This is a genomic window from Leptothoe sp. ISB3NOV94-8A (assembly GCF_043421595.1).
Taxonomy (GTDB): Bacteria; Cyanobacteriota; Cyanobacteriia; order Phormidesmidales; family Phormidesmidaceae; genus Leptothoe; species Leptothoe turfae.
This window is the reverse complement of record NZ_JAXSQW010000006.1, coordinates 1-54,646: the sequence shown is the minus strand read 5'-3', so window position 1 is coordinate 54,646 and position 54,646 is coordinate 1. Positions and strand designations below refer to the sequence as shown.

General features: G+C 47.3%; 57 protein-coding genes and 1 pseudogene. 35 read left to right on the top strand and 23 right to left on the bottom strand.

Going from position 1 to position 54,646, the window contains the following annotated elements:
• Positions 1-64 precede the first annotated feature (64 nt).
• On the bottom strand, positions 65-1,738 hold the full coding sequence (locus tag SPB21_RS35380; protein WP_499866109.1) for an ISL3 family transposase: 1,674 nt from the start codon (positions 1,736-1,738) through the stop codon (positions 65-67).
• Positions 1,739-2,272: 534 nt separating this feature from the next.
• Positions 2,273-5,518, bottom strand: coding sequence for a MobF family relaxase (mobF, locus tag SPB21_RS35375; RefSeq protein WP_499869717.1), 3,246 nt, complete (start codon positions 5,516-5,518; stop codon positions 2,273-2,275).
• An 810-nt stretch (positions 5,519-6,328) separates the two neighbouring features.
• On the opposite strand from mobF, the gene SPB21_RS35370 reads away from it, so the two are divergent.
• The 3 genes from SPB21_RS35370 to SPB21_RS35360 are packed head-to-tail and all read left to right on the top strand — an operon-like array spanning position 6,329 to position 8,245.
• Entirely contained in the window at positions 6,329-6,736 is a 408-nt protein-coding gene (locus SPB21_RS35370; RefSeq protein WP_163695418.1) for a hypothetical protein, read from the top strand.
• Between the two features lie 10 nt (positions 6,737-6,746).
• Positions 6,747-7,589 carry a P-loop NTPase family protein gene (locus tag SPB21_RS35365; protein WP_499869716.1) on the top strand — a complete coding sequence of 281 codons (843 nt, stop codon included), beginning with the start codon at positions 6,747-6,749 and terminating at the stop codon, positions 7,587-7,589.
• Positions 7,590-7,603: 14 nt separating this feature from the next.
• Positions 7,604-8,245, top strand: a complete 642-nt coding sequence (locus SPB21_RS35360; RefSeq protein WP_499869714.1) for a hypothetical protein — start codon at positions 7,604-7,606, stop codon at positions 8,243-8,245.
• A 326-nt stretch (positions 8,246-8,571) separates the two neighbouring features.
• Here SPB21_RS35360 and SPB21_RS35355 read toward each other — a convergent pair whose 3' ends face one another.
• Positions 8,572-9,174, bottom strand: a complete 603-nt coding sequence (locus tag SPB21_RS35355; RefSeq protein ID WP_499869713.1) for a hypothetical protein — start codon at positions 9,172-9,174, stop codon at positions 8,572-8,574.
• Positions 9,175-9,798: 624 nt separating this feature from the next.
• Between SPB21_RS35355 and SPB21_RS35350 the strand changes: the two genes are divergently transcribed.
• Positions 9,799-10,155, top strand: a complete 357-nt coding sequence (locus tag SPB21_RS35350; RefSeq protein WP_499869712.1) for a hypothetical protein — start codon at positions 9,799-9,801, stop codon at positions 10,153-10,155.
• Positions 10,156-10,196: 41 nt separating this feature from the next.
• Positions 10,197-11,051 carry a hypothetical protein gene (locus SPB21_RS35345; protein ID WP_499869711.1) on the top strand — a complete coding sequence of 285 codons (855 nt, stop codon included), beginning with the start codon at positions 10,197-10,199 and terminating at the stop codon, positions 11,049-11,051.
• 41 nt (positions 11,052-11,092) lie between these two features.
• Here SPB21_RS35345 and SPB21_RS35340 read toward each other — a convergent pair whose 3' ends face one another.
• Positions 11,093-11,269: a hypothetical protein gene (locus tag SPB21_RS35340; protein ID WP_499869710.1), complete on the bottom strand. Its 177-nt coding sequence runs from the start codon at positions 11,267-11,269 to the stop codon at positions 11,093-11,095.
• Positions 11,263-11,484, bottom strand: coding sequence for a hypothetical protein (locus SPB21_RS35335; protein WP_499869709.1), 222 nt, complete (start codon positions 11,482-11,484; stop codon positions 11,263-11,265). Before SPB21_RS35335 ends, SPB21_RS35340 begins: the two co-directional genes overlap by 7 nt.
• 1,034 nt (positions 11,485-12,518) lie before the next feature.
• On the opposite strand from SPB21_RS35335, the gene SPB21_RS35330 reads away from it, so the two are divergent.
• Entirely contained in the window at positions 12,519-13,034 is a 516-nt protein-coding gene (locus tag SPB21_RS35330) for a hypothetical protein (protein ID WP_499869708.1), read from the top strand.
• 360 nt (positions 13,035-13,394) lie between these two features.
• On the opposite strand, the gene SPB21_RS35325 is transcribed toward SPB21_RS35330, so the two are convergent.
• On the bottom strand, positions 13,395-13,676 hold the full coding sequence (locus SPB21_RS35325) for a transposase (RefSeq protein WP_499869707.1): 282 nt from the start codon (positions 13,674-13,676) through the stop codon (positions 13,395-13,397).
• A 187-nt stretch (positions 13,677-13,863) separates the two neighbouring features.
• Here SPB21_RS35325 and SPB21_RS35320 point away from each other — a divergent pair, with 187 nt between their 5' ends.
• Positions 13,864-14,448 (top strand): hypothetical protein, encoded by a 585-nt coding sequence (locus tag SPB21_RS35320; protein WP_499869705.1) that lies wholly within the window; start codon positions 13,864-13,866, stop codon positions 14,446-14,448.
• 123 nt (positions 14,449-14,571) lie between these two features.
• A complete protein-coding gene (locus tag SPB21_RS35315; protein WP_499869704.1) occupies positions 14,572-15,051 on the top strand; it encodes a hypothetical protein in 480 nt (159 codons plus the stop codon).
• Here the strand turns inward: SPB21_RS35315 and SPB21_RS35310 are convergent.
• A complete protein-coding gene (locus tag SPB21_RS35310) occupies positions 15,020-15,322 on the bottom strand; it encodes a hypothetical protein (RefSeq protein ID WP_163671919.1) in 303 nt (100 codons plus the stop codon). The two genes, SPB21_RS35315 and SPB21_RS35310, sit on opposite strands and share 32 nt — an antisense overlap.
• A gap of 286 nt (positions 15,323-15,608) precedes the next feature.
• Between SPB21_RS35310 and SPB21_RS35305 the strand changes: the two genes are divergently transcribed.
• The 6 genes and pseudogenes from SPB21_RS35305 to dnaK all read left to right on the top strand — a co-directional run.
• Complete coding sequence (locus SPB21_RS35305) at positions 15,609-16,022, top strand: hypothetical protein (RefSeq protein ID WP_163671918.1); 414 nt, start codon at positions 15,609-15,611, stop codon at positions 16,020-16,022.
• Positions 16,000-16,458: a hypothetical protein gene (locus SPB21_RS35300; protein WP_163671917.1), complete on the top strand. Its 459-nt coding sequence runs from the start codon at positions 16,000-16,002 to the stop codon at positions 16,456-16,458. The genes SPB21_RS35305 and SPB21_RS35300 overlap by 23 nt, the downstream gene beginning before the upstream one ends.
• Positions 16,459-16,463: 5 nt before the next feature.
• The gene (locus SPB21_RS35295; protein ID WP_499869703.1) at positions 16,464-17,198 is read left to right on the top strand and encodes a hypothetical protein; all 735 of its coding nucleotides are present in this window, start codon (positions 16,464-16,466) and stop codon (positions 17,196-17,198) included.
• A gap of 389 nt (positions 17,199-17,587) precedes the next feature.
• Complete coding sequence (locus SPB21_RS35290; protein ID WP_163671915.1) at positions 17,588-18,373, top strand: ParA family protein; 786 nt, start codon at positions 17,588-17,590, stop codon at positions 18,371-18,373.
• Positions 18,370-19,377 carry a ParB/RepB/Spo0J family partition protein gene (locus SPB21_RS35285; protein WP_163671914.1) on the top strand — a complete coding sequence of 336 codons (1,008 nt, stop codon included), beginning with the start codon at positions 18,370-18,372 and terminating at the stop codon, positions 19,375-19,377. Before SPB21_RS35290 ends, SPB21_RS35285 begins: the two co-directional genes overlap by 4 nt.
• A gap of 742 nt (positions 19,378-20,119) precedes the next feature.
• Positions 20,120-21,823, top strand: a pseudogene (gene dnaK, locus SPB21_RS35280) (molecular chaperone DnaK); the annotation flags it as partial.
• 221 nt (positions 21,824-22,044) lie between these two features.
• Here dnaK and SPB21_RS35275 read toward each other — a convergent pair.
• Both SPB21_RS35275 and SPB21_RS35270 read right to left on the bottom strand, forming a co-directional pair.
• The gene (locus SPB21_RS35275) at positions 22,045-22,695 is read right to left on the bottom strand and encodes a hypothetical protein (protein WP_163671912.1); all 651 of its coding nucleotides are present in this window, start codon (positions 22,693-22,695) and stop codon (positions 22,045-22,047) included.
• On the bottom strand, positions 22,688-23,233 hold the full coding sequence (locus SPB21_RS35270; protein WP_499869701.1) for a hypothetical protein: 546 nt from the start codon (positions 23,231-23,233) through the stop codon (positions 22,688-22,690). The genes SPB21_RS35275 and SPB21_RS35270 overlap by 8 nt, the downstream gene beginning before the upstream one ends.
• A 203-nt stretch (positions 23,234-23,436) precedes the next feature.
• On the opposite strand from SPB21_RS35270, the gene SPB21_RS35265 reads away from it, so the two are divergent.
• Entirely contained in the window at positions 23,437-24,417 is a 981-nt protein-coding gene (locus SPB21_RS35265) for a tyrosine-type recombinase/integrase (RefSeq protein ID WP_163671956.1), read from the top strand.
• Between the two features lie 194 nt (positions 24,418-24,611).
• Here the strand turns inward: SPB21_RS35265 and SPB21_RS35260 are convergent, their stop codons facing one another.
• From SPB21_RS35260 to SPB21_RS35230, 7 genes are all read right to left on the bottom strand, one after another.
• On the bottom strand, positions 24,612-25,208 hold the full coding sequence (locus tag SPB21_RS35260) for a hypothetical protein (RefSeq protein ID WP_163671955.1): 597 nt from the start codon (positions 25,206-25,208) through the stop codon (positions 24,612-24,614).
• Positions 25,209-25,250: 42 nt separating this feature from the next.
• Entirely contained in the window at positions 25,251-25,814 is a 564-nt protein-coding gene (locus tag SPB21_RS35255) for a hypothetical protein (protein WP_163671954.1), read from the bottom strand.
• A 132-nt stretch (positions 25,815-25,946) separates the two neighbouring features.
• A complete protein-coding gene (locus SPB21_RS35250) occupies positions 25,947-26,621 on the bottom strand; it encodes an EcsC family protein (protein WP_163671953.1) in 675 nt (224 codons plus the stop codon).
• Positions 26,622-27,146: 525 nt separating this feature from the next.
• The gene (locus SPB21_RS35245; RefSeq protein ID WP_499869700.1) at positions 27,147-29,531 is read right to left on the bottom strand and encodes a hypothetical protein; all 2,385 of its coding nucleotides are present in this window, start codon (positions 29,529-29,531) and stop codon (positions 27,147-27,149) included.
• A gap of 64 nt (positions 29,532-29,595) precedes the next feature.
• Entirely contained in the window at positions 29,596-30,624 is a 1,029-nt protein-coding gene (locus SPB21_RS35240) for an NAD(P)/FAD-dependent oxidoreductase (RefSeq protein WP_163671952.1), read from the bottom strand.
• 139 nt (positions 30,625-30,763) lie between these two features.
• Positions 30,764-31,405 carry a hypothetical protein gene (locus SPB21_RS35235; protein WP_163671951.1) on the bottom strand — a complete coding sequence of 214 codons (642 nt, stop codon included), beginning with the start codon at positions 31,403-31,405 and terminating at the stop codon, positions 30,764-30,766.
• A 505-nt stretch (positions 31,406-31,910) separates the two neighbouring features.
• Positions 31,911-32,042: a hypothetical protein gene (locus SPB21_RS35230; RefSeq protein ID WP_250565504.1), complete on the bottom strand. Its 132-nt coding sequence runs from the start codon at positions 32,040-32,042 to the stop codon at positions 31,911-31,913.
• A 119-nt stretch (positions 32,043-32,161) separates the two neighbouring features.
• Here SPB21_RS35230 and SPB21_RS35225 point away from each other — a divergent pair, with 119 nt between their 5' ends.
• From SPB21_RS35225 to SPB21_RS35200, 6 genes are all read left to right on the top strand, one after another.
• Positions 32,162-32,326 carry a DUF6399 domain-containing protein gene (locus SPB21_RS35225; RefSeq protein ID WP_431732059.1) on the top strand — a complete coding sequence of 55 codons (165 nt, stop codon included), beginning with the start codon at positions 32,162-32,164 and terminating at the stop codon, positions 32,324-32,326.
• Between the two features lie 497 nt (positions 32,327-32,823).
• Positions 32,824-33,216, top strand: a complete 393-nt coding sequence (locus SPB21_RS35220) for a hypothetical protein (protein WP_163671949.1) — start codon at positions 32,824-32,826, stop codon at positions 33,214-33,216.
• A 56-nt stretch (positions 33,217-33,272) separates the two neighbouring features.
• Positions 33,273-34,445, top strand: coding sequence for a PIN domain-containing protein (locus SPB21_RS35215; RefSeq protein WP_499869699.1), 1,173 nt, complete (start codon positions 33,273-33,275; stop codon positions 34,443-34,445).
• A gap of 107 nt (positions 34,446-34,552) precedes the next feature.
• Entirely contained in the window at positions 34,553-35,560 is a 1,008-nt protein-coding gene (locus SPB21_RS35210) for a hypothetical protein (RefSeq protein WP_163671947.1), read from the top strand.
• Positions 35,561-35,597: 37 nt separating this feature from the next.
• Positions 35,598-36,269 (top strand): vWA domain-containing protein, encoded by a 672-nt coding sequence (locus SPB21_RS35205; RefSeq protein ID WP_163671946.1) that lies wholly within the window; start codon positions 35,598-35,600, stop codon positions 36,267-36,269.
• A gap of 109 nt (positions 36,270-36,378) precedes the next feature.
• The gene (locus SPB21_RS35200; RefSeq protein ID WP_499869698.1) at positions 36,379-37,818 is read left to right on the top strand and encodes a PP2C family serine/threonine-protein phosphatase; all 1,440 of its coding nucleotides are present in this window, start codon (positions 36,379-36,381) and stop codon (positions 37,816-37,818) included.
• A gap of 361 nt (positions 37,819-38,179) precedes the next feature.
• On the opposite strand, the gene SPB21_RS35195 is transcribed toward SPB21_RS35200, so the two are convergent.
• The 3 genes from SPB21_RS35195 to SPB21_RS35185 form a co-directional block, all read right to left on the bottom strand.
• Positions 38,180-38,527, bottom strand: a complete 348-nt coding sequence (locus SPB21_RS35195) for a hypothetical protein (RefSeq protein WP_499869697.1) — start codon at positions 38,525-38,527, stop codon at positions 38,180-38,182.
• A 12-nt stretch (positions 38,528-38,539) separates the two neighbouring features.
• A complete protein-coding gene (locus SPB21_RS35190) occupies positions 38,540-39,109 on the bottom strand; it encodes a hypothetical protein (RefSeq protein ID WP_499869696.1) in 570 nt (189 codons plus the stop codon).
• Between the two features lie 414 nt (positions 39,110-39,523).
• Positions 39,524-39,817, bottom strand: coding sequence for a hypothetical protein (locus SPB21_RS35185; protein WP_163695370.1), 294 nt, complete (start codon positions 39,815-39,817; stop codon positions 39,524-39,526).
• Positions 39,818-40,051: 234 nt separating this feature from the next.
• Here SPB21_RS35185 and SPB21_RS35180 point away from each other — a divergent pair, with 234 nt between their 5' ends.
• From SPB21_RS35180 to SPB21_RS35135, 10 genes are all read left to right on the top strand, one after another.
• Positions 40,052-40,231, top strand: coding sequence for a hypothetical protein (locus SPB21_RS35180; RefSeq protein ID WP_499869695.1), 180 nt, complete (start codon positions 40,052-40,054; stop codon positions 40,229-40,231).
• Between the two features lie 24 nt (positions 40,232-40,255).
• Positions 40,256-40,420 (top strand): hypothetical protein, encoded by a 165-nt coding sequence (locus tag SPB21_RS35175; protein WP_163671940.1) that lies wholly within the window; start codon positions 40,256-40,258, stop codon positions 40,418-40,420.
• Positions 40,421-40,449: 29 nt separating this feature from the next.
• On the top strand, positions 40,450-41,097 hold the full coding sequence (locus SPB21_RS35170; protein ID WP_499869694.1) for a hypothetical protein: 648 nt from the start codon (positions 40,450-40,452) through the stop codon (positions 41,095-41,097).
• Between the two features lie 45 nt (positions 41,098-41,142).
• Complete coding sequence (locus tag SPB21_RS35165) at positions 41,143-41,676, top strand: hypothetical protein (protein ID WP_023071284.1); 534 nt, start codon at positions 41,143-41,145, stop codon at positions 41,674-41,676.
• A 60-nt stretch (positions 41,677-41,736) separates the two neighbouring features.
• The gene (locus tag SPB21_RS35160) at positions 41,737-42,042 is read left to right on the top strand and encodes a hypothetical protein (RefSeq protein ID WP_499869693.1); all 306 of its coding nucleotides are present in this window, start codon (positions 41,737-41,739) and stop codon (positions 42,040-42,042) included.
• Positions 42,021-44,225, top strand: a complete 2,205-nt coding sequence (locus SPB21_RS35155) for a hypothetical protein (RefSeq protein ID WP_499869692.1) — start codon at positions 42,021-42,023, stop codon at positions 44,223-44,225. Before SPB21_RS35160 ends, SPB21_RS35155 begins: the two co-directional genes overlap by 22 nt.
• Positions 44,226-44,672: 447 nt before the next feature.
• Positions 44,673-45,662, top strand: coding sequence for a hypothetical protein (locus tag SPB21_RS35150; RefSeq protein WP_499869691.1), 990 nt, complete (start codon positions 44,673-44,675; stop codon positions 45,660-45,662).
• Positions 45,663-45,665: 3 nt separating this feature from the next.
• Complete coding sequence (locus tag SPB21_RS35145; protein WP_499869690.1) at positions 45,666-46,010, top strand: hypothetical protein; 345 nt, start codon at positions 45,666-45,668, stop codon at positions 46,008-46,010.
• Between the two features lie 391 nt (positions 46,011-46,401).
• Positions 46,402-48,030: a bifunctional DNA primase/polymerase gene (locus SPB21_RS35140; protein WP_499869689.1), complete on the top strand. Its 1,629-nt coding sequence runs from the start codon at positions 46,402-46,404 to the stop codon at positions 48,028-48,030.
• A 33-nt stretch (positions 48,031-48,063) separates the two neighbouring features.
• The gene (locus tag SPB21_RS35135; protein ID WP_499869688.1) at positions 48,064-48,645 is read left to right on the top strand and encodes an ATPase; all 582 of its coding nucleotides are present in this window, start codon (positions 48,064-48,066) and stop codon (positions 48,643-48,645) included.
• Between the two features lie 117 nt (positions 48,646-48,762).
• On the opposite strand, the gene SPB21_RS35130 is transcribed toward SPB21_RS35135, so the two are convergent.
• The 3 genes from SPB21_RS35130 to SPB21_RS35120 all read right to left on the bottom strand — a co-directional run bounded on the left by SPB21_RS35130 (position 48,763) and on the right by SPB21_RS35120 (position 51,703).
• The gene (locus tag SPB21_RS35130; RefSeq protein WP_499869687.1) at positions 48,763-49,233 is read right to left on the bottom strand and encodes a hypothetical protein; all 471 of its coding nucleotides are present in this window, start codon (positions 49,231-49,233) and stop codon (positions 48,763-48,765) included.
• A 75-nt stretch (positions 49,234-49,308) separates the two neighbouring features.
• Positions 49,309-49,704, bottom strand: coding sequence for a Pepco domain-containing protein (locus SPB21_RS35125; protein WP_499869686.1), 396 nt, complete (start codon positions 49,702-49,704; stop codon positions 49,309-49,311).
• Between the two features lie 172 nt (positions 49,705-49,876).
• On the bottom strand, positions 49,877-51,703 hold the full coding sequence (locus tag SPB21_RS35120) for an SUMF1/EgtB/PvdO family nonheme iron enzyme (RefSeq protein WP_499869685.1): 1,827 nt from the start codon (positions 51,701-51,703) through the stop codon (positions 49,877-49,879).
• 91 nt (positions 51,704-51,794) lie between these two features.
• Between SPB21_RS35120 and SPB21_RS35115 the strand changes: the two genes are divergently transcribed.
• The 4 genes from SPB21_RS35115 (at position 51,795) to SPB21_RS35100 (ending at position 53,724) form a co-directional block, all read left to right on the top strand.
• Positions 51,795-51,950 (top strand): hypothetical protein, encoded by a 156-nt coding sequence (locus SPB21_RS35115; protein ID WP_499869684.1) that lies wholly within the window; start codon positions 51,795-51,797, stop codon positions 51,948-51,950.
• A gap of 381 nt (positions 51,951-52,331) precedes the next feature.
• Positions 52,332-52,538 carry a hypothetical protein gene (locus SPB21_RS35110; protein WP_499869683.1) on the top strand — a complete coding sequence of 69 codons (207 nt, stop codon included), beginning with the start codon at positions 52,332-52,334 and terminating at the stop codon, positions 52,536-52,538.
• 218 nt (positions 52,539-52,756) lie between these two features.
• Positions 52,757-53,149: a transposase gene (locus SPB21_RS35105; protein ID WP_499869681.1), complete on the top strand. Its 393-nt coding sequence runs from the start codon at positions 52,757-52,759 to the stop codon at positions 53,147-53,149.
• A complete protein-coding gene (locus SPB21_RS35100) occupies positions 53,146-53,724 on the top strand; it encodes a hypothetical protein (RefSeq protein ID WP_499869680.1) in 579 nt (192 codons plus the stop codon). Before SPB21_RS35105 ends, SPB21_RS35100 begins: the two co-directional genes overlap by 4 nt.
• Positions 53,725-53,751: 27 nt before the next feature.
• Here the strand turns inward: SPB21_RS35100 and SPB21_RS35095 are convergent, their stop codons facing one another.
• On the bottom strand, positions 53,752-54,171 hold the full coding sequence (locus SPB21_RS35095; protein ID WP_499869678.1) for a hypothetical protein: 420 nt from the start codon (positions 54,169-54,171) through the stop codon (positions 53,752-53,754).
• Positions 54,172-54,646: the final 475 nt, after the last annotated feature.

The following is a 54,646-nucleotide window of genomic DNA, read 5'->3' as shown; positions in this document are numbered from 1 at the left end:
ACTTCGGGCTCTTGGCGACTTTTGGTGATCGCGCTACCCTAGCCTGAACCATCGCCCCAGAAGACTATCTGTTTGTTAAAATTAGTCGCTTAGCCAATAGGTCTAGCTCTGCCCGTCCAAACATTTGTCGTTTCAGCATTTTTAATCGATTATTTTGGCCTTCAACGGGGCCATTGCTAACCTCTAATGTAACGCCAGCTTTGACCGCATCATAGTCTTCGTCCAATCCTTTGGCAAAGCTCTGAAATGCTTTCACTGTAGTATTCTTAGCTTTTTCTAACCAGTTATCTAACTGCGCAGGAAGTCGCTGTCGGACAAGGATGATAAAGTCCTGAGTGAGCCTTATGATCTCCAATAGTTCAGATCGTTGACTAAGGCGTTCCAAGAGCGTTTTTTGTTTATCTGTCAACGTGTCCGGTTTCTGGAGAACTAACCAAGCCGCTCGCCGAGCACTTAACGGTTTCTGGGACTTGATGGTGACCTTTGGGGCCGGACCTCGACCAGGCAAATCCTTTAATGAGTCAGGGTTGGGGCTTAGCTGAGCTTGAGCTGACCGTAGCGTATGGGTATAGCGTGCAAGAGTTTCGTAGGTCCCTGAATAGCCCTTTTCTTGAATTGCCTTAAAGAGCTGTTTGGTGTGCTGACGTCCTTGGTTCCATTGATCGATGAGATATGACTTGTAGGGGTCTAAAATACTCCTGCGTTTTCGGCTGGATGGCTGCCATTCCGGAAACGTCTCATGCGATAGATAGGTATACACCGTACGCTCACCCATCCCTAGATGATAGGCAATATCTTTGACCTTGTATCCTTGCTTCCGTAAGCTGTGGACCTGCTCATAGTTTTCGAGGCGTTCAGCTCGCTTTTGGGCCGTTTTCTGTTGTTGGGCTGTTTGGGGAGTTGAATTCTGTGATGTCGAAACTTCAGACACCGTAGCTCCTTCGGATTGAAGCTGTTCTTGTTCAATCTGTTTGAGGATTTTTGAGTGACTCTTCAGAGCCTTTTCTAGAGTCTCTTCAAGATTGTGTAACAGATGAAAGCGATCTGCCACCTGAATGGCATCGGGAGCTCCCTGAGTCATCCCACGCTTGTACGTCTTGGAACGGTCCCGTGACAAGATTTCAATACCAGGGTGCTCTTCTAACCATGCGGCTAAGGTTTCTGCTGTCCGGTCTGGTAACAAAGCAATGGGATGGTGTGTTTCGAGATCCACCAAGATAGTTCCATAGTGATGACCTTTACGGAACGCAAAATCATCTACGCCCAGAATCCTAGGGGTAATCACCTCGGGTAGCGGCAAGCTGGAGAGAAGGCGCAGAAAGGTATTTCGGCTATAGGCGTAGCCTACTCTGTAACTTAATCTAGCGGCGGCTGACCCAGCCAATTCTAATCCTATGGCGATTAGATGGTCTGTGTAACGAGTCGTACGCCTAGCCCAAGGGGCGACAACACTGGGTATGCGCTCAGTAAAGATCCGTCGCTGACAGGTGTCATTGAGACAGAAAAACTTACACACCTCTAACAAGAGAGTCAGGCTGAACTGAACCAAGGGTAAATCCCTGAGCGTTCGTTGATAACGACTATGAACCCGTCCAGTGGGAGCTTGGCACAATGGGCAATGGGCAATCACCTGAGTGGATTCTACTGTAACGATGAACCGATGGGTTTGGGTATCTAAATCCCAGTGTTTCAGGGCTAAGGCTGATGAGTCAGGGAGTAGATGCTGTAGAAAGTCCATGATGGGATGCACGTGAAGGCCAATCCCTATTTACGGTTTGCCATCCCATTCGGATCACCAAAAGTCGCCAAGAGCCCGAAGTTGTGTGAATCAGCAAATCAGTAAAAATCGCTGAAACGACGTATCTTCGTTAGAGCCACATAATTCTTAAAGGCCTTGCAGAGAAAGGCTTTTAAGAATTATGTGGCGGCCTATAACAGCTTCGCTAGGTTTAAGCCTAAAAGAGCGGCTAGTTCCATCGGTACGACTTTTCATACTACTGCGCACAGTTTATCCCCACATTTCTCGGATCGCCCAAAGCTTTAGGTTCAGTCAATGGGTGAGCCCTTGGACCCGATTGTGTCAGTTGTCCGATTTCACTGGACCAGTTTTGGACTTTCGAATTGCAATCAGGTATGTGCCAGTTGCCCAAATCCCTTATCTCACCGTTCACCCTCAAAATCCTGGACTAATCGCTAGAACTCTTATCAGAATTGAGATGTAGACGAAATCAAAGGGTTGCCTAGTTGCCGTCTTGAGCAACGGTTCTAGATTCTACCGCTCCATATCCACACCCACATGCCGTTGTTGTTGACGCGTATGCATTTTCTGTTGCATGACTGCGTTTACCTGTTGCCTGACATAATCCACAGCAGCAGTCCGACTCTCTTGCTGTCGTAGCTGTCGGGCCAACGGTCCCTGAAACAAAATACGAGCAGCCTGCCGCAGCTGCACCTGGGTGGGTTGACCTTGAGATCCACATTGCTCCTGGAGATACTGGTGAGCAATCATCTGGTCTTGATGATATGTCTGTGCCGGTGGTTGTTGCGCAGCATAATGCTCATACCATTGCCAGTCTTGCTGGGTTAAGACCAATTGCTGTCGTCGGTGGCGAAGGGCAGCTGCAAACTTTCGAGTAAGCTCTGGAACTGTTGGGTCTGCCGACTGTCGAGTTGTTGAAGCAGCGTGATTACCTGGGTCAAAGCTTGCTGTGAGGCGTTCTGTGCTTCGAGTGAGGCGGCTAGTTGGGTTTTCAGCTCGGCTATCTCGACGTATAGCGGTTGTAAGCTGGCAAGCAAGGCGCTCTCCAATGCGCCTTCCGTCATCTCGACGGTCAGGGGCTGTGGTTGGGACTTGCGGGGTCTGGCCATGGGTGGTTACCTGGTAGAGGGGTAAATAGTCGCTGGCGTTTTGGTTCGCTCGGCTGCGTTGGGCGGTGCGGAGTAGATCGTCTTTGTTGAGGGTGTAAATGGTCAGGTGGCGTTTGGATCGGGAAACGGCGACATAAAAGGCTTCCTGGGTGAGGGTGCTATCGGCGGCCACCAGGACGCGCTCAGCGGTTTTGCCCTGGCTGCTGTAGGTAGTGCTCACCAGGCCATAGTCAATATATTGGTGGCCTCTGAGATTGAGGCTGCGGGTATTGCCATGTGCGGTGAGAATCTGGGCTTGGCCCTGGTCATTGAGGGCGGTGATAGTAAAGTGCTGGCCGTTGCGGATACCCAGATCGCGATCATTGCGAGTCCACCGCAGTTGATCGCCTACGGCAATAGGAAGCTGTTGGATGCGGTAGCTGGTTTTCCTGGAACAGTGAACAGGGTTGAAGGTGAGGGTTTGGCCATTGGGGGCTTGGAGAATCAGATGATTATGGGTGGAGTCAATGGCAGTGACGGTATAGCGATGGTGACGCTCCAGACCATGGCGCGGGTAGTTTCTCACGGGGACAATTACATCACCGATGGCATAGTGGCTGACATAGCGGGCCTGGGCCTGGGTGAGATCTTTGGGGCGTAGGGATTGCAGGGTAAAGCGATCGCACTCTAATCGACCTTCTTGTTGCAGGGCATGACGTAGTTTTTGGGTAATGGCCAGGCGGTCATCGTTGGTACCGCTAAGAATCAGTGTTTTCTTGCGCTGGGCAGGGGTGAGGCTGAGGTAGTCCTGGGCCAGGGCGCTAACCCGATCATCCAGGGACACAGTTTGGATAAATCCAGCTTCGTCTAACTGCTGGATGCCGGTGGGAATGTCGCCCTGGGCAATGTGGTAAACGGCAGTCTTGAGGATCTCCGTTTGTTGGCGGCGGGATTGGTTGAGAATAGCCGTTTGAATGCCGCCTTCTTGGAGAGATTTGAAAGGGTTTCCAGCTTCAACGGCAGACAGTTGCCGAGTGTCTCCCACGAGAACAACACGGGCCTGGTGGATCTCTGCTTTTTGTAGCAGGGCATGGGCATCTTTGGCGCTCAATAGTCCGGCTTCGTCCACGATCCAAATGGGGGATTTTCTGGACGAGCGGTTGCGTTTAGACAGTTCTGGATCTGGGGTGTGGAGTAGGTGGGCCACGGTATCGGTAGGGATACCAGTGTCCTGGTGGAGGACATTGGCGGCCTGGGCGCTGGGGGCATAGCCGGTGACATCATGCCCCTGCTCCTGGGCGATGCGGGCATAGAGATTGAGGCTATGGGTTTTACCAGAACCGGCGACACCTTGCCAGGCAATGATGCGATCGCACGTAGTCGCCGACAGCAAAATAGCCTCACGCTGACCAGGAGTCAGACTTAAAGCATCACTCAGTCGCTGGTTAACCTCCTCCGATGTGGCAATCGGTCCCACCTGCCCCTGGCCGCCCACCATCATCTGAATCGTTTCTCGTTCTCGGTCCAGAGCGGTGTAAGTAGTGAGTCGTTGGTCATCAATAACAATGCGGTTGGGATGCTGCTGCAAGGCCTGGTGGAGATCGGCAAAACGTTGCTGACCGAGACCATGTTCCAGAGCAAATCGTTCGGCTTTGGCCTGCTTAAAAACGCTCTCCCGTTCGGCAGCATGATCCAGACCAAGTGTGGCGGCGGCATGGGCAGCCGTTTGACTGGTTTGACTCAGGTCACTGTCCTGGGTGGGCACTTCCGGTAGGGTCAATCCTTGGGCCTGGATCGTTTCGGCCCAGCCGGTGAGTAAAACGGAACGGGGCACGGTGGTTTTACGACGGCGGGTGTCGAGGGTGGCCTGTTTTTGTTGACTGCGGTGGAGGGGGGCACCACCGTTTTCGGTCAGCTTCTGTTCCCACTTTTCCAGGTACGTTTTGATCTGCTGGGTGCGGGTGGAAAAGGTATTGAGTAGCTCAGAACCATAGCCGGTTAATTCAAACTGACCGGTGGCCGTCGGGGTGATGTCATACCCATGCTGACGCAGTTGATAGGCCAGCTCATTTTGGTAGATTTCCCCCAGCAGTTTTTGGTGGGCCACAATCGCTTCGTTACTCAGGCTACGCCACTGGCCATTGTCTAACTGGGTGGCATTAATCAGCACACAATGACTATGGAGTTGAGGGTCCTGTTCGCGACTGGTTTCGTGACGAAAAATAGCAGCAACCACATTACCAGTGGTCACCCGTTCCCGTTCTCCTTGGGGCCGACGAATGCGGGTTTGGGCATAGCGAGTTTCAAGAATCGATAGGGCCGTTCTGACCGCCTGATCATGGGCCGCAAGCACACGAGTATCGCCTTGAATTAAGGCAGCAATAGAGACACTTTTGGGTGCAGAAAAAGTGCAGTCGGTGGCCGCCCGGTGATGGTCTGGATCGATCTTGCGAGCATGCAGGGATTCCCCATTCGGGCCTTCACCATGGAGCAATTGTTGGAAGGTGGATTGGTTAAAGTCGTCGGTTAACCCGAGGGCGATTGCGCCTTTTCCATACCAGGTGGCGCTGGGGGTGCCGGTATCGGCATCGCCCAAATCTCGGGTGTAATAGTCGTCAGCTTCGTAGTAATTTTCGGCCTGGGCCGCTGACACATTGGCAATGGACAGCATGGCGCGGTAGATGGAAAAACGACAGAAATAGGGGTCTGAGAGATTTTCAGGTTTTGAATCGTTAAAGCGCTTAACCTACAGGGATTTGATGGGGTTTTCTCCGTTTGGGCCTGCCCAGCCTGGGCGTAATGTCTGAACCGCGTAGCCCCGTCCATCGTTAATTCAGCGTGAATCCTACACTGCCCTGGACGGGGCGCAGCTCCCATGGCTTCCTACTGATCCCATAGAAACCATCAGGAGGTTTCAACAGAGTCGCTACATTCGTTTACACCACAACAGATTTAGACGAGAAACGTTACACCCGCCGTAAATCCTGGCGTGAATAGCATTCTCCCTACGCTCAGGCATTTATGTGAATCCTATGAATCGTGTGAATCATCGTGAATCCTATGAATCATGTGAATGCCATGAATTCGTGTGAATTCACGTGAATAGATACTAACTACGAACATTCTCACACTAGGCCTCAAGCCTCATCAATAAACGGCTATCCAAGGATCCTGATAGTTAATCCATGGTTTATCAGCGCAGCCATCAACACGAATCCCTACAGAGAGTTTTCAACAGTGCTGTCTCGAAAACAATTCAGGAAACACCTACGTTAATCATTGGGAAATAGCTTCGTTAACAGTTTAGTGAATAAATGAGAAACGCTCTGGAAACAACAATGGGAACGCTACAAGCTACCAAGTTCTAGAGAACAAATATCGTGGCAACTAAAGTTAATTCAATAATTAAGGGATTCCGTACTTTTACACAGCAATCTGGGAATGCCGCTCAACCTGGGAAAAGCTCTGGTTATCTCCCGCCATGTCCGATACTGTTTACTCTGCTGACACCATTGCGGATTGCCAACAGGAACTTGCAGCCCTTGCCAAAGAACCTCGCACCCACTTCAACAAGCGTGAAGCGGTGGCAGTGCTCTTTGAGGATATTGAGGCTGCCCTGGTAAACCACACCTACAGTGAAGTGGCAGAACGGTTAGGGAAATCGGGTATCGATATCTCAGCGGGTAGCTTGAAGCAATACATGCTCAAGCTCAAGCGGGAACGCCAGGGGTCTACCAAAAAAACGTCAGGGTCATCTAAACGAAACCGTAGGAATAGCCAACCCAAACCTGCGGTGGAGAAATCCTCTAGCAATACACCACCGTCTCAGACGGTAACTAAAAAACGGGTATTGCCAGAACCATTTGATGAGGTGAAAACCGCATACTAGGGGGATGACGATGACTGTCACCACACGTAAACGTACTAAATCATCAACTAATACATCTGCCGATAACGCCAACGGAGATAGTGAGGGTAACGATAGCGTTAATTCAACTGTGAACGCTGAGGTGAATCCCAGCGTGAATCGTCGGGTTAATCATCGGATTCATTTTGCCGATGGAAATAAGGGAGGCGTGGGTAAAAGTGTTCTCTGCCGCACCCTCTATCAGTGGTTCCTAGATCGGCAGCAGCCGGTAATCGGGGTGGAAGCGGATGTGAATAGCCCAGACTTTAAGGGCATTTACTCTGATGTCATGGTGGCCCAGTTCTCTGAGGATGAAACCCTGGGGGCCAGGGCCAACTCCATTGTGAATGCCGTCGTCGATGCCCAGAAGTCTGCCGTCGTGAATCTACCGGCCACGGTCTATGAAGCCTTTCGACTATGGCTGCGGGATTACGACATTCTTACCCTGGCCGCCGACAATCACATCGAGCTGGTGAAGTGGTTTGTAGTCACTGGCGAATTTGACAGCCTCAAGAGTTTAGAAATTTCCCTGTCCTCCTTTGACCGGCGCATTCCCCATGTGGTGGTGAAAAACCTCAAGTATGGCGATTGGACTTTCTTTGAGGAGTCCGATGACCTCCAGGCATTGATTCGTGAAACCCAAACGCCCGTGATTGAGCTACCCAAGCTACCGGTGCGGGTGGCCAGTACGGTCCTGCAGCAGCGGCTTACCTATGCCGACAGTTTGCGTCATCGAGGCAAAGGCTTTGGCGTGGTGGAGCAGGCTGCAGTGAAAAGCTATCTGCGCTCTGCCTATGCCGCCTTTGAATCCACTGGATATTTGCCCTGCATTTAGGGAGGCATGACACCATGAATACCATTACCGACGAGCAGCGACGCTTAGCCGGGGCCATGGGTGTGGACCCCGATGATCCGTTGATTACTGTACTCAAGCCCGTGGCCGACCTGGCCGAGGAGATGAAGGCATGGAAAGACATCGACATCGAACTTCTGAAGTTTCTCCGCTCCACCAGTCAGGGGGTGGAACAGACGGCCTCCAATTACGCCAAGCTCGCCAATTACTACAGGACATTGGTCGAGCTATCCAAGGAATCTTCGACGCAAATGCAAGCGGAGACCGGGAAATTAGTCATGCTGATGCAGGACTCGATCAGACAAATGCAGTCCGATCTACCCAGCAAACAAGAACTGAAGTCCGATCTCAGCTATCTCAAGACCGAAATTCAGCAGACCAAGGCCTTGAGCGCTGATCGCCCCTTAGTGCAATGGGTAACACTGGTGATAGCGCTTCTCTACAGTGGCGGAATGGCCTGCTTGGGCTGGTCTATAGGACGGTTAAATGGCTTGGAAAAGGGAAAACTTCAAAATATAAGTCTCTTCGGGGGGCAAAGCAATATGATTTACTGGTCACATCTGCGACAACAGAATAAAGATGAGATCACGAGTTGTCGAGAACAAAAACAGAAGACATGCGTGATTAACTTGCCATAGAGGATAGCTTCACTTTGGTTGGGAAACTCATGCTACAATCACTGCGCCCTCAGGCGCAGCAGTCCTAATGAAAATTACTCTACGCATTTTGGACAGTTGGATGCGTTTGGGTGAGGTGGGTGCGATCGCAAAGTTTAGAAGGGCCTGCATCGCTGCGCTCAGGAGCAACTAGTCAACGTAATTGCAAGGAGTATTCACCCTGCGAAGCAACCAGTCAAATCAAATCATAAGGTTGACAATCACTAGATGCAAAAAAGTCTTCGTAATATACTGAGAACTTAACTTTTAACGGCTATTGCGCTTAAAAACTATGCACAGCAACCTCTTTAGACATCCCAATGCACTGAATCAGAGCCCTCTATTTCGTTAGAGAACTTATCTAAACTCTCTTTTAATAACGGAGGATTCAGAGCCGCACCTTCATCACCCTCCCTAAACCCACGTATAAGCAGCGAAGGAAAAGTAATCGGGTACAAAAAAAACACGTCAAAGAAAGTTCGAACATTTAGGCGATCTCCTTCACCCATTCTCTCCAAGCCATAATCTATCGGTTTCCGAGCATCACTAAGCGCTTGCATTATAATTCTGTTGTCATCTCCTAGAAACTTGTGACACATTGCCATCAAGCAACAGACTTCCATGTCCTTCTTAGCAGCATAATACACACGGACAGGTAACACAGCAGATGAAATCGGTGAATTCCAAATACGGTAGAAAGCTACATGTGCTGCCTCGAGATGGGTAAGAACTCTATTAACAGCTTCTCTCGGATTAGCAGAAAAATCGATCTTTCGCATTACATCTTTCGCAGCGGAGGCGTGAACACCACTAACAGCGTCCAGAGCAGCTCCAAAGCTCCCTCCTGAGAAAAAGGTGACGATTTTTGCGGAGGTGCCGACAAAAGGAACTAAATCATCGATTAGCGACATTGAATTTCTACCTCACCTAAACATACGGATTCTAATTTTCCTCTCTGAACAATGAAGCAACCGTTAAGCCTTATAGCCAAAATGAGGTCCAATAGCAAAACCATCAGACTATACAGTACATTTCAGACTAGCCTATAAATCTGTTCTAGCTAGCTCCGATGCCATGTTCAGAAGCAAATATTAATATCCTGACAGGCTGCAATGGCCGCAGCCATTCAATCACCCATAGACAGACTCAAATCATTACCAGGAAATAACTTCAGCCTATCAAAAAGACTTTAGCAAGCCTGTAAGGACACACAGCAGCAACAAGCCTTGGGGCAACTGGCACACTTCCATACAGTCCGCTTTTAGGCCAAAAATAAGACCCACTGTCACAGGGCACATTACAGACACCCTGTCGGTGGCTTACGTAGGCAAACATCGCTAAACGAAGCAACGCAGCGCTCAACGACCGTCTACGGCGTAGCGATGTGCGGTGTGGCTGGTTTTGGTGGTGGATGGGTTGAGATCCCATAGCCAACTCATTGGCGAGCAACGAAAATATTATGCTAGCTTTTCGAATAAGATATCAGAAAAGCAAAGCCAAACAAATATTATCTTCCTAGAGTTCAAATTTCTAAGATGGTTGTCAACCGCTTTTTAATTCACTGCGCTACTTGTCAGCAGAATCATACATTAAGGATCACAGTAGGGACAGACAAATATCAAGAGCATTCCTTCCCTTGTGTAAATTGTGGTGAGGATATATCTGTCCGTTTAGATGTTGACTTCGAAATTCGAAAGCAAGTAAGCACTATACCTGGATTAAGTATTCCAAGCACTAAATTATCAACTCTTAAAAATTGCGATTTCTCTGAAAAAGAAGGAACAATAGTAAACTTATCTCCTAATTTTTTAATCTCAGAAGAATTACGACATGATGCAACCTATTTTCCTTCAATATTTCAATCTATGGAGCTAATAAAAAAACTAACATAAATAATGAAATTCAGATCTATTACTCAGATAAGATCGATGGGATGAAGGTTATAGATCCTACACCATTAATGGGGGGTATTAGAAACCTAAGAGATAAAATCGAGCTCCTTACTAAATCATGGTCCCTTAGCAACAAGGGACAAGAAGAGCTTTCTAAAAGTTATTTAAATCAGCTTGCAAATAATTTCTTTGACAAACCTTATGCGCTGCATGAGTCAACTTTGATGTTTATTTATCTATTCCATGGTGAACAAATTACTGAAGAGATAAAGAAAATGTTAGATGAGTTTAGAGCGGCTAAGAAAAACTACCCTGCAGAGTATCTCAGATTCCGATCTTATTATATTTCAGAAAAGTCAGAAAGCTTTTTAGAAAATAGATTAGATGATTTAAAAGACTATCTCAATAATTACGATGACTTAGTCAATGTCTATTTATATGTCAAGAACAAGAAAGAAATACCTGAAAATATATCACCGTCATCTAAAAGATTTAGACAATTAAAAATGTTTTATGGAAACATCTATGAAAGTATTACTTCAGATCTTTTTGTTTTGGCTTGTATAAATAACATACTCAATGGTAGACAATTTGATATTTTCAATAAAATGGATTTAAAGAAGTATATGACTATTAACAAGGCTAATAGAGCAAATGCATTTAAAGATAGACTCACTTTTAATCCTATAGTTCAACATTTAGATAGCAAATTAAGGAATGCTTCACATCATGGTGCGATGAAGCTCCGGAACAACACGATAAAATATCGTTCCGGCGGCACTGGAGCTTCACACACTATCAGCTATATAAAATACCTAGAGAAATGTAACCATCTAATGTTTGCTTCCTGCATACTCTTCGCATTCGGATTGTTGCTTTTGAATGATGGGATATAGCGTATCTTTAATGAACTTCACCTCAACCCCCAACTGCCTTCCTAAAACGGCACCACGACATCCCTCAACGCAATAAAACGCAGCGCCGCTCCCGACCACAGCACCGCCAGCAAACGCTGCTCATCCACCATCAGAACCTCATACTGCTGCCCAGGCTGCTGACGATGGCCAACGAGGTCGCCTGGGCGTAGCGATTGGATTACTTGGTTACCTACCACTCCATCAACCTCGGATCATAATCACTACTATCCACCGCTTCCGCCGGACCACCCACATCGCTCGCATCCTGCATCCACGCCTCAAACCGCGCCGCCTGACTCAACGCCACATAGTAAGGCAATGGTCGAAAATACTTCAGCTTGCCAGTAGCTGGCTGCGATCTAGGCAACGGGGCGACTACCTGGCTGGCAATTAGCTGTTTCGGTCGGCGCATCAGTGCTTATCCTACGATTAAACAGCTTGATTCTAAACGGATGACATTACCGCTCGCGGTGACATCAACCACAACACTCCATAGAGTCATCTCACTGATAGGCAGAAACAGCAGTGACAAATAACAACATTAACGTTTGTATCAGAGAAGAGATTTTGAAGCACTACAGGAATATGCTGTACACATGCGTTGAAAAGCTCATGGTCGCTACATAAGGAGGTCTAACGATAGATATTTCGATAGCATCATCCGACAGTTCAAAAACAGCACCCAAACACATCACTGATATTTCTTCTTACTTGCACTAGAGAGCCCTGTTTATAGTAGGTTCGCCTGATATATAAAAACTCTGAGAAGTCTTGTTTAATGTAGAAGAGTCCCTCAGTTGATTGTTATGGGTGCTGTTGTGTTTAAAGCTTCACGAACTCAATCGCCCAACGCTACAACTCACTGGGCAACAGCAAAAGGCAGCCCAAGAATCCTTCAGTGAATATCAAAACAACTCATTACGCTGTGATCACACACCCAACCTAAGCAAAAATGATGGTTGTGTAAGCAGACGGTAGGCTTATTCTGCCGAGGAGGTGGTCTGCCACATATCGGCATACAGTGGATTCACGGACAAAGCAAACTATTGCATAACTTCCTATCTCGAACCCTATATCGCCTAAATGAATTTAGGTGAGTAAACAGCACACTGTATTGCTTACCTAAATTTAGATACCTCTAAATTTAGGCACCCTCTATATCTAAATCGAGCCCCCCATGAACCTTAGCGTCCATGGGGGCTTCTTATATTGAATTGATCTTGGCTGGTTGCGAACTGGCCAGTCGGTGCTGGCGCGTTGGTGAAGCCACTCCAGAGGAGTATCGCAACCGCCTCCCCTCTCCTTGTGACCTCTATCACCTCAATCCCTCAGCCAATTTCAGAAACCCCTTAAGCAACCTTCAGTTACCCGTCAGATAGCGTTCAGGTACCCCTGGCATTCTGTAGTCAATGAAGTTCATTCACTGATTCCCAAGGAGCTTTAACCATGAAACGCACTATCCTTTCCGCTTTGACTGTTCTCGTTGCTTCCGCTGCGATCGCACCCGTCGCCGCCGCCGTTGAGCCCGCTAACTTCAACATTCAAGAAGCCCGCCTCGAAGCCCTCGACCGCCGCACCAAGAACTCCGTCCACAAACTACGCCTTGAGCACCTCAACAATCAGACCAAGGCCATCGAAGATATCCAAACTGCTCGGCTAGAAGCACTCGATGCCCGTACTAAAGCTATCGACAACATCCAGGAAGCTCGCTTAGATGCCCTCGATGCTCGTACCAAAGCCGTTGATAACATCCAAGAGACTCGCTTAAACGCATTGGATGCTCGCACTAAGAACACCGTTCACAAACTGCGTCTGGAGCACCTTAACAACCAAACTAAAGCCGTTGAGGACATTCAAGCCGCTCGTTTGGAAGCGTTGGACGCTCGTACCAAAGCTATCGATAACATCCAGGAAGCTCGCTTAGATGCCCTCGATGCTCGTACTAAGTCCGTAGTCCGCTAACAGATTGCTGAGCTGTTGCGGTACTCAAGCTAAGCAAATGACGGATGCATTCGTTATTTGCGCGTTAGGTGAGCTGTTGTCGCTCAATGCTTAAGGGATATCTATCGCCTTAACGAACCTGACAGAAGTTGAAGCACAAGCTTGGGTGCCCGGTGCAGACTCCGTAATCTGTGAAGCTTCATTCTCAGGGCACCCTTTTCCTACTCAGACTCTCCCTACACACACTCTCTCTAGAGTCCTCACCAATTGGTGGGGGCTTTTTTTGTTGGACAAAATCATTAATCCGTCGGTCAGTCCTCACCATTCTCATAATCTTCATCTGGATCTGGGGCCAGATCCGTCAAAGTTTGGATCGTCTTTTCAATTTCTATCTAGGGCCTCACGAATCGTAAATATCTGATCATCCAAGTCAAACGCCAGATCAAACAATTCCGGCCCTTTACTCGTAACACCATTATTCACAAACTCCATCGCCAGTTGATGTAACCGCAGCAGGTCTTGACGAATCTGAGGTGGGCGAAAATCCTCGTCATCCCCCAACAATTGCCTCAACTGATCCACATGATCCACCGCACTCAGCAACCGAGTTGTTTCAAACCCTTCATAGACCTTTTGGCGATACTCCTGAGTGTACTGAGGCATCTGGCAAGCTCCCAATGGCGGTGGCGACCTGACAGTAGCATCGTTGAGGGTAGGGGCTCAAGTCAGGCGGAGATTACAGGAGGCTTCTGGCTTCTACATGCTGTCTCCTAACCACACTGTCGTATCCTAACGGAAACACGGCGGGATAACCTGAACCTTACCACTCTCGGCATGCAGAAATAGACAAATGACCATCACCTACACCAACCGCAGTTTACAGATCTACTATCTGCATCAGGGCACCACAAAAACCGGCAAACCCAAGTACTTTTTCTCAAAGAAATCCGAGGGAAACCTGGTCGAGCAAATTCCTGATGGGTTTGAAATTTACGAAAATCCTAATGCCCAGGTCTTTTTACGTAGGATTCCAAAGAAGATTATTACAGATGCCGAAGTGCAAGTCGTCAAGCAGGCTATGGAGAACTTTTCTAAAGTCAAACCTTTTATAATCGATGTCAAAAAAGAGATTATTTATATTTTCACCTCCAGTAACAACACTGACCAATTATCAGAAATGGTCAAAGCTACCGCAGTTCAGTTTAATCGAGATGCCGATACGATAGAACAGCTTATCCAGCAGTCAATTCGATATACATCTGACCTACGTTTTACCCTGATTGATAAGCAAAAGCGACGCTTTCAAACAGAACGATATTGCTACCTTGGCAGCATTGATGATTGGATCCACATTGGCTATGAAGACTCTCTAGACGTGCTGGTCAAGACCTACTTACCGCATCTGGGGCAAGAGTCATTTTTTGAACTGCATTAGCGATAGCTGTAGAGTTGCGTGTAGCCCAAAGGACATGTCTAACGCTTTTCTTATAGGCTCTGAAACTTGTGAACTGCCCACGGATAGATCATCTAGAATATCGTTAAACCAACCAATAGGGTCGTGGAACTCGGTCACCAGTTTAAACTAGTCATTATCAATAGCGACATTTTCGTCGGTAGTCAATTCAATGCTCAGCAATCTGAGCGATGGTTGCGGCATGAAATGAATGGGTACCCAGATAAACCATTCGTCATTGTCACCTCTGCCCATGAGCTATCAGTTCTATCGGCCATGATTGCGCTAGTCAATCGTTTTGACCCAGCACGGATTACTTTGGCAGTGTCCGGCAATGAATCAGTCACCTTTAGAGGACCCTCATTGACTGAAATCGAAGATAATATCTGGGCAGCTCTTAAACAACACTATGGCTTGCTCGATACCGATGTCATTCGAGTAACCAATTGGACCGGTTTGAGGATGTCACAGGACGCCTCGCTATCTACATACCTTGCTAACGGTTGGTTGAAACCAGAACAAAATCAAGGGTTTGCTCCCATCGCCCAGATTCTCACTGATAGGGATTCTCAAAATCCTCATTGATGACAACCAGGGCAAAGGCAACGCCATTGGTCGTCACATGAGTATTAGTAAACCCTCGGCTTCCCAGTTCTGCTCTAAATCCGGTTGCTTGCTGTGGCGTTTCAAACTCTACCTGATAGTAATCCCCTGGCATCGATGGTAAATCTTGGCTGACCAATGGATTTTCCATGCTCAGCTGGTTCAGTTCAGTGAAATTGATTTTACGCGTAGTTTGATATCCTGCACAGGATTGAGCGATTTCAAGCAGTAATGCTTCGGTTAATGGATTCATAGATAATGCTCTTGGCGTATTTCGTGGAAGCTATAGAGTAACTTTTGACTTCTTTGCGATCGCAACATTTATAGATTCTACCGCCCCATACCTACACCTCCATGAAATTGTTGTTGCAAAAATAATGTCAACTTTTTTCTTAACCGATCAACCCTTGTTGCCACAGCTTTAGAGATTATTGCACAAATCCCACAGCCCTTATCTCATAAGGATTTAGCCCTTGCCTCTTGTAGAAAACTGCATCTATACTCACATCACCTGGATAGCAGCCAGCAAGGAGCACCCCATGAACCCAAAAACTAAACAACTCCCCAAACGACGTCCTAGACGACAACGACGCTACCGCCTCATCACCAGTGGCCTACTCATGCTACTCAGCTTTAGCCTTGGCTTCGGCCTCCGCTTCCAAGCCAAAGCTGCTTCCGCCAAGAAAGACGTCTGCCAGGACATAATATCCAGCCAGGCCGTTCTCTCACGACAACAACTTACCCAGCTACTCACCGTCCCTGAACGAGAAAACCGCCAGGCCATCGAAGCCATTGCAGAAGAGCCCTACTGCACCCTGACCGCCATCGAAGTGCGAGCTGGAGTCACCGCCGAACGCGCTGCCTATCCCCTGGCCTTTGATCCCAATACCTGGCTAGTGGTGCTGTACGAAGATGAGGAGTATGCGGGCTATGGCTTTAAGCTTCAAAACTAGGCATATATTGCAGGTAGCTGGTGGGGCACTGCTCACCCTGCTGGCCGCCTGCCAGTCAGGACCACCAGCACCGCGCACCATCACCATTCAACAAACCTGGGATCTACAGGTCGGTAACCAGGTAAGCAACTACCGCATTAGCAGCGGTCTGGGCGATATCACCCTGGAGCTGGGCGGTGACCCGGTGCGGATGCCCTTTGATGGCAAACTCCAACCCATGGATGAACACTGCATTGCCCTCACCAGTCCAGAGGTCCCCGCCTACCTGTTTCGCCTCTGTGGCATCAACCGTCCCAACCTGGGTCAACGCTCCCAAGGTCATACCATTGGTCGTGCAGAGAGACTAGTTTTTGCTGCTTTTCGCAAAGAACCCGATGGCACCTGGGCACTGATCGAACCCGCCACTGAGCTAATTGAACAATTTCTAACAGAGTAAACCCCATGCACCGGTCGCTTCCCTGGTCGATACCCATCGGCCTCATTTTCCTATGGGCCACTCCGGCTCCGGCCAAGGACATCGCCCTTACCTTTGATTCACCACCAGCTAAGACCGCAAAGGTACCCGCCCGCGCAGTTAGCCTCAGCTTTGCCCCCAAACCCACACAGGCCTCCCCCACACCCATTACCCAAGTCGTCCGCCATGCCTTAGAAACCCTATTTCACGGTGGTAGCAACTCCCTTGTTACTCGCGCTGTGGGCAGTGCCGAGGGTACCCGCACACCCGATGGTGGCTATACCGCTGCCTACTATGGTCATGTGGACCCCGGCAACCACAAGTGGAACCTGGGCAGCTTTTCCTATCAGCATGGAGCCAAGTCTCCCGCCGATGCCGACACCAAACAGCTCAAGCGACTGTACAAACAGGCCCTTGCCCTACGGCAACAGGCCAGCCAACACCAGGTCACCCTTTCCCTAGCCGAAGAATTGAACGGCATCGACCTGGCGAATCAAGCACCGCTGGCCGCCCTGGACCGGGGTTATATTGACTGGCTTGCCATTGCCCGACAGCAACCCATGGGCGAAGCTGACCGAATTATCTGGGCCAGAACCCGCGCTTTTCTCGATCCTGATAGCGGTCGTTGGAATGCCCCTGGTCTCGGCAATACCCTAAACTCCATCCGCTGGGACCAGGCCAGACGGCAACAAGCTGTGCAACAGGCCATTGAAATGAACTGAAGCAGGTGAGCAACACCACAACAAAAGCACACGAAGATCACAAAAACCACTTTGGAATACACCAGGAACAGACTGAATCCCTATACAGAGAAATAAACGGTGAGAAATCCCTGGGGAGGCATCCCCCACTCTCCTATCTCTCAAATCCTCTAAACAGCACAGTCCATATCCCCTTGGCAGCCATGTCAGGGGATTTTTTATCCGTAACTTACTGTGAATTCTGAAGCGACTCTAGAGTGAGCGAGCACCTTACTAGATAAGTTTTTCCAATTTAAAATTTCTCAGATTTAGTGTGTGCAGATGTCGCATCCTACATTAGTATGTTGACCATCAATCACTGACGTGCGACGTCGCACGTCAGCCCTCCACCTCATCCCCCATACCTAAACATGGCGACAGTAGTAGCTTTCTTTAATATGTCCGGGGGAGTTGGCAAAACTACGCTGACAATGAACATCTCCCATTTACTTGGGGAGCAGCATGTCAACACCCTTGCGATCGACATGGATCCGCAAGCCTCACTGACCACTTTTTTTGGCCTCGATGCCTACGGTTTAGAAGCAACCATCTTTGACAGCTTAATGAACCGAGCACCCTTGCCCATTGATTCCACCCACTGGTGCGATCTCATTCCTGCCAATCTTCAGCTTGCCCAGGCAGAATTACTGCTAGCTGGCGAACTACGTCGAGAGTATCGCCTCAGGGATACCCTTGAGAAAGTAGACAAAAAATACGATGTCATCGTCATTGATGGCCCTCCCAGCTTAGGCTTACTTTCCATCAATTGCCTGGTGGCGGCCGATTTCTTATTGGTCCCCCTCAGCACCAATTACAAAGCAGTCGAGGCAACAATGGGGCTCCTCCGAGTCAGCATCGAGCTTGCCCAAAAAGTAAATCCTGACTTGAGAGTCCTGGGTCTTATTCCAACCATGTACGACAAACGTACCTCTGGTTCACGCAGGGCCAATGATGCCATTCATGAGATTGCAGCACAGCTACAGCTGCCCATGTTTGACAGCATGAATGTATTTGATCCTATGCCAGTGCGCACTGCAGTGAGTGACGCCCAGGAAGCGCATCAACCCCTTGCTCAATTCGATCCCAAAAATGACTGTCTTAAAGTCATGCGAGCAATTTCTAAAGCCATTGCACAGCAAGTTGAGGTAACCGTATGAGTTCAGCAACCAAACTACGCTCTACCTCAATGGTAGGCAACATTTTAGGAAATTTAACCTCTGAGGATACGGCCCAAAACATAGCGTCCGTTGAGAATCCAACAGTAGATAAATCTTTCGTTGAACTGCCAATTGCCGAAATATGGCGACCCAAACAGCAACGTCTTTTCTTTGATCACAATGAGATCGAAAAGCTAAAGATCGCTATTCAAGAAGAAGGATTTCGCGGAGCAGTCTTAGTCACTCCCCTCCCTCCAAACAGTGAGGCCCTGGCCGAAGGTTATAAATATGAGTTGGTCTTTGGTGCCAGTCGCGTCACCGCTTGCGAAGAACTGGACCACGAAGTCATTCGTGCTGAAATTCAAGAATTAACCCCACAGCAAGTCAGACGCATCCGCTTCGATGAAAACATGGTGCGCAAAAACCTCAATGCCTTTGAGGTACTTTTGGGCTACCTGGAATTAATGGCCGATGAAGCGGGCGTCACCCCAGATGCGGTTGAGCAAGAGCTAAACCAGATGAGCAATTCTGCCAAACGTGGCAATGGCATATCAGAAGATATCAAAACTCGTCTGGAAACATATCAGACGATCCTTGACCGATATAACGGTGGCAAACTTACCAGCTTTCGCACAAAACTAATTAAGTTTAGAAGCTTACCCGATGATGTCAGGCAGGCATTAGACGCAGGCCAGATTGACGCATCGAAAGCCCTTGAGATAGGCAGCGTCAAAGACGATGAAGATCGTGACGATTTACTATCGTGGATTATTGACGTAAATCCACCGGTCAAGGAAATCCGTCAAGCCAAGCGTCAACAAGCAGAATCCAAGAATATTGCCAAAGAGAAGAAGCCATCTCCAAATATGAAACGGGCCACAACAGCCGTTGATGGGCTGAGCCTGCTATTAAAGGGCGATGTCTTGAGAAAGAAGAATAAACAGGTCGGTACTATCCTTGATCAGATCAATGAATTAGTTGCCCAACTTCATGAGCTAACCTGACGTGCGACGTCGCACGTCAGGTTAAGAATTAGGTCTGATTTGGTAGTAATCCAATGGTTGCAGAAGCAACTTATGGGACGTTGGACAGTGGAAGCTGGTCGGGCTGGACCCGCCCTTGCCTGGACTTGAGGCAGAGGAACATTTAATGTCTCGGCTGGCTAAGTCAGTAGCAAAACCTGTCGTGCCGATAGTGATGGCCGTTGCGATCTCAGCCAGCCTTTTCAAACGACAACCAATGCCCCCGCTGGTCCTGCATGGCTTTTGTGTATAGTTGGAGAAAAAATGGCCGCTAAAGCGAAAAGCCATTCTCTACAAAGGTTTTTGGGGGATTATTCATGCTTAGTTCTGAGGAATCTTAGCGCAGGTTGCAGTCTGAAAACACTGGAATCTCGTTCAAGTTGAGGAGCAGATCTGCCTTAACGATCACAATTCTCTATGCATAAACATAGGTCAGGTCACGTCTCAATTTGACGTCATGCAATATTTTTGTAATAAATAGCTTCGATATCCTCACAAAATCCTCATTATTCTTGCAAAGAATATATCTAGTAGGAGTGAAGATAAATGGGTAATTCAAATTAGGGCAATCTCGCCACCCCATAAAAACCAGAATAAAGTCTTCAGCCTTTCAGTAGCTCCTCAGTAGGGTCTTCTACGTACTTGCTCCTGTAATCCTCCTACTAAAAAATTCGGACTAAGCGTCAAGTCGACTCCCAGTTACCAGATTGACAGGAGAAGCGTCATGAGTAAAGTTGTTGGTATTGACTTAGGCACAACCAATTCATGCATTGCAGTAATGGAAGGCGGCAAGCCTACCATCATCCCCAATTCAGAGGGATTTCGCATTACCCCCTCTGTGGTAGCTTATGACAAGAATGGAGCTCGCCTTGTAGGCCAGCTCGCTCAGCATCAGGCTGTGATGCATCCTGAGGATACTTTTTACTCTTTTAAGCGCTTCATTGGCTGTCGCTATGATGAAGTCGCTGAGGACGCAAAGGAAGCTACCTACAAAGTCCTGAATGTAGGTAGCAGAGTGAAACTAGATTGCCCACAAGTAAAGCGGCAATTTTCTCCTGAAGAAATTGCCGCTCGGGTCTTGCAGAAGCTAGTCAACGATGCCAGCAAGTATATCGGCGAACCAATAACCCAAGCAGTGATTACCGTTCCCGCCTACTTTAATGACGCTCAGCGGCTTGCTATCAAGGATTCTGGCAAGATTGCAGGTCTGGAAATTCTAAGAATTATCAACGAACCAACGGCAGCCTCTTTGACTTATGGTCTGGACAAAAAGAGTGATGAGACCATCGTAATGTTCGACCTAGGGGGTGGCAATCTAAGTATCTCCATCGTAAAGGTGGGCAACGGTGCATTTGAAGTATGGGCCACTTCTGGGAGTACCCACTTGGGCGGTGACGACTTCGACAAAAGAATTGTCGATTACCTTGCCGTAGAGTTTCAAAAGATAGAGGGTATTAACCTACGCGAGGATAAGCAGGTGCTCCAGCGGTTAACTAAAGCCGCTGAAGAGGCCAAAATCGAACTCTCCAGTGTGACTCAGGCAGAGATTCATCTCCCCTGCATTGTTGCTACCAAAGACGGACCTAAGCATCTAAAAGTGAATCTGACTCGGGCGAAGTTCGAAGAGCTATGCACAGATCTGCTCGATCGCTGCCGCATACTTATATATCAGGTCCTTAAAGATAGTAAGCTCAGGGAAATCGACATTGATGAAATCGTACTAATGGGGGGCTCCACTCGAATCCCAGCAATTAAGAACCTCATGAAGCGCACCTTCAGGAAAGAACCTAACGAAACCATAAATCCTGACGAAGCCGTGGCCATTGGGGCAGCTATTCAAGGTGGTGTTTTGGCCGGAGAAGTAAAGGACATATTGCTGCTGGATGTGACGCCATTGAATTTAGGGATTGAAACTCTAGGAGGTGTGATGACCACGATGATTCCTCGCAACACCACCATCCCCACTAAAAAGTCTGAGGTCTTCTCAACAGCAGTGGATGGCCAGACAAGCGTCGAAATCCATATTCTGCAAGGGAACCATGAGATGTCACACGACAACTTGAACTTAGGTGTTCTCCGGCTCGATGGCATCCCTCCTGCATCACGAGGTGTTTCTCAGATTGAGGTGATGTTTGATATTGATGCTAACGGACTTCTCAACGTCACCGCTAAAGATAAATGCAGTGGAAAAAAGGAGACCATGAGTATTTCTGGTACATCCACAATACAAAATATAGAATTAGACAAGCAGCATCAGTGTGTCAGTCTGAGCAATCAGATAGAGCCCCCGACTCATTGGACACCAAAACATATGAGTGACTTTAACGCTAATGTTGTCTATCAGCCAGTAAAAACAACCCTTCCTAACGTTAGCCTCAATGGCCAGCAGTATCAAAGTCTAGAGCAACAGATGAATGAACTGAAGGCTCAGATGAAGGAATTGAAAATGCAGTATCAGAGAATTCAGATTCTTCTGGAAAAAATTGAGCTAGAGCAAACCGATGTCAGAAGGCCATAAGCTTTAAGAGACCTATGTTTAGACATGGAGCATTGTGGTCGTTAAAGCAGATCTGCTCCTCAACTTGGTGAAGTGAACCCCCTAATTTTGAACAGTAAAATCAGGCCACATTGGGTCTAAGTGGACGGACCTTAACCAATCCAAAGGTGCTCCGTCTCATAAAATTCTCCACGCTGCTCCAATCTAAAGTCACCCAGGAGTGCCGCCATCCACACCTCCACCAATGGCATCTTCACTTGTCGCTGTAGATCAATGAGTCGTTGAGGAGCACCAGTCCGTTTCATAGACAAGTTCTCGATCCAAACCGATACATTCTCTGAATGCGCCACGGCCAGCGCTTGCTCCTTAACCGCTTCCTCAGTTAACGCATCCACTAACGCCAGAACAGAGGCTTTATCTACTTCCCCTGCAACAGACTCATCATCGGCCACCGGCTCAAGCAGATCGCGTTGGGAGAGACTTGAATGCTGTACCAGGTCTGAAAAATCCAATTCTTGGGTCTGTCGAGTGATTCCATTAAGCCAGTCGCCATCTAACACAGGCCCCTCCACATTATGGGCATCTTGCCAGTCGTCCCAGAGGATTTCAGACTTAGCCTCACAAATATCAGCCAGCTGGGCCAGTACTTCCCCACCGAGTCGCAGCTGCTCGCGCCAAGGTAGCTCCATCATCACCCCCTCAAATTGCTGCCACAGCTCTAAAATATTTGCTTCTTCCGGTACATCGGCAGCATCCTCAAAGGCATCCCCCAGGTCTAACTCCAGCTGACGAACACTAACCATCGCCCCCTCCACGATGCTCAAAGCATCCCTTTAAGGGGCATTCAGGAATAGGACACTCAATGGGTTCTAACCGAATCTCATTGAAAAAGTGGGTGATCCCATAGCGTTCGGTGAGATAGGGCAACATCTTTTGAGAGACATAGCGCTCTAACTGTCGTCGCCGATATCCGGCACAGTGAATCGGCTTAACTTCCAAAACCTTCTGGCCGTTGTGAATCACCGTCGCACCGATGGCATGGACCGGGGCATCCTTACGCTTTTCTCGCCAGATATAGAGGTTGGCATAGGGCATTGAGGATTCTGCCACGTCTAGAGAAACGGTCTCTACCTCATCGTCAGCCTTGGTAGCCATGACCTGCTGCTGGTAGATAGCCCGTCGCTTTTCATTTGAGTCCCGTCGATTACGGTAGTGCGATCGCTTCCGGTGACAGCGCTTTTCATCCCAGCAGCCATCTCCATCAGGCCCATGCTGCTGCCGGGCCTGGGCTGCGCTCAACTGAGCACACGCGACACACTTTTGATTAATCCGCCGTGGCATCCGTCCTTAGAAATCGAGCGATCGCTGAACTGCTTGAAATTCAAGGTCTAGGGTAGCGTACTTTAGCAGGTTTATTTTTAGTGTAATTTTTAGTGAAGTCAATATAAAAAAGCTTATTTAGGGTAAAATTCACTCCATAGGGAGGGGGCTACGGTAAATTGGGCATTTCGCCCTTCGATTTATTTCAAATAGCGGGAATTATTATGGCTCGCGATATTCCTGAGCCTACTTTTATTGAATTTGGGCAGGTGGCCAAGGCACCGGTGCGGGTAGCCGAGGATTTGAGCTGGCAGCGGGTGGTGGAGTTTTTGAGATCGCGCGAGCTATCCGCCAATACCCTTAAAGCCTACGAACGGCAGCTTCAACTCTTCTATGCATGGACTCAGAACAGACATTGGCATGATATCACCCACCGAGATGTTGATCGCTACAAGCAGCATCTCAAGAACCAGCCTAGTAAACGAGGGGGAAGGCTGGCCCCAACCACGACTAATCAAGCATTGGCCACCTTGAAGAGTTTCTTCAAGTGGCTCACCGTCAAGGACTATATCACCCGTAATCCCACACTCACTATTGAATTTCTCAAAGAACCTGCTAAGCCTCCTCGGGATTTAGCAGATGCTCAAGTCGATCAGCTATTTGAAGTATTAGCTTACCGAGGGGATTCCGAGGTGCGAGACCGGGCAATCCTCCAGGTGCTAAATCATGGCTTGCGAGCCAGGGAAGTCTGCGGTCTGGATATCAGTGACTATGATGGGCGGCGATTAAGAGTGCGTGAGGCTAAGTGGGGCAGTGATGGCTTGGTGCCTCTGAAGCCGAATGCGATCTCCGCCTTGGATAGCTATTTGGGATGGTTAGTATGCAATGGGTTTACCGTCAGCCACGAGTCTCCCTTGTTTGTCAGTTTGTCGAACAACAGCCGAGGGCAACGTTTGGGCTACAGCGGCATCTATGAACTGGTCAAGGATTTAGCGGAAGCCAGCGAGTTAGAGAACATTCACCCTCACCGTATGAGACATACATTTGTTACATCACTCGTGGCCGCTGGCATGAATCCACTATTGGCGAAGCGGGCTGTCCGCATTCGTTCTGACAAGATCTTTGCCAGGTATAGCGATCGAGCTCTAGATTTCAAAATGGAGGAAGCGTTTGAGGAGCTCTATAGAAAGCCAAAAGAGTCGTGATTTACTGATTTCGCGTAAGCAATTGTGCATTTCAAATAGTGGACAATTATCGGAGATAAATTTCTCTCAGTCTGAGTATTCATCGAAAAATGAGGCACTTACAACAAGCCTGCGATATAAGCCAAAGTTAGTCACAGTACTCTATTATTGAAGGCTGCGGCAAATGCTCCCGCTGATACCAGAACATAGTCCCTTTAGCCACTTCTGCGCCTGCTTGCGGTTCGAGCTTCTAGCCGCTGATACCAGTCCCGACCACGGTTGCCGCATTTGTCACGAATAGTGAGCTTCAAAGTCCGAGTATTTGCATTGAAGTCTTTCACTCGATTATTAAAGTGGTTTCTCTGTGCTTTCAATTCATCTTTATCGGGAAAAAGTTTCTCACGCAGATCGATAAGAGCAGAAATTTCTTGCTCTATCTGAGTTCTTTCATGAGCATTATGAGTAGCTCTTTTTTCCGCAATTAACCGATTTTTTTCTATTCCAGCAGTTTTAATAGCCTCTCCAATTGCATCGAGGGCTGTTCGTGCATCCTTGAGAAGTCGATAGGCATGGTTAGCTACTTTCATTGACTCAAAATGCAGTTGAGTTAACTGCTCAAAATTGGCTCTAGACTGGGCTTTTCGAATTTTATCCTGTATTTTCTTTTCGTAATTGAGTATCTCCTTCTCTACTTTCTTATGTTCGTTCTCCCATCGCTTTCGTTCTTTAAATGCCTTTTTTTTCAGGTTTTTTAGAATTCTATCGGCAATTCCAAGTACACCGAATAAGCCTAGAGTAAATAACCACCACATTCTTATAGATCCTTGAGTTTGAGTAAATTGAAATGAAATCAGTTAAGAAGACGGAAGAATTCCCGCTACAGCAGAAAGATCCTGTCGAGTATTTTGAACGAGAATACCCAATGTTGTAGTGCCATTATTTTGAGAGGCAACTAGATCTTTTGATAGAGATTGAATTGCTTCATATGCGAGCTTCTTTTCTTCGAATGGAACATCCCTCCTAAAAGCCAATTCCCGCATATTCTGGAGAGTTCTAACAATTTGATTTCCATAGATATGATGTTGCCTCATTTCTTTTTCGGCGTGACTGAAGAACTGCTCCATAGCAAAGCGTCTATTATCTAAAGATTCCAGAGCTATTGCTAGCGTTGCATCTATTTTTTTTGAAGTTATTTCATAGTCATACTTGCTTTGCTTTGCCTTAAGTTCATAGGCTCTTTTGGCCTCGTTCGCTTCATTCTGAAGTCTTTTAATATCAACACGACACGCAACAACTTTAGCAACAACTTTAGCAAGATTACCAAGTGGATTAAGCGCATCCATAAAGGACACAAATTCTGACGCAAGAACTATACCGGTGCTGTCAACAGTCGTTAAATTACAAGATTCAGAAGACATAATCTATTGACCCTTAAAGGACAGTGAAAGCTAAATTGTTAGACCAATCTCTCAAATAAAGTACGACCTACCTTAATCACATATCTTTTCTAAGCAGGACTGTCGTACTTGAAATTATTGATGCACAAAATTCTAGATCGCAGGAAAAGCTTGTTTGGCAGACCTACCACAGATGTTTACAAAAGCTCCATCAACAGCACCACCTACAACCCCTCCAACAAAAGGTACTACTCTGATAAGCCTAACAGCTGCCTTTTCATTTACCTTGGCTACTAATTTAAAGCCAACTAGCTTGTTAATTCTTCCTAACAACGACTTGGGAATTTTATGCATGACAACGTGGCGAGCCGCTTGTCTCCCAACAGCGATGCCAGCAGTCTTAAGAATTTCTTCCCCCAAGTCTCCAACCAAGCACATCAAGACTGCTGTTCTAACTTGATCAGAATAGACCTCATATCCTCTGAGATGTGCAATAGCTGCAGCTTGATTGGCTGCAATCGCATAGCTGGCAGCTAGTCCTACTGTCAAAGTAACTGGAAGAGTTGCGAGACCTCCAAACCCTGTCACAAAACCTGAACCACCTGCATAGGCAGTCTTCCATTTAATCACAGACTCTACCGCTTTTTCTACATCACCATTGCACCTTTTCAAATGCTCTTCTGCAACGTCTTGAGCAGAGGGTAAAGTGTCCCCAAGTCCACTGATCCCTACATCCATAATCCAATTAATGGTCTTATCAATTGCACTACTGTTTTGGTCATTACGATCTTCGTTATCTTCTTGGTTCACAGGAACTATAGACGTCATAGGTAGGCCTACAAAATGAGTTTTAGACAACATCACACTAAACCAAGCCTATTACGGAAAATTGTAATCAAGTAGTCAATACGTGCAAATTTTAGAGAAAGAAGAAATTTTTATAAACTCAGCAGGTTGTGGAATATTGCAAATAAACTTTCTAGGTGAAGATACGTACAAACCTTGGAATCTTCCTAGAGTCACTACTCTGTAAGGAATTTAAGACTTTTCAAAATACATCCAATTGAGGACCCAGGTTAACTGATCTACATCGCACCGCTTGCAGTACCCTTTATTCAATGAGGCGCTTGCTATTACGGCGGGAGAATTGATCACACAAACAAAACCCCTCGGATTATCGCTTGGTGATCGCTCATGCCTTGCCTTTGGTATCGCCAAGAAGCTACCGATATTAACGGGTAAAAATTGATTGGCCAGTGGAAGTCAGATTGATTCGATAGGCAACTTTGCCTCTATGGCTTCTGAAAGGTTGTCGTAAACTCCCTGTGTAATTTTAAGAACAGTGCCTAAGCTTCAAACATCAAGTGTTTGCCAAGGGCTGCGTGCTTGTGATCCATTACCACGGCGGGCCATGGCTAGAAGAAAATCACTTGTGCCAACAAAAAGTGTGTAAATAATATCAATCCTATAGTCTTCCTCTCCTGCACTGCCGGAGGATAAAGAAATTGAGTTTGTTTCATTGAAGACATCAAAGCGATAAACTGGCCCAGATAAAGCACGGCTTGTTTCATTCTGAGCCTGAATCAGGTTTGCATTCCCTGATTCAGCTTTCTGAAATGAAAGGATATGCAACGATCGCTTTGTTCCAACCTGCTCAAGGGCGCGATACATGCGTAAGGTGCTTAAAATCCGACTCGTGTATTCCTGAAAGTCGATATTCCTCGTGTTAGCAATAGAAAACCGTCCTTCCAAGGCGTTTAGGGTATAGTCAGCATATTCATAAATAGGATAGCGAACAGTTGTTCCGCTACTGTCTTCTGTGATGACCCTAGGACCTCGCAATCCATCCCAGGAAATACTCCCCTGTGCAGCGCCATTTTCTTCATCAGTCAGTGGACAAACCGTTCCAGTTCCCTGAGGACTACTCGATTGATCACCATAGAAAGTACGTTCCGTATCTGGAGCAACAGCTGGCCAGAAGGTACTTAGTGCTGCACATAGCTTTGCATCTTCCGGAAATGGACTGCCCAAACCATAGGAGGAAAGATGTGTCCCGCCGCCAGGAATACGATCACCACTGGTATCCCAGCCAGGTGCAAATACCCCAGCCGCTGCATCTGGAAGTGTAGCATGGCGCTTCGTTGTGGGCGCAGCTAGCTTAGAACGCAGTAAATTTATGCGTTCCAGAGAAGTCACAATAGCTGTGATCGTATCATCGTTTTCTTGGAATCCGGCCTCAGAGAGCGTAATGTTAGGTGCAGATCGTTCGTCGGACAACGGAATTGGCTCAGCCCGCCAGAAATCCCAATAACCACCTAACACAAGCTGACGAAGCCATGCAGGCTGGTTCGATAATGCACTTTGGTTGCGGCTCTCTCTCCACCATTCATACACTTCTCGTTGGTCAACCGCTGGAAAGAAATCAGGTGCAGCGACCATTGAATAGGCGGGAATTGACTCAAGGGTATTGAGAGTGGGAATAGAGGCCTTAATCCAACCATCACCAGTAAAGTCAGAAATATTTAAAGCTCGATATCCACCATCCGTAGCTTTGTTAACCGCATCGGAGCGATCACCAAAATAGCTCGTGTTGCCATTCTCAACCTCAAATCGAACATGTGCATACTCTGGCCATGGACGCACAGGAGGCCCCTCAGGCTGATTAAAGCTGAGAGTGGGAGAGAAGGCATCATAAAACGCTCCCTGCATTGGGGGCGACTGAAATGTAAGGGGAGCATTATTAAAGTTAGCTCGTGCTGCTAGCGGCTGAGGCTGTGGACTCAAAAGACAGGCACCACCTCGAAAAATAGACAATCGCTCTATTAAACTCTGTTGATCAATAAAGGGGGGTTGCTGCCTCTCTGTTGCACTGAATCCAGATGTAAAACCAGTATCCTCTAACCTTTGATGTAGGCGTTCTAACTTCTTATTCTGATGCTGAGTGGACAAAGAAATCTCAAGAGATTCCCCTTGAAGACATTCATCACCATTGAACAGTTTATGAACAGGCACCCAAAAGCTGCGATTTTCATCCCCTGAGCGGATGCGAGCAGGGCCAAAACGACTTTCTTGCGCTGAAGAGCGTACAGCTAACCAAGTACTGTAATGACAAGGCAAAACACGGATTGTATTGGGGCCATCCTCTTCTCGAAAGGGTATGTACCCACGAAGTTTACCATCATAGATGGCACTTGTTGTTCCCACACGAGCCGTTCCAGTGCGCGAATGACACAAATCCGCATAACGCTGGTGAGGAGTTTCAGGGGCAGGTCGATACTCTGAGGCGAAAACAGCGATAGATAACTCAACTGCATCACTATCAATCTCTAAGAGTTCTGCCGCATATTGACGAACATCGACGAGGCTACGATTGGCCCTAGCGTATATGTAATTAGCAATTGTGTCTAGTTCCTCAAGGGTAGGAAACTCAGTAATCATCTGACTCAAAGAGGCCAATGCTGTGTCTTGCTGCGGGGCCATACTGACATTCGGTGAGGCCAAGGCATGATACAGCAAGCTTGCAGCTGGGTTTCCAGGTTCGATCCCCCTGGCCTGACTGGCGACAAAATCCTCAAATCCAGAAATGCTAAGGTCCACATCGACTTGCAAAGCTAAAACACTTGCGAGGGCTTCGTCGCTTACTTGCTTGATATCGATACCATGTTTAAGCATTAGTGCTTGCCAGCCAGCATCAGCCAGACGGTCGCAAATTCGTTTCACATCCGTAATTAATGCCATTGGTAATTACATCTCCTGTATAAGTCGTGAATGGGCTAGATTGAGAAGAATGTGGGAGAAGTACTTAGGATAGGGCCGGTTCTCTACTTTTTCCCGAATAGAGTTCGCGTAGGCGGGTAATATCATGGTAAAACCATTCCCGGAGCCATCGTGAGTAAAGGCCAGCTGCGCCAGCTTTTGAGATGTTTCCTCGAAAAGTAGACGTGATCAAGTGGGCAACTTGCATTCCAGACATAAGTGCCCGAAGCACCCCGTGAGAAGATGCAGGATCAAGAACAACAGCTGCATCTCCCATTAGAAACCAACTCTCTGTCGCTAAAGTTTCACTGATTCGCCAAGTCATGTTCTCTCCTTTACTGGGACAAAATTCAACCCAATCTTTCAGCTGTGGCGGTCGCCAGTTGCGACCTGGATCGATACCGTCAAACTGCATACGCACCCAAGCGCACCGCTCCTGGCGCACCCGTGCCAACCACGTCCAGCCAGTAATGTCGCGTTGCATAAGGGGAATATCAAATATGCTCGGTCCCTGGAAACAATGCACGTAACCGTAGCGAACTATGAGTTGTGGAGAGTACTTTAAAGTGTTCAAACCCAGTTTACGCAAGAGCCATTGCGACCTACCAGACGCATCTAAGACATAACGGGTTTGAATGTTACCCCAATCTGTATCCAAGCCGATCAGTTGATTGCCATTAAAAATGGGTGCTCGTGCTTGACATGGCTGCCAAACAGTAACACCTTGGGCTTGAGCTTGTTGCAGTAAAATCTGGTCCAATTCTGGACGCCAAGCCTGGTACCCTTTCCATTCTCCTTGGTCATCACTACCAAATCGCTCTAGCTGTTCAGGAGCGTTTAGTGACCAAACAATACGATGGCCAATATGACGCACAAACCCAGCAGTTTTGACAGCTGAGGCAATCCCAAGAGCTGCAAATATCGGTTCAACACCAGGATGTAAGGATTCTCCAGGACGATGCCTCGGGAATGCAGAAGTTTCCAGCAATAAAGCATTCAATCCAGAGCGAGCTAATATGATCGCTGCGGCACATCCAGCTGGGCCTGCACCAATAATAATCGCGTCGTAAACCATGACAGCGAACAAACTAGTGGTTTATGTTACAAAAGCTTAGTGGCATAAGAAAGTGATTTACTCCCTGCGTCTTACGTTAATCCAGCCTTTTTGGGAGGACTAAAAGTAAATTTGTCAAAGCTTCAGCTATTTTTTCAGATTATCCACAGTGACTCAGTTTCACATTGATTTTGGTGTAATAAAGCGCTGTCGGCCCCTCAAACCCTGAGTCTGTTCCGACGACCAACCATAAGTTTCCATTGGCATCAGCTGTAACAGGAGTTGGATGTTGGTAAACGAGTGTTACTAAAGCATATTCTGTTGGTTCCTCTGGATTGCGACCATTGGCAACATTCCCGGCAACACCCACATCTCGCCCTCCCTGTGACTGATTCCCTTTATCAATGTTGATGGATATCTGACCCGCAACATCGATCAGTGCTATCGGCTGAACAGAGCTTGCCCCAGCCTTTACAAACACTGCTTCACCTGGTGCACCGCCAATTCCAATAGCTCCTGAAGGGGCGTCTGAAGCAAATTGAATTTCGTATTCCAAGCGGTAGGTGGTATTGGGCTTAATTTGGTTTTCGGGTGTTAATCTTCGTGCCAGGAACATGAATAGATCATCGGAGCTATTTCTTCCCTGGATGTAGTAACCAGTGCTGTTCAACCCTAGATTTTCTGGCATCGGCCGAATCCCGGATGACAGGCCGAGATCAGCTAAAGTCAGAGCATAGTCCGTGAAGCCTGCTGACCAGCCTTCGGCCCCATTCGCAAAATCTGAGCTTAGGTCAATAGTCATTTTCTGACTCCTTGTATTTGAATATTTTGCGTTGTGCTGTTGGGTATCTGTATCTACCAGAATCTTCTGAAGCTGAAAAGAACAGGGTTAAATATAGTGGTTGTCAAACCTGCTCAAGCTGATGATGCACACAAAACGATGGATTTAGCCTCAACGATGAAAGTGTATAAGGAGCAACCATTTAACGGCAATACTCCCTAAGGGTACTTTTTAATATGTTGGTGTATCCTAGACAACTTGAAAGGAGTTTATCGTTGCTCAGAAAGGTGAAGTGCTCCCTTGGCTGACTTGGTGCATGAGTTCATTCAAGCCAAAGGTTTTTGTTCTACAAAAGGGCACCTCGATTAATCCAAAAATAGAGTCTCAATGTGAGATCATAGTCAGGGTTTAGGGTTAGCAGGACTTGGTCGCATGGGACAACAAGGCTTTTGGGATTTTGAGACGCGATTCCTCAAAAAATCAATAAATCGAGGTGTCCAAAAGATACAGCTATCATTGGCTGTAATCAGCTCACCCACATTCTTGCTGCAATCTCACGCTCTTCATCACCAAGGGCATTAGCATAGATGGCTGTGGTCTTCATATCAGGATGGCCCATCCATTTTTGTAGCATGTTGAGCTGGATGCCAGATTTCATGGCCCCAATCCCAAAAGCATGCCGTAAGCCTTTTCCAAGGCCAGAGCCGCTGGTTGAGGCTTTCGGGATCATTCAGTCTTTGAATCCCACGAATGCCATAAATTTGATCAAGCTGATCGATGTGGGCCGGGGGCAATAGACTATGCAATCCTAATTCATTAGCTAAACGGATCTTTAAACAGTCACATCCCAATTTATTTCAAACCGTATTAGACCAGATGCCTGAGTTACCGGTGCCTCGGAAACGAGATAAGGTGCTACCTCACAAATTCCTGTCAGGCTGACTGTCCCGACTTAAGTGGGTAGCCGCTAAAGTTAGCATTTACACCAATCCGACACCGAGTGAAGCATCGATTCTGTCTTAGTGTGAGTTCTTGCATGGCTCATCGCTTAACTCCGCCAAGGCTATGACCCGACCTTGACAAAACTGGATCATTTTGTCTAAGTGTTATTTTATACCTCAAAAACTTCTAGGCACACTCAAGACAGTTCTGGGTGAAAATGGATACTTTGTAGTATATGGATTTATTGCCCATTTGTGTTGAACTGCCATTTTGCCCTAATTGCGAGGTTTGTTGAATTGCATGAGTAAGGAGCATGGCGTTGCGTTAAAGATATCGATGCCGGACTCGTTAAGAGCACAGTTCAAAGCAGCTTGTGCATTACAGAAGATGAGCATGAATGAAGCTGTTCTAAACCTTATTAAAGCTTGGTTAGAAGAGTCAAAGATCACTAAACCTCATCTCGATGAGCTATAGGCATCTGTTTACAGGTTTCTGAAATGTCAGATCAGCTGAGTCTAGGATTTCTACTTGTCTTTACAAGTTTCTGTATTATCTATATCGGTCTATTTACAGATAGAGATATTTTTTTAGATCTCGACTTAAGCTGGTTCAAGGCTAAATTTGGAATTGGCCCAGGCAATAGAGGAAATCAATCGCCTGGTCAACCATCCTCTAAGTTGAATTTAAACCCAAAGCCAAAAAGGCGTCCGAGTCCTAAAAGAAATACAAAGAAAAGGCGAACAAGAAGCAACAAAAGAAATATTCGCAATAAGAATACTGGTAGTAAGACCGATAATGCAGCTCCCTTAGAGAACCAGCCTACTCCTTTTTACGGCACTGATAACAAGAGTAAACCCCGCTCGAAAAAGGACGGGGATATGCCTTTTTAACTGCATCTACTGGCACTGGTTAAATTAGAAGAATAATTTGATGAGGACTAATTTGCATGTCCAATTTGGCTCATCCAAGTAAGCGGCCAAGAGAAAGTCGTATACTCGTATTTGATACACGTGCTTTGTTGTCTGCTTATGATAGGAATCCGGACAAGGTTTGGAGGAATAATCAAGAACTTGGTCTATGCTATATTCCGGGTGCAACCTTCTTTGAGCTTGATAAAATAGCCAAATCTAGGAAGGATAAAGACAGATTCAAAGCAAAAAAATGTATAAGCTTTATTAAAGATCATCCGAGCTACCATGTATCGGGTATCGAAGATAATCCAGGAATTCCTATACCGAGAGAGATAGATAGGCAAATTCTAAATTCTGCCATCGAGCTAGCAGGAAAAAATAGGGATCGTGTAGTTGCTCTCGTAACCTACGATTTAACAAAAATGGCCTTAGTTGCTCAATCGCAGCGGTTTCTGCCAAATTTCTGCATGATCGAAGCCAAAGAAATTGCTAAATGGTGTCGAGAAGGCTGTAATAAGACTAGGTTGCCGCAAGCTATCAACGTGGCTTATCAAGGCATCGCTCAAACATCTGGAAAACTTCCCGGTGGTAATTCTAAAAACATAACTCATTCTAGAGATAACACTATTGATGTTGAGGTTCTTCCCTCAACCAATCAGTCCAGAAAAAAAGGTAGGCAAGGTAAGAACAAAAGTTTGCCTCCATCAAAAACTCCTATAAATAGGAGAGATAACAATGCAAACGCTCGAAACAATAATTTTATTGCTTCAAGCGTAGTTCTAATTATTCTTCTAGTATTGGGTTTTCTCGGTCTTTATTCACTAAATCGGCAGCAAGCAACCTCAGAAATCGATCCAGACACAGGCATTGTGGTTCTTCAGGAACCTAATATACCTATTTCTGAACCCACACCGCCGACACCTCCCGAATTACTAGCTTTAGCCGATAACGGAATCCTAGATTTTCGAAGAACTGAGAACTCAGAAGCACTACTAAGACCAATTAACGAGTTACAAAAGCTAAAGAATCTTCAAGGCGGAAAGCTTAGCTCTAATGGGGAAGAAAAGCTAAGCAAACTAAAGCACAAGTATGCCATTGAGGTTCTAGCCTCACGCAGTCAAGTAAAGAAAGCCGTTGAGCTATTAGGAGAGATACCGATTACATACACAGATTATCCATCTGTGGAAGCTTGGTTAGCTCAGCAATGATTTAGATCTATCTGTTGGAACAAGAGCGACTTTCGGGTGCTATCAAGAATCTAAACACATTAAAGCACAGTAATCTTTGTCCTAGTCATTATTATTGTCTAAAAATCATGGTTTTAACTGTTTATGATGCGAACAACCAACCACGTAGGTTAGGGAATGAAATTGGTAGTGGCGGACAAGGAGATGTTTTTGCCCTTAATGAAAACCCTAATATTGTAGTTAAGATTTTCCATCCTGATAAGCTAAGAGAACAAGGACACGAGCTTCGTGAAAAAATAAGCGCTCAGACCAAGATGACAGATCTCATTAGAGAGCCTTTTCTTTCATGGCCACAAATAGAGGTCTTCAATGACAAGAATGAGTGGATTGGATATGCAATGAAAAGAGCCCATGGGGAGCCGTTAAGCACGCTTGGACATGCCATGCTTTACTTAAATAGCTTTCCTGGCCTCAACAGGATGCAAATAGTAACAATCTTAATCAATCTTTTGGATACACTCAAAAAATTGCACCGTAAAAAGATTTACATTGGTGACATTAACTTAGGCAACTTCTTAGCAGATCCAAAAACCTCAAAAGTATATTTTATTGATACTGATAGCTACCAAATAACCAGTGGATCGAGCATATTCCCTTGCCCAGTTGGAAAACCAGAAATGACCCCTGTTGAGCACCATGGGCAAGACTTCCAGAATGTGATACGAACTGTTGAAAGCGATCTCTTTTCACTGGCTATCTTGATGTTTCAGTGTTTAATGCTAGGTCTGCACCCTTATAGTCGAGTAGGGGGAGGGAATCCGGTCGATAATCTCAGACAAGGTATTTTTCCGTATGGAAAAGGCAATGCTCGTCCGGGAGAAGAGAATGCTTTACCTCCTGGACCTTGGTTTACTATCTGGAGTCACTTGACGTATGAGGTCAAAGGTCTTTTCATTCGGACGCTACAACATGGTGTAAACGACCCTTCTAATCGTGCATCTATCGTGGAATGGGAAAAAGCATTAGGAAACTACTACTGGACAATGGAAAAGGGACATAGCAAAAAAGAAATTCGCCCTTCTCATCCCAAGATTAGTAAATATCGGGGAAGTCGGTCTAAATCTATAGCCAACTAATAAGTACTCCAATAAGAAAAATAACGAGGAACGAAATATGCCTTCCAACAATGATGATCTAATCATAAATCCGACTCCACGCTGTGCCTGTATGCTTCTTCTGGACTCTAGTTACAGTATGCACGGTAAGCCAATTGAAGAGCTTAACCAAGGTGTTAATCAGTTCATAGAAGAAGTTTGCCAGGATAAATTTGCATCTTTTGCTGTTGAACTTGGAGTTCTTACTTTTGATACTACTGTAACCGAAGTTGTTCCTATTCAGTCTATATCGCAGGTAAATACACCCGTCTTTACGGCCCAAGGAGCCACTTCAATGGGATCCGCAATCCTTCGAGCGATTAAACTTCTAGATGCTCGTAAAGAAGAATATAAGAAGAAAGGTGTTGCATACTACCAACCTTGGATTGTAATCATGACTGATGGTGAGCCTACAGATGAAGATGTTTATCCACAGGCAGCCGCACAGCTCAGACGTAGTGGCGAAAACAACAAATATCTAGTTTTCGGTATCGGTATCGGTGACTACTGTAATCTGAATAAGCTTGCGTTGGCATGCCCAGCTAATCGACCTCCTAAAAAGCTTTCTGGATACAGGTTTCGGGATTTCTTTAAGTGGCTTTCTGCAAGCATGGCTCAAGTTAGCGTATCCACTCCAGGTACTAGTATCGATATACCTTCAACAAAAGGGTGGGAAGACATTCGAATATAGAAGCTGTAGAGCTATCAAAATCTCATAGTTTTACAATAGAATGCCTCATAACTTTGATTGCTGCATTGCTAATACTTGTACCCAATTTTTTAGATTTGCGGTCGATATCATGAGCACAAACACCAGTAGAACAAAACCAATCCCATTCAGCGATGAGGAGTTTAGTGGCCTCCTGCATAAACATTCATCTAATCCACTGGCTTTACAAGCAATAATTTTTGCCAACACCTCTAGAAAACAAAAACTAGGGAAATACTATCTCAGTTTTGATAAATTAGTCGAGTTCAAGGGTAGTCTGAAGCATGAAGAGGATTTGAATAGCGTCATTCAAGATATAGAAATTCAGCGCGGTTTTCTTGAAGATCAAGAAAGGGAACGAATTAAGTCACCTCTAAGTAGATATTTTGTAAGCAATCTTAAATTTTTACAACCTGAACATCAGGATGACGATGATGAAATTGATGATGGAATTGATGATGAACAAGATATCCAGAATAGCGGTACAATAACATCAGACTTGGATTCTGGCGAAGAACATAAAGGCGAAGATGAAGAGAAAGTTGTAGCTTCGAACGATAGTTCTGACAGTATAGACAATCAAAAGAAAACAAAAGAACTAGATAGCATCGAAGAACAAATAGAGAGTTCAGATGAATTTCAAGAGGAAAAAGACTCTGAGACGCTAAGTTCATTGGAAAATGACACCAATAGAGATCTGGATAATTCAAATGCGTCATTAACAGTCTTATCCGAGCACAACGAACCACTCAATTGGAAAGGTGCTTATGCTAAAACAGTAGGACACTCCCATTTAAGAGTAGATCCTCCTATTCCTTGCCAGGATGCAGCTATTTCTATAACTTCTCCGAGACCGGCTCTTTTTGTTGCAGATGGTGCCGGTAGCGCTGCTAACTCACACTTCGGTGCCAATGAAGTTATTCGTGGTCTAAGCAGCTCTCTTAGCTCTGAAAACTTGGAGGCTATTAACAGAGAGATTTTAGATAAGGAAGAATTTGCTGAGTCTGAAACGACCGAGGCTTATGCCTACGGATTCATTAAAGCTGCTGTTTCCTCTTTAGAAAGGCTATCAGAAGAGAAAGGCTATGACATCGCTTCGCTAAAATGTACCTTGATTGCTGTTTTGCTAGGTAAGCATCGGTTGTTTTGGTTGAAATTCGGAGATGGATGTATCGTCGTAGAAGCTAATGGAGAGCTTAAATTAGTTGGATCAATTGGCAAAGGAGAGTTTGCAAATGCCACTAGTTTCATTACTGAAGCTCCTACAAGTAAGAATTTTCAATACGGCTTTTTACCTTGTCAAAATATAACTGGTGCAGCAGCCTTCACAGATGGAGCAAGCGAGAAACTAGTCAGTTTTGATGGGAAAAAAATTGCAGGTCGAATTAGCACATTTTTCAAAGAGGTTCGAGAAGGCGAACTTACCAACAATAAATTAACTGATTTTTTGGAAGACTCTGAAATTTGGTCGTTACCGTTTGGTAACGACGACAGGAGTATTGCACTCTTATCAGGCGTAGTGCAAGCGTAGCTGCTATAAAGTGCCATAAACTCTAAAACAGCACTGCTATATGGCCTAATGCAAGCGTTCCTGCAACGAAGTGTAATCAGCCTGAAACCTTTGTGTGATAATCTTTTCAGGATAGCTATTTTGTAGTGTATTTTTGAGGCGGATTGAGATTTTTTCTGATCTCTTAACGAATTTGCGTTGTTTCGGACGACGCAGTGGCCCTTATTGCACTTCGTTGCAGCTATGCTGTCACCACGCCATGAACGAACTGCTACAGATTAGTAGCAATTCGTTCACAAAAAACGCCCAAACCGAAGGCCAGGGCGTTTCTAAAATATTTTGTCAAGTTAGTACCAGACTCTAATGATACCGGGATACCAATCTACTCAGCTGTAAAAGCAGATGAGATCGCACCCTCCAACTGAGCAATCGTCCTCGCCCTATTCGTATCGGCAATGGCCCTGGCCGACTCAGCCAGCAGCACCGCCAACGTAGGGGGCTTCTTCGCAATACTTGCCATGTAGCCCAATGCTTTACAAAACGGATCATCAAGGTTCGTGGCCGCTGCCACTCTTACACCATCGGCACTGCCGGCCTTAAATGCTGAGAGTGCTTGATCCTGGGCATCAGTCCACGGTGCGCCAAGTTGCTCAAGAAATGTGGCTATCAGCGTATCGGTATCCACTTCAGCCACTGGCTTTAACGCAGGTTTTATCGGGGTAGCAACCATTGAAAATGTCTCCTACTCTTGAGGTTTACTAAACATACGACGGAACGATTTAGCCTCCGCTGCACGAATCTGCGGGACGTATAGCTTTTCCCAGTAGCGATCAAAGTGCCACCTGAGCACCCGACTGACTACAACCGTCAGACTAGCGCGATCCACTACAGAGACCATGCGGAGTAAGGCCCCATTGGCCCGACCAATCCGAATCGTTCTCACACGTCTTCGATAAGCGCTACTGGACTCACAATCAATAATGGAATCCAGCGGTGACGGTTTAAATGTGGGCCGCTCCTTAATATATGGAGTCAGCTCAGCCTCAAAATTGCAGCATTCATCAAAGAAGTCTTGCACTGACAGCCCCCGAGCTTTAGCATCTAGCTCGGCGCAATCAGCGTAGTACTCCCAATGAAGGGCAATAAACGAGTTAATCAGCTGAGATACCAACGTCGTGCGTAGCCACATCAGGTGCTTGCACGCTAGCTCATACTTCTCCCAATACACATCATCGGCGTAGAGGTATTTAAGGGATACCTCCAGACCGCCGTCTTCCAAGTCTTCAAATAGTGGTGTGCCTTGTGTGGCCATGGGTTTACCACAATGGTGTCACGGAATACCTACAGGTGTCACGATAGCACTTTTAGGTAATGGAGCTTATTACCAGAAAGAAAATTAATTTACCATTTTGGTAACAAATGACCGAAATGGGATAGGATTGGTCCAACGTGGTTCCATAGGGTCCTAAACCACGTCAAAACAGCACCAAAATTTACGACCAGCTATGGACTCGTCAATTCTTAACTGCAGGTATTTTCTAAGCTTTCCTTTTTTGATCGGAGGGTGCCAAAACCGGCTGCTTGGGGTCCCTCCGAGTTCCCCAAACCCCCATGGCTAGGGCCGGGAGGCCGCCCTAGAACCCAGCCTACTGGGTTGTCCTCAATGGCATTAAATAGGGGTTACGGCGGGGGCGATTAATCAGGTTATCGTCTTGCATTCACGTACTTATTCGTCATCTGCCTCTTGCTCTTGTTGGTCCCGGAGTGTGGCGTATTCTTCCGGGGTTAAGTGCTCGGCAGTACCTGCCAAGATTTGGTCGATTAAGGCTTCTGCAGATATGCCGCGCTTTCGGGCCAGACGCTCAATGATTGCATTTCTAGTCGCTTCGCGCTCCGTAAGGGCAGAACACAGCATGTTTTGGGCTTCGGTGGGTGCCGATCGATCTTTCAGCCACGCTTCTATAGCAAGCAGGTCGTTATAGTACTCGCCTAAAAAAGGCATTTGAAAGCGCTTAGCCATAAATCGTTGGCATCCGTGTTCGATTACTCATGTTTTAACAGTATTTCTGCCACCAAAACTGATTCATTTTTGATTCAGAGATCAATCGGAACATATGCACGACAAGCCTTTTAGGAAAATGATTATTTTTAAGTGTTTTTTATATTGTTTTTGATCTATTTTTAATATATTTTTCTGTTATATTTAGTCCAACTGGTTGACTTTTTCGTCCACATTCCCCAATCCGTCATCGATATGGCAAAAGTTTCCATCCGCGATCGCGTCTACAGCGACTTGTTAACCAGATACCCGGATCGGAATCTATCCGAGGCCGTTAGTTCTGCCTTAGCAGAGCTGCAGACCTTGGAGCGTCTGCTAAGGGAGCTTCAATTCGTTCCTGTAAATAGCTGCGATCGTTCACAAAATCTGTCCTAGCAGCCCCCAAATCCACCACTAGCTATGCTTCGCTTCCTTCCTTATTTGCTAATTGCCATTCTTTCGGGCGCTCCCTGTCTCTGGCTTGGCTGGAAAGCTCGGGCACACACCGATCCACTTATGGATGCTAAAGCGTGCGCTGATATCGTCACCACCTCAGTTATCGATACCCTCCAGTTTTGGAAATAACGGCCACACTCACCCCTGAGGTCAAACCCATGACTTCCTCTAACTCTCAAAACCCTGATCGCATCTCGCAGCTGGCTACAAGCATTCGCCGGATTCAACGGCGAATACAGCCAGATGAGGAGGAGCTAAAAAGCAACATCGTCTCTCATCCAGCGCTGGGGACACAGGCGGCCAATGGCGATCCTCTCGCTGCAATAGCCCTGCTCCAGGGGCAACAGCGAGACCTTCACATCGATCTGCAAACTACAAATCGGGTAACCCACCGAATGTACAGCGATGTGCTCGGGCGTCTTGTCGAGCTAGAACAGCTCCTGCCTGAAATAGATAGTGATCTCAAACGCAATCATCACAACATTCATCTGTTGGTCAGCCAGATTGAACAGATTCTCGCTGAAAACCAGGGACTACGCGCTGAAGTTGATCTTCTCACCCAGAAGCAAGAGATAACGTCAGAGGAAGTCGAGAAAACGAGCGCCACACTCAAACGCCTAGAGCAAAAGCGACTCACCATTTCTCAGCTGATCGGTATTACTGGAGCCTCCCTCGTGCTGGTGCTGCTTGGTGTGGGGCAGTTCAGACAGGGTGGCCTCGTAAAACAGCTCAACACTATACAAAACGATATTCAAGTTCTCTATGGGAACGACAACATCCTAAGAAACGAACTCTATGGGAGGTGATGCAGCACTCCTCAAAACTCTCTTTGTCCTCTACTCCGCATATCTATGGCATTTGGACTTACAGAAGATATCCGCTCCAGCCTCTCTGCCAAAGACGGGCTCGCCGATGGCACCGTCAACCCAGCAAACCTTGAACGGATAGGCTTTCAACCGGGTATTACCATTCCCGATAATCTCCTGGTCTACAAAGACCAGGCAGCTGCCGATGCAGCAATTGACAAAATCACAGAACAAGCCACACTCTATGCCCAAAGCACCAGGGTTGTGGAAGAGTACACCCACCTCGTTGAAGCCGCCGAGAAATACCACAAGGCAACTCGCAAACTGCGAACGAAGGTCGCTTCGCTTGAAATCACTATCGAGCAGGCCTTCAGCGAGTGGCAAACTCTCAAGCACGAAGTTAATACGGCCAAACGTCAAAGTGGTCTCCTTCATGCTTCTAAGGTCGAAGAAGCAAATATCGGCTTTGCCAAGTTCCAACGGGGTCTCACCATGAAGCTTCGTGGCATGACCGATGAGTCACGTAGTGGCACGGAAGCGGGCTCTGTCAAACGTGGGCACCTGCGGCTTGTGTCCTAGCTTGTGTTCTAGCTGTTGTTCCATCAGCGGGGCCACGGTGCCCCGCAAACCACGCTCCCTATGGTATTCACCCATCGTTCTATCGCTAAGCTCTCCCGCTATCTGCTGCTCTCTCTTCTCAGCAGTAGCCTTGTGCAACTAACCGCTATGTGGCGACCCGTTGTGTGGTGTCTTGTTGCCATCGGTTGTGTAGGGCTGCTTATCCTGCTCATGCTCGGTGTCCAGTACTACGGTCTGTTTACCGGAAGGGCATGGGCAAAAGACTTTGAGATCCACAGGCTCAACCAGGGCCTAATTCAATTCATTGTTGTTCTTCTTTTTGCCGTTATCGGTGGGGTGCCAACATGGTACGCATTCTTCAGCTAAACATGCTCGATAACGAAGATCGTCGATGGCTGGGTGGACAAACTGCACAGCTATTTCTCGCACTTTTTCGAGCAGCTCCTAAACGAGCCATCATCCTCTACGGTGGAACGCTGATAGCGCTGTTTCTCTGGCTTGTCCCCATTCGCTACAAGGTACGGCCCACACTCACAATGTCTCTCACCCTCACCGCAGCTGGCATCCTTGCTGCTACCCAAAGTGAGTTAGAGCGGTGGCAAAAACAGATAGAGGCAGCTGAGGCCGATGCCGACTACCAGACAGCACTCCACAGACAAGCAACCGAGGCAGTTCTGACCACACAGCAGTACGCAAACGTTACCGCCGCACGGCTTAATGCCTCCCAAGTTCTGCCTGAGTATCTAATAGAACCAGACCTCCAAGACCCAAAGCTTACCCAGGCAGCTGAGTTTGAAGAGTTCAAACGCATGATCGGAGCTTCTGACTCAGAAGACTCTTCTGGACAACCAACAGTTCTGCTAAAAGGTGATACCGATGGCGACGGCGTTGTCGATATGCAGCAGGGCAAGTACCGCTTTTACACCCGCAGGAATCCTCAAACAGGGCAGAAAGAACGCTGTGTGGACCTGACGGGGCATACCCACTACGCAGGGCTTCCCATCGTAGATTTAGCCTCAGAGATGGCCCGGGAGTCCCGTGGATGTCTGGGTGTTGGTCCCACCGGCACTGGTAAATCACAACTGCTTAAACAGGCGATCGCAGCTCAGCACCGTTGCGATCGCACCACCGATTTCACCGTCTTTGCCCACAAGTCAGCCAACACTGCTCGGGGTGAAACGCTTGATTACTGTGGATTAGAGGAGTCAGATGACCTCTACTTACTCACGGCCTCGATGAGCGGTGGAGTCCTCGAAGATGCAGCCTACAGGCTCTACTGTCGGCTAAGAGCACTCCAGGGCATCATGGAGCGGGGCTCGAAGGTGCCCAATGTGGTCGTTATCGACCAAATCAATCAGGGGCTGGTTGCAGCAAACAAGGCTGAGCGGTACGCCCTTAGAGACGACGATGGAGAAATACTTTTTCCGTACCTGGAACAAACCTATAAAGATGACCTGGCCACCCTCCTGGTCGATGGCCGTGAAAAATGCGTTAAAGCCTGGGTGTTTGGTCACGCCAACACAAACGAAGCGCTCGGGCTCTCCCATCAAATCAAAGAGAATGTCTTCTATGTGGGCCTTGGCCGTGACGGTATCTATAGCGCTGTAACCAACCCCCTCAAAGATGATCGGTTCATCGCCGTCCCCTCTGTTCGTAAGGCGCTGGTAGAAAAACTGCAAGCCTACCTCCAAGCCCATGAGGAATATGGCAACCCGGTGAACGTTGTACTGGCCATCACAAACTGTGGCAGCCAAGGGTGGAGACTGGTTATTCTGCCACAACTTCCTGACCCTGACCCCATAGAACTGGGTTTCACCAATCCTCCCGCCACCACTCCCAAGGCAAAGCCAGCACCAAAACCACCGCCAGAAATTGAGTCGGTACGCGACCAGCTCGAAGTACAACTTGGTTCTGACCTGGGCCAGCACTACACTGCCGCACAAAAAGAGACCGCAACTGCATTTATCCGCTGGGTAAAACAGCGACGCCACGACTTCATCGACGCTCAGGGTCTGCTCGATCCAGAGACAGTTTCCTATGGCTTTGATGGGGTAAAAAGCGTTGAAGAGATGGAACTGATCCTTCAACTCATCACTGAACTGGGCTACGGTTCCTTTGAGGAACACCCACATACAGGGCTGATAGCTTGGCGACTCAAAGGAGCCACACCCATCGGTTCCTACCAATGGCTCATCAAAGAACCTACAGCTAAGACGCCTCCTGAAAAGCCACAGGCAGGGGAAGGGACACCAGAATTAGCCCCCTTACCCAGTGGGATAACACCCGAAATCTTCAAAACTATTCTCTTTTATTTAGATCAAAAACAGCCTGGAATCCTGCTTACTCCCAATGGCTTTCTAACAGGTTCCTACAAACTTATAGACAAAGACAGCCCAGAAAAAATCAACACAGCCCAGATGCGAAAAGCGCTCAAATATCTTGACTCCCTTGGCGTTGTATCTTTTCCCAATCTCGAAGATAAACAGTTTAGATTCCTCGGTTTCCCTGAAAAGCCTCATACAAACAACCTTCCAGAGGATATCCCCTAAATAGGTACAAATGATGTCCCCCAGAACCTCATATCCATCTATGAGCTTTCGCTATGAGCTATACCCCAAAAGCGATACACGCCATGAGATTCGCATGATCCGCAGAACACGTATGAGGTATTTCTCATACGCTTATGAGCCAACTATGAGAAGCAGAGAAAACAAACTCAAGTGATACCAAAAAACACAGTTAGCACTCCCAAAAACAACTCGATAGCAACTCAAAAACTAATGCCCAAATCTCTTTTCCCGTAGCATCCAACCCTAAAAATTCAGTCATCAGAGCCGTTCAGATAACTCGTAGACTATCCTCTCATCAAAACAGTGAAGAAACCATCTGACTTCTTGTTGCCTTATTTATGCCTCACAGAGAGACCGCCTTAAGGATGCCTCATCTCTGCCTTAACGCCTTTTGCAACATTCATGTACCCTACCGAATCTACTGCAATGACTTCCTTTCGACGCAACAACATCCAGGGCATCATTGACCTTGGCAACGCTGACATCAAGTTTCTCTACCGCATCGGTGATGACTCAGACGACTGGCACAGACATAAATTTGAATCTGTTGTCTCCACCAGCCCCCTGGTCAATAACCATCCAGCACGAGTACTCCTGGGTGAACAGTCGTATCTTATTGGTGAAGAAGCAACCGCTGTACAGTGCGATCGCACCGGCAACACTGACAGCGGCAAGGTCTTAAATGCACTTCCATTGACCATCCAAGCCCTGATCAAAGCAGCTGGCATGGGTAAACCTCTCTCAGCAGACCTGATATTTACGTGCCCAAGCGTGAAGGCCTACGGAGCGGACATCCAGGCAAAGCTGGTGGGTGAACACAAAGTCACCCTGCCTCCCGACGAGGCTGCCCTCATCGATGAACAAAAACAGACCATCCGCATCGACTCAGCCATACCGCAGCTGGAAGGCTATCAAGCCTACAGACTGGTCAAGTCCGAGTGCCCAAACGGAGCAGTCATGGTGGACATCGGCAGCCGCACCATCCTGGTCACCGTCGTTGACGCCCAGGGCCGCATCCTCAACCGCTTTGCCAAAGATGATTGTGGCTGTCACCGCATTGCCGAGCGAGTCTATCAGTCAGAATGTCTCATTGGTCTGAAGGGCATGAACCAACGCCTCCCCAATGCAGAACAGGTAATGGCATTTCTGCTCGATACCACAACGAAAAAATCCCTCCGCAAGCAGCAAGCAACATACATAGAACCCCACATTCTGGCCTGTGTGCAAGACGCTCAAACCTTTGTCAGACAATACGGAGATAAGCCGGTCTACCTGATGGGTGGCGGCTCCATGCTGCCAGGAATGGTAGACGCCTTTAGCGACAGCCAGCAAAAAGCCCAGACCATGCCAGAAGCCACCTGGGCCACCCTGATTGGGCTATCAACCCTCGCTGACAGGCTTTTTACACAGAACTGACGTATGAGCGATCGCAAGCAAATCCGAGTGTATGTCGATGCAGACCAATGGACTACGCTCAAGCCTGACACCCCAGAAAACGACACCGACACACTCAAACGACTCCTGACTGAGCTGGAGCAGCTGCGGAGTTTAGTCGGTCAGTTAGCCGATCAAGACGTGGAGCAACTCAGCACCATGGTGGCCACACTCTCGGATATTCATTCCAACCCGCTAATCGCCCTTGGCATGTGTCTTGAAAGGTACCGACAAACCGAGTTCCAGCCAGTGCTCCAGTCCAGTGACCACAAATCCCGCTCCGCTATAGCAACCCCTGACAACTTTTTCGATAACTCAGAGGAGTTCTAATCAAACAGCCATGTCCAGAGAATATGCAGGGATCGACAATTACGTTTTGTGTCAATTCCGCACACCTCACAGCAAATCGCTGGGAATTTCCCCCTCAAATCAGCGATCTCAGGCGAGGCGTTGTAAGATCTTGGGCATCACGAAAGGAGGAGTATCTATGAACTAACAATGTACAAACACTAAAAAACCTTCTGAACTTGGCGGGAACGAAGGCTTTCTAGTTATTTAATTTATCCACTGGACACGACGTCATTAACGACAGGCCGAAAACCAAGTTAAGACGTTGACAGGATTTCTATGTGCAATTTTAGCGGGCATTAGACATTCCTGCAACTCATTGCCCAATCCCTTTCTGTCTGGTGGTTTTGCCCCCTTACTAACCACCAAACCAATGGCAGTTGCATCCACTTTGCAGCGGCCCACATTCGTTCAGGAATTCGACAACAAGTTCCTAGCACTGTGGCCGCACCGTTTCGATTTTCTCTACGCCCCCCACCCCGACCCTGGCACCAAACCCCAGTGGCAAACGGAAACAAGACATCCGCTCTCAGACAGACTGATCAACCAGGGCACCTATCTCTACGGCATAAGGTTTGGCTCTGTCACCCAGTACGCCATGCTCGATATCGACTCGGGCAGCCCCTACCATCCAAGACAGGATGCCCTGGCTCTCTCACGCATCAGCGAAGCTCTTGAACCGTTGGGACTCCTGCAACATCTGATACTGACCAGCTCAGACAGCAGAGGTCTCCACATATATTTTCCATTTGAAACACCGCTTCCTTCCTGGAAAGTAGGCCTTGCAATTACCACACTGCTTGAGAACAAAGGATTCAAAGTGATGCCTGGATGGTTAGAAGCCTTCCCCAATGCCAAAGCCTACAATCCAGCCGGAGATAGTCTCTACAACGGGCACAGGCTACCGCTTCAGCAGGGAAGTTATCTACTCAATGCTGACCTGGACCCCATAGAGAGTAGTGGCTTCCATTTCCTCAACAACTGGGAAACGGCCACAGCCCACAACGACATCACCAGCGAAACTCTAGAACTTGTTATTGAGCAGGCTCAGCGAAAAATCTACCGGGTCTCCCACAAAGCCGAAAAATTCCTCAATGACTTAAATGCTGAAATTGCCGTTGGTTGGACCGGCCACGGCCAAACCAACAGGCTCCTGGGACGCATCACCATGCGAGCTTATATCTTTGGTCACATCCTTGGAGCCCCAGGCCCCCTTACAGGTGATGCACTCATAGGACATGTCATGCAAACAGCTCAGAGCCTACCTGGGTTCACCCTCTGGTGTCGTCATCAAAACGATCTCGAAACCAAGGTGAAAGAGTGGGCAAAGTGTATTGAAGCCAGCCACTATTTTCCATATGGCTCAGACAAACTCCCGATAGACACGGCACCAGTAGGACCATCATGGAATGAGAGACAGCAAACAGAGGCAAGAGAACGAATCACAAAAGCAGTTACAGACCTGCAGTCCAAAGGTAACTGGCCAGATGGAATTACAACACGATTCGATAAGCTTACTAATCAGGGAATTAGTGGAAGTTCACTTTACAAACATAAGGATCTCTGGCACCCACGCTTTATAGTGGCCGCAGATGCGGAAACCGGAACCGACATCCCCCCAGACCCCCCTGCTTCACAAAGGGAGACGTTGGGGAAAGAAACCCCAACGCACTCCTCACAAGCTTATTGGGGAAATGGGTGTAACCCGTTACAAGGCAATCGTTTAACTGCGATAGAAATAGATAAAAAAAATGGTGCAGGGTGTAATAATTCATCGGCACCTGTAAGCCCTGTCCCACCACAGGTAAGGCAACACATACAACAAGCAATAGTAGCTGCTCAAACGGAAAGAAAAGCACAGCAGCGCTCATACATTGACGACTATCTCGACCAGCTTCAGCTCAACTTTGAGACTGAAACCGCTCGATGGGCAAATTCTGAAGATCCGATCTTCGAAGCGGAGGCGAAATTACGACAAAAGCCAAAGGACGATGAACCCTGACGAGATATTTGGGAAGGTGATACGGTTACGGCTATGACAAATCAACCTACATGTTGGATTATCGCCGGTCCCAATGGAGCTAGTAAAACTACCTTTGCCCTAGAGTACCTACCCGAAGTGGCCAACTGTCGGCACTTTATCAATGCGGACTTAATAGCCGCAGGGTTAGCCCCCCTGGCTCCTGAGTCTCAGCTGCTAGCGGCCAGTCGCATCTTTCTATCTGAAATCAAGGCACGGGTAGCTGCTCGGCAGAACTTTGCTTTTGAAACTACTCTGGCAGGACGCACATATCTGAGGCTTATTCAGCAGCTGCGTTCGGATGGATGGCGTGGGGGGTTAATCTATCTGGCTCTACCTAATGTGGCGATGTCACGAATGCGAGTAGCTGAGCGGGTAGCTCACGGTGGGCATGATATTCCCCCCGAAGATATTGAACGGCGGTTTCCGCGCAGCTTACGTAACTTGCTCACTGAGTTTGGAAGCATCACCAATCGAACTCGATGCTTTATGAATTCCGGAGAAGTCCCCGAGCTAGTCTTTGTTCAGCAAGGTAGTGAGCGCACAATTATAGATGCTGGGTTGTTTAATGTATTGAGACAGGGAGCAGGACTATGACGATAGTTTCAGACGATACGCTGCAAATTTTGGAAACGCTCAAAAAGGTTGCGACCAAAACGCTTGAGAAGAAGCAGCGGCTCGGCCAGTATGCAGTGATATGGCGCGATGGCAAAGCTATTGCCGTAGGAGAGGACGCGCCGCAGGAATCTGACACTGGCCATTCCTACAATTAACCCCTTGGACCAGCAAGGGTATCGATGCGAAAACCTGATGTAGTGAATGAGAATTGCTGCCCCAGCCAGGTCGCCGCGATCGCCATCGATGGCATAAGATAATCTCGGTTTTGAGCGCGGGTGCCATGACCCGCGAAAAAGCACCACAGGTTATCGCCCTCGCGTAAAAACGGTTGATCAAATCACTTACGGAAAACCGTTTCAGAGTGGTGCAGGAGGGATGGGCATCCAGGTCAGGGCCATAGTCCTGAGGAATAAGCTCAGCATCCTCAGCAAAGTGATAGACATGCTCAAACTTAAGCTCATCGCTAAAAAACTGGCGAATTGATTCTGCATCCCGCTTAGCGTAGTTCAGCCGTTGCAGGTAGCGATAGCCATTAATACCAATCGTGATCGCCCAGTTTCTGGCCATAGCCAAGGGTTAGAAGTCAGTTAAGGATTACGATATCCGAAGTTCGAATTCCTCAAACAGGCTTGCTGCTATGAGCTAACTGCTTTTTTCATCTGGACGAACAAACTTCAGGGTAATGCCACCAGTATTGCCGAGCTTGCCGCCATTTCCGACTAGACTAAGCTGACCTTCGGCATTGATCTCAACCGACAGCTCCACTTCGTTAAGCTGCAAGCCGGTATTAGTAGTGGCCTGGTCAAACAGGTCATTGACAACAACTAGCATCCCCTGCATTTGGGTTTTCAGCGCCTGGGCATCCAGGGGCACCCGCTTACGTGTAAATTTCTGGGTAATAGTTTCGATCGGCCCCTTTTTAGGCTCTTCTCCCCAACCGCCACCGGTATCGGTGCTGCTACGCTCACCTTCAATCGGTAGAGTCTCTCCTGTTTCTTCGACTTCAGCAATAATATACAACTGTGGTGCATCAGACATAGGTTCAAGGCTCCTCACAACAGGTGTTAAAGGGGGTGCAGATGGATTATACGAGGTTTTTCGACACGTACCATTTGATCAGGTCGTAGGTTTTCTGAATAATGGGCAGGTCTTCATAGATCAAAAAATTTTCGAGCACTTCGCACAGAACAAAGCACGAAAGTACAAAGAATTAGAGAGTCCACGAAGAGGCGCAAACAACTCGAAAACCGTAGTAGATGTAACTGTCGACGCTCGCAAGCCAGTGGCGCTTGGCCGAGCGGCAGAGATCTGGATCGTTGAGCCAGGAACCGCCCCGCAGCACTCGACGAGAGGAGTCACCGCCTTTAGTCCAGGCGCTGGCATCGGTTGGAGCTCTCTCATAACTTTCATGCCAATGGTCTAGGCACCATTCATACACATTGCCATGCATATCATGGAACCCCCAAGCATTAGCCGCATAACGCCCTACATCCGTAGTCTCACTTTCTTGGTAATTGGCCTGAACCGATGTCAAGGTATCGCCAAAATAATACGGAGTTGTGGTCCCGGCCCGGCAAGCATACTCCCATTCAGCCTCACTGGGTAGGCGACAATCTCGCCCTGTTATCTTGGACAGCCGTTTACAGAACTCCACCGCATCATCCCAAGACACACACTCGACCGGACGGTTATCGCCTTTAAGGTCAGAAAGATCTGGATCTAGATCCCGTTCAACCTTGGGCAACGCTGCAACTGCTTTCCACTGGGCTTGCGTTACCGGGTACTTGCCCATCAGAAACGGTTGTACAGTGACCTCATGTCGAGGCTTTTCATCGTCACAGCCTTCTCCATCAGGCGACCCCATCAGAAAACTTCCACCCGGAACAGATACTAGCTCCAGAATGACTCCATTACCCAGCGCTAGCTGGACATCTCCCTGGTCACGCGTATCACCTGAGGCCTCAACGGTTGCCGATACGGTCAGCTCAGCAGACGCCTCCAGGGTGTCAGTTGGTTCCTCGCATAAAAGTGGATCTGGCTCAGCAGGCACCTCGGAATCAGGAGGAGCAATACCACGACTCCCGTCTCTCGTTGGTCGGGATGTGGGACCACTAGCCACCTGCTGGCTTTGCTTAATAGCGATACGACGAATAGCAGCAACAGCATCCTGGTCCGCTGGCGAAGCCTCCAGACACCGTATCCATAGCTGCTGCGCAAAACTGAGATTACCTTCCATCTCAGTTTTATAGGCCGCATTCTTGAGGGCAACCACATCGGTCGGCATTGCTTGACCTGGCAGCAAAATTAAATGGTTTTTACTGAGGGGCTCAATCACCCCGTAGGGCGTTTGGGTAACCCGCTTATACTTCTGGGTGAGCTGGGGCACATAATAGCGAAGGCGCTGATACAGCCGCTCTACGGTGGCGCAGTTGTCCTCTCCCTGCAGCCGCAGGCTGTCTATCAAAACATGGGTAAAGGCTCCATGCTCCAGCTCCTGGATTTCGTAGGATGACTCCTCAGGGCTACAGGAAAATAAGGTGATGACCCCTTGCTGCTTTTCTTCTCCGATACCCACAGCACCCCGACGCCCTTCATAGCTCCGGCAGGCATCAATCAGCAGGATGACATTATCCGCACCGCTGCGGCGCAGACGCTCACTAATGTAGTGAATGGGAATCGCTGACCCAGCTAGGTCGCCGCGATCGCCATCGATAGGCATAAGATAATCCCGGTTTTGATCGCGGATGCCATGACCTGCGAAAAAGCACCACAGGTTATCGCCCTCGCGTAAAAACGGTTGATCAAATCGCTTACGGAAGAACCGTTTCAGAGTGATATAAGAGGGATGGGCATCCATATCAGGGCCATAGTCCTGAGGGATAGGCTCAGCGCCTTCAGCAAAGTGATAGACACGCTCAAACTTAAGCTCGTCGTTAAAAAACTGACGAATTGATTCCGCATCCCGCTTCGCATACTTCAGCCGTTGTAGGTAGCAATAGCCATTAATACCAATCGTGATTGCCCAGTTTCTGGCCATAACCAAGGGTTAGAAGTCAGTTAAGGATACGATATCCGAATTTCGAATCCTCATTTCAAATTCCTCAAACAGGCTTGATGGTGACCTTACATTGTTTGTTCTCTATGAGCTACTGAGATCGGCTGAGGAACCTAAGCTGCCGAACTACGTAGAAGCCATGCCAAATTATGGGGCGAGTCCCCTCAGTCACCTGGCCAACGTGGTCAGTGCGACAGCGAACCAAGAAGAACGCCGCCGCCTAGGCTGATTTAAGTGCTCTGGAGGCAATGCTATGGTGCTACGGCTAGCGACCCTGGTGGAGCGACAAAGTTCGCCCTTGACCCTATCGAGACTTATTCACTGGCACCTAGCGAAATATTGGGACAAAATCTACGCGCCACAGATTGCAAACGACTTTAACAGCACACTTTAGTAAGAGGATGTTTCTACGACTGTAGCCACCGCCAGCCACCCCATGACTACCTGGGACGGCAAAGAATCTGTACGCAGCTCACATCGCCAAACTACCTGCTACGACCACAGAGGCCCAGAAACAGGCAAAGGAAGCCCTAGAAACCGGCAATTACGACCTATGTAAGGTATTGCCGCTTGCCATTTGGATGATGCCTATGTGAAAGCCTGTGGCTATATGTCGTCCATCCCTGGAATTGTGGCGAAGGGAATTCCCACCTTGCCCACGTTGTTCGGTGAAGCGAGTCGTGCAATCTCAGATAGCTGGCACCAGTGGCCCCGAAGCGCTGGGCAATTCCTCGACGAAGCAAACGCAAAAAGAGCCTCTGGACTAGCTGACCTCAGCACGTTTAACCAAGCCGTGTTTGCCAAAGCCCTTAAGTAATTAGCACTGAACAGTCCAATATTGAGATATCCAAGTATTGGACTGTTCGAAAACACGGCTTTAAAATCTGTGACTAATTTCGGACCAGTATTACGACTAAATCGATAATATAGGCTGCCATCAAGGGTCTCACATAAGAAAAAACCCGTTTTAATGCGCTCAATACAGAATCAGTTTGATAAAACTACTACAAGAAATAGCGACTGAATTACAGTCGCATGAAGCTAACACATAGCCAATGCATCAAACATCTTGAGGCGAGCAGATGGGGTAAGACTCCTATTTGTCCCTACTGCACATCCAAGGCAGCTACCCCTATTCCTAAGGAAAATCGCTACCACTGTACCTACTGCTATACTTCCTACAGCGTCAAAGTAGGGACGCTATTCCACAATTCCCATATATCTCTAGAAAAATGGTACAAGGCAATTTTTCTAATCAAAACTATAGAAGAACTATCAATTCGCCAATTAGCAAAGGAGATTTCGGTAAGCAATAAAACCGCGTCTTCAATGATCAAAAAAATAAAAGAAGCGAACAAGGACAGCCCAAAGCTATTAATTAAAATAAAAGACTTCTATCTGAAGCAAACAAGGAATAATCAAGAATGAATCTAAAGAAGAACATTCCTACAATTTTAGCTGCCGTCTCATTATCAGTTCCGTTAGTTGGTGACAAATTACTAGACGCTGTAGTTTCTGCCTTCACTGAAGATGGACTCACTCAAAGTGATTTTCTGCTTCTGCTTTGGTGGTTAACGTTTGGAGCCTTCATCGTATGGGTATTGCAAAATGGCCTTAAAAAGCTAGCTACTAGATTTTCACGAAGACAGATAGTTACAGATGGCACGGCTGACAAGAGGCAAACACTCAAAGCTTTTCGCAAAGAGATGAAAAGTAGCTTGAACGCCTTCAAATCTAAAAAGGTAAATTTTGATAGGGGCATTATATCTGTGGCCAATCAAGTGCGAGCACTAAATGCTCGTGACAAAGCCTTTAGCGCTCAGAAAGAGAAGGCTGCCAGTACAGTTATTTCCCTCAAGAGCAGTTATGACGAAAGTTTTGAAGATCTCGAAAGACGCATCAATAAGCTCGACAGCAATTTAGCCGAAGCTGGAAACATACTAGATGAGGTAGATGAATGGGCTAAAAAAGCAGCTGCAAAGCATTTTACCCCTCCTAGTTGAGCTAGTTGATCAATCTTTGATCTCAAACTAGGTACCTACAGGAATTTGACTTTCAATTAATCTCAACTCATCAATTAATTGCTGTAGATACAGCTTTTCTCCATCTGAAGTTGAAGCCACACGCTTTTCATCAAAAGCTGATATGTATGCTTCCATATTATGGTGAGAAGCCAGTATGCGCGGATTTTCTCTAATTTTAAAGATCGCATACATATCTAAAATTTTAGAGCTTTCTAAAACAATGCAGTGAGCCACCATTTCACCTAAAATTTTTAGCTCTTCTTCGAAATCCTCAACAGTTGCAGGCCTGTGCCTCTCGAAGGGTTTTTCCTCCTCGTACATCTGATGAACTACGTTTTCATACTCAATTCTGCTCTGCATCATGCGCTTCTCGATTTCGAACAATAGTGTGCGATAACCTGGCGGCCCACCATCAGAGGATGACATAACTTTCACTTTATAAACGTCTAGTCTAAAAGTTCATGTTATGAACTACTGGATGAGCTGTCTTACCGTAAAGTAATACAGTACATTTGATCTACACATCCAGAATATTAGTTCTTTTGTACTATTATTGCAACCCCCAAAATATGCTGCCAATGTTGGCAGTCAAGGAATGAAATCAGCTATCAAGTAAGGAGCTTTTCCTGGCTGCTTCACCATAAATCAACTATTAGATATTTGAATATCTCACTCATATCGACCATATCCAATCCCCATCATCCTTAAACGCCTCACGCTTCAAGGCTTTGTGCAAATGTTCAGGGATGTACACCAGTAGCTTTTTACAGTCCGTCCACTTATTCTTAGCGACCTGTTTTGGGCAAAGCTAACGAAAGTGTCACCAGCCGCCAGATAATCGCTGAAACGCTTTTATATCAAGCAGTTTAAAGAAAAAAGAAAATCATGCAAAATCACACTA

What these genes read in the sequence shown, in the direction of transcription:
- SPB21_RS35195 (WP_499869697.1), bottom strand. Translation starts at nt 38,527, where the DNA reads ATGGTTGCTACCCCGATAAAACCTGCGTTAAAGCCAGTGGCTGAAGTG.
- SPB21_RS35220 (WP_163671949.1), top strand. Translation starts at nt 32,824, where the DNA reads ATGTCAGATCAGCTGAGTCTAGGATTTCTACTTGTCTTTACAAGTTTC.
- SPB21_RS35110 (WP_499869683.1), top strand. Translation starts at nt 52,332, where the DNA reads ATGTCGTCCATCCCTGGAATTGTGGCGAAGGGAATTCCCACCTTGCCC.
- SPB21_RS35345 (WP_499869711.1), top strand. Translation starts at nt 10,197, where the DNA reads ATGAAGGTTATAGATCCTACACCATTAATGGGGGGTATTAGAAACCTA.
- SPB21_RS35185 (WP_163695370.1), bottom strand. Translation starts at nt 39,817, where the DNA reads ATGGCTAAGCGCTTTCAAATGCCTTTTTTAGGCGAGTACTATAACGAC.
- SPB21_RS35240 (WP_163671952.1), bottom strand. Translation starts at nt 30,624, where the DNA reads ATGGTTTACGACGCGATTATTATTGGTGCAGGCCCAGCTGGATGTGCC.
- SPB21_RS35170 (WP_499869694.1), top strand. Translation starts at nt 40,450, where the DNA reads ATGACTTCCTCTAACTCTCAAAACCCTGATCGCATCTCGCAGCTGGCT.
- SPB21_RS35180 (WP_499869695.1), top strand. Translation starts at nt 40,052, where the DNA reads ATGGCAAAAGTTTCCATCCGCGATCGCGTCTACAGCGACTTGTTAACC.
- SPB21_RS35335 (WP_499869709.1), bottom strand. Translation starts at nt 11,484, where the DNA reads ATGCGCCGACCGAAACAGCTAATTGCCAGCCAGGTAGTCGCCCCGTTG.
- SPB21_RS35125 (WP_499869686.1), bottom strand. Translation starts at nt 49,704, where the DNA reads ATGTCTGATGCACCACAGTTGTATATTATTGCTGAAGTCGAAGAAACA.
- mobF (WP_499869717.1), bottom strand. Translation starts at nt 5,518, where the DNA reads ATGCTGTCCATTGCCAATGTGTCAGCGGCCCAGGCCGAAAATTACTAC.
- SPB21_RS35330 (WP_499869708.1), top strand. Translation starts at nt 12,519, where the DNA reads ATGAAACGCACTATCCTTTCCGCTTTGACTGTTCTCGTTGCTTCCGCT.
- SPB21_RS35285 (WP_163671914.1), top strand. Translation starts at nt 18,370, where the DNA reads ATGAGTTCAGCAACCAAACTACGCTCTACCTCAATGGTAGGCAACATT.
- SPB21_RS35305 (WP_163671918.1), top strand. Translation starts at nt 15,609, where the DNA reads ATGAACCCAAAAACTAAACAACTCCCCAAACGACGTCCTAGACGACAA.
- SPB21_RS35355 (WP_499869713.1), bottom strand. Translation starts at nt 9,174, where the DNA reads ATGTCGCTAATCGATGATTTAGTTCCTTTTGTCGGCACCTCCGCAAAA.
- SPB21_RS35260 (WP_163671955.1), bottom strand. Translation starts at nt 25,208, where the DNA reads ATGTGGTGGTTATTTACTCTAGGCTTATTCGGTGTACTTGGAATTGCC.
- SPB21_RS35270 (WP_499869701.1), bottom strand. Translation starts at nt 23,233, where the DNA reads ATGCCACGGCGGATTAATCAAAAGTGTGTCGCGTGTGCTCAGTTGAGC.
- SPB21_RS35140 (WP_499869689.1), top strand. Translation starts at nt 46,402, where the DNA reads ATGGCAGTTGCATCCACTTTGCAGCGGCCCACATTCGTTCAGGAATTC.
- SPB21_RS35350 (WP_499869712.1), top strand. Translation starts at nt 9,799, where the DNA reads ATGGTTGTCAACCGCTTTTTAATTCACTGCGCTACTTGTCAGCAGAAT.
- SPB21_RS35150 (WP_499869691.1), top strand. Translation starts at nt 44,673, where the DNA reads ATGACTTCCTTTCGACGCAACAACATCCAGGGCATCATTGACCTTGGC.
- SPB21_RS35310 (WP_163671919.1), bottom strand. Translation starts at nt 15,322, where the DNA reads ATGAATCCATTAACCGAAGCATTACTGCTTGAAATCGCTCAATCCTGT.
- SPB21_RS35120 (WP_499869685.1), bottom strand. Translation starts at nt 51,703, where the DNA reads ATGGCCAGAAACTGGGCAATCACGATTGGTATTAATGGCTATTGCTAC.
- SPB21_RS35320 (WP_499869705.1), top strand. Translation starts at nt 13,864, where the DNA reads ATGACCATCACCTACACCAACCGCAGTTTACAGATCTACTATCTGCAT.
- SPB21_RS35190 (WP_499869696.1), bottom strand. Translation starts at nt 39,109, where the DNA reads ATGGCCACACAAGGCACACCACTATTTGAAGACTTGGAAGACGGCGGT.
- SPB21_RS35145 (WP_499869690.1), top strand. Translation starts at nt 45,666, where the DNA reads ATGAGCGATCGCAAGCAAATCCGAGTGTATGTCGATGCAGACCAATGG.
- SPB21_RS35175 (WP_163671940.1), top strand. Translation starts at nt 40,256, where the DNA reads ATGCTTCGCTTCCTTCCTTATTTGCTAATTGCCATTCTTTCGGGCGCT.
- SPB21_RS35265 (WP_163671956.1), top strand. Translation starts at nt 23,437, where the DNA reads ATGGCTCGCGATATTCCTGAGCCTACTTTTATTGAATTTGGGCAGGTG.
- SPB21_RS35235 (WP_163671951.1), bottom strand. Translation starts at nt 31,405, where the DNA reads ATGACTATTGACCTAAGCTCAGATTTTGCGAATGGGGCCGAAGGCTGG.
- SPB21_RS35100 (WP_499869680.1), top strand. Translation starts at nt 53,146, where the DNA reads ATGAATCTAAAGAAGAACATTCCTACAATTTTAGCTGCCGTCTCATTA.
- SPB21_RS35105 (WP_499869681.1), top strand. Translation starts at nt 52,757, where the DNA reads ATGAAGCTAACACATAGCCAATGCATCAAACATCTTGAGGCGAGCAGA.
- SPB21_RS35290 (WP_163671915.1), top strand. Translation starts at nt 17,588, where the DNA reads ATGGCGACAGTAGTAGCTTTCTTTAATATGTCCGGGGGAGTTGGCAAA.
- SPB21_RS35360 (WP_499869714.1), top strand. Translation starts at nt 7,604, where the DNA reads ATGAATACCATTACCGACGAGCAGCGACGCTTAGCCGGGGCCATGGGT.
- SPB21_RS35275 (WP_163671912.1), bottom strand. Translation starts at nt 22,695, where the DNA reads ATGGTTAGTGTTCGTCAGCTGGAGTTAGACCTGGGGGATGCCTTTGAG.
- SPB21_RS35300 (WP_163671917.1), top strand. Translation starts at nt 16,000, where the DNA reads ATGGCTTTAAGCTTCAAAACTAGGCATATATTGCAGGTAGCTGGTGGG.
- SPB21_RS35165 (WP_023071284.1), top strand. Translation starts at nt 41,143, where the DNA reads ATGGCATTTGGACTTACAGAAGATATCCGCTCCAGCCTCTCTGCCAAA.
- SPB21_RS35095 (WP_499869678.1), bottom strand. Translation starts at nt 54,171, where the DNA reads ATGTCATCCTCTGATGGTGGGCCGCCAGGTTATCGCACACTATTGTTC.
- SPB21_RS35255 (WP_163671954.1), bottom strand. Translation starts at nt 25,814, where the DNA reads ATGTCTTCTGAATCTTGTAATTTAACGACTGTTGACAGCACCGGTATA.
- SPB21_RS35295 (WP_499869703.1), top strand. Translation starts at nt 16,464, where the DNA reads ATGCACCGGTCGCTTCCCTGGTCGATACCCATCGGCCTCATTTTCCTA.
- SPB21_RS35215 (WP_499869699.1), top strand. Translation starts at nt 33,273, where the DNA reads ATGTCCAATTTGGCTCATCCAAGTAAGCGGCCAAGAGAAAGTCGTATA.
- SPB21_RS35230 (WP_250565504.1), bottom strand. Translation starts at nt 32,042, where the DNA reads ATGAAATCTGGCATCCAGCTCAACATGCTACAAAAATGGATGGGCCAT.
- SPB21_RS35155 (WP_499869692.1), top strand. Translation starts at nt 42,021, where the DNA reads ATGGTACGCATTCTTCAGCTAAACATGCTCGATAACGAAGATCGTCGA.
- SPB21_RS35210 (WP_163671947.1), top strand. Translation starts at nt 34,553, where the DNA reads ATGGTTTTAACTGTTTATGATGCGAACAACCAACCACGTAGGTTAGGG.
- SPB21_RS35135 (WP_499869688.1), top strand. Translation starts at nt 48,064, where the DNA reads ATGACAAATCAACCTACATGTTGGATTATCGCCGGTCCCAATGGAGCT.
- SPB21_RS35200 (WP_499869698.1), top strand. Translation starts at nt 36,379, where the DNA reads ATGAGCACAAACACCAGTAGAACAAAACCAATCCCATTCAGCGATGAG.
- SPB21_RS35245 (WP_499869700.1), bottom strand. Translation starts at nt 29,531, where the DNA reads ATGGCATTAATTACGGATGTGAAACGAATTTGCGACCGTCTGGCTGAT.
- SPB21_RS35130 (WP_499869687.1), bottom strand. Translation starts at nt 49,233, where the DNA reads ATGGCCAGAAACTGGGCGATCACGATTGGTATTAATGGCTATCGCTAC.
- SPB21_RS35325 (WP_499869707.1), bottom strand. Translation starts at nt 13,676, where the DNA reads ATGCCTCAGTACACTCAGGAGTATCGCCAAAAGGTCTATGAAGGGTTT.
- SPB21_RS35250 (WP_163671953.1), bottom strand. Translation starts at nt 26,621, where the DNA reads ATGACGTCTATAGTTCCTGTGAACCAAGAAGATAACGAAGATCGTAAT.
- SPB21_RS35225 (WP_431732059.1), top strand. Translation starts at nt 32,162, where the DNA reads ATGTGGGCCGGGGGCAATAGACTATGCAATCCTAATTCATTAGCTAAA.
- SPB21_RS35365 (WP_499869716.1), top strand. Translation starts at nt 6,747, where the DNA reads ATGACTGTCACCACACGTAAACGTACTAAATCATCAACTAATACATCT.
- SPB21_RS35205 (WP_163671946.1), top strand. Translation starts at nt 35,598, where the DNA reads ATGCCTTCCAACAATGATGATCTAATCATAAATCCGACTCCACGCTGT.
- SPB21_RS35380 (WP_499866109.1), bottom strand. Translation starts at nt 1,738, where the DNA reads ATGGACTTTCTACAGCATCTACTCCCTGACTCATCAGCCTTAGCCCTG.
- SPB21_RS35160 (WP_499869693.1), top strand. Translation starts at nt 41,737, where the DNA reads ATGGTATTCACCCATCGTTCTATCGCTAAGCTCTCCCGCTATCTGCTG.
- SPB21_RS35370 (WP_163695418.1), top strand. Translation starts at nt 6,329, where the DNA reads ATGTCCGATACTGTTTACTCTGCTGACACCATTGCGGATTGCCAACAG.